The sequence below is a fragment of the Pseudomonas sp. AK-TSAG1-1 genome (assembly GCF_056821665.1).
Map to the genome: position 1 here is coordinate 4,943,725 of NZ_CM165965.1, position 56,460 is coordinate 5,000,184.

Genomic DNA, 56,460 nt, shown 5'->3' on the forward strand with positions numbered 1-56,460 from the left:
AATGCCCACCGGGCGGCGACGAAACCATTACCGCCCTGGCTGAGCTGCTGAATGTGCCAGTGCTGGAACTGGACATCAGCCGAGGTTCGGCACCGCCACAAGTGGCATACATCCGCGAGGCCGAGTGCATCGGCTGCACCAAGTGCATTCAGGCTTGCCCGATCGACGCCATCGTCGGCGCCGCGAAACTGATGCACACCGTGCTGATCGACGAATGCACCGGTTGCGACCTGTGCGTGGCGCCTTGCCCGGTGGATTGCATCGAGATGCATCCGTTGCCGCTCGGCACCTTGCCGGTGGTCGGCGGTCTGGCGTCCAGCCTTGAAGAACAGCGCGCACGTACCGCCAAACGTGACCACGCGCGCCAGCGCTTTGAGCGACGCAACGCCCGCCTGCAACGCGAAGAACAACAGAAACAGGCTGAGCGCGAAGCCCGGGCGCAACGGGCGGCGCAACCGGCTGTGGCCACCCTCGATCCGGTGCAGGCAGCCTTGGAACGCGTCCGCGCGCAGAAAGCCGCGACCGCCGACGCGGCACTGAAAAAAGCCAAGATCGACGTCGCCATGAGCCGCGCACAATTGCACAAATCGCTGAAAGCCTTCGGCCATCCACCGACTTTCGAGCAGCAGTCGCAACTGATCGTGTTGCAACAGCAGTTCGAAGCTGCCGAGCAGGCGCTGGCGAAACTCGAAAGCAGCACCCCCAGCGCTCCAGCGGCTACGGCTACGGCCACAGCCCCGGCGAAAGACGCGGACCTGAAACGAGCAAAAATCCAGTTGGCCATGCGTCGCGCCGAACTGAAAAAAGCCCAGACCGCCGAGGCGCCAGCGGAACAGATCGCCACGCTGGAACAGGCTCTGCGTGACGCCGAGCAAGCCCTGCACACTGCCGAAGCATCCAGTGAACAGCCGGCGCCTGAGCTCGTGCGCGTGGAAAAACGTCCGATCGACAGCCAGCTCCGCCAGTTGAAAACCGAACTGGCCTACGCCCGCGCCGACCTGAGCAAACTCGAACGCCGTGCCGACACGCCGAGCGAAGCCCTCGACAAGGCCCGCGCTCGCCTGCAAGACGCCGAGCGTCAGGTACATGACCATGTTGCCCCGTGAAGCACCGGATGAGCGCCTGCAACAGGCGATGAAATGGGTGTTGCTCGCCACGCTGCCGGGGCTGTTGGCGTTGTTCTGGCTCTACGGCTGGGGCGTGTTGATCAATCTGATGCTGGCGGTGAGCGCCGCGTTACTCGTCGAGGCGGGCGTCACCCGCCTGCGCCGACAACCGCTGCAACCAACGCTGAGCGACGGCAGCGCGCTGGTCAGTGCCACCCTTCTGGCGGCTGCCCTGCCGCCTTATTGCCCGTGGTGGTTGACCGTTATCGCGATCGCTTCGGGACTGCTGTTCGGCAAGCACTTGTACGGCGGCATCGGCAAAAATCCGTTCAATCCGGCCATGCTTGGTTTTGTGCTGGTGATGGTGCTGTTCCCGCAACCGATGACGCACTGGCCGGCGCACGGGATGAATCTGCTGGCAGCGTTTGATCAGGTGTTCAACGCAGGTCAGGCGCCGGACGCCTGGGTTCAGGCCACGGCGCTGGACAGCCTGCGCATCAATAAAAGCCTGACCATGGATGAGCTGTTCGCCACCAATCCGGCATTCGGGCGTTTCGGCGGGCTCGGCGTGGAGTGGGTCAATCTGGCGTTTCTCGCCGGGGGGCTGTTGCTGTTGCAACGTCGGGTGATTGGCTGGCAGGCGCCAGTCGGCATGCTGGCCAGCCTGTTTGTCGTCAGCCTGCTCTTCTGGAACGGCTCGGGCTCAGACTCCCATGGCTCGCCGCTGTTTCATCAACTGAGTGGCGCGACCATGCTCGGCGCGTTCTTCATCATTACTGAACCAGTGTCCGGGGCAAAAAGCCCGCTGGCCCGACTGCTGTTCGGCGTCGGTGCCGGCTTGCTGACCTATCTGATCCGCACCTGGGGCGGCTACCCGGACGGCGTTGCGTTTGCCGTGTTGCTGATGAACCTCTGTGTACCGGCACTGGAACGTTTTGCCGCCGCCCGCCAGGCACAGGTGAACTCATGAACCGCGCGGCCTCTGTCATCACACTGGTGCTGATAGCCGCTGCCGGTCTCGGCCTGGTCTATGGGTTGCAACGCGCCAGTGCCCCGCAGATTGCCATCGAACAACGCCTGCTCGACAGTCGCAAGCTGCTGGATGTGCTCGCCACTGATGCCTACGACAATCAGCCGCTGGAGCAACCGCTGGCGTTGGTTGACACGACGTTGCGCCGCAGCACGCTACTGGGTGGTTACCGCGCCAGCAAAGCCGGGCTGCCGGTGGCGGTGTTGTTGCGCACGCAGACCGAGGGGTATGCCGGCACCATCGAATTGCTGATCGCCATTGATGCCAATGGCAGACTGCTGGGCGTGAAAACCCTGCGGCAAAACGAAACGCCAGCGCTCGGCGGGCACGTCGGCGACTGGCCGAACAACTGGCTGGCCGGTTTTTCCGGGAAATCTCGCAGTGCACCCGAAGATGCGGGCTGGGCATTGAAAAGGGATCAGGGACAGTTCGACCAACTGGCGGGCGCAACCATCACTTCCCGTGCCACCGTCGATGCCATCCATGACGCCCTGCGCTACTTTGATGAGCACCGGTCAACCTTGCTGGGGATCACACCATGAACCGGCCGACGAATCTGAGCAACGCCTTGGTGCTGGCACTGTTGTTGGGTACCAGCACCACGCTGGCCGGCGCGCTGGGGATGCTGTTGATGTCGAGCGTTGTCGTGACGGTTTACGCGGTGTGTATCGCTCCACTGCGTTCACGACTGTCTGACAGCGCTGCGTTGCTGGCCAGCTTGCTGCTGGCCGCCACCCTGACCAGTTGCGCCAATATTCTCGCGCAGCGCTGGGGGTTGCAGTGGCACCAGACACTCGGGATCTACGCCGGGCTGATCGCCTTGCAATGCGTGGTGCTGGAATACAATGGATTCTTTCGTCAGGCGCTGGTCGAGCGCCTGAAGCTTTTTGGCCTGTCGAGTGGACTGCTACTGATGCTGGCAGTCTTGCGTGAGCTGTTCGGTCAGGGCCATCTCGGTGGTGGTCTGTCAGAACACTGGCAAGGTCTGATCCTGTTCAACGAAGGGTTGCACCTGGTCACACTGGTCCCCGGCGCTCTCATACTGCTGGGACTGCTGCTGGCTGCCCGCCAGGCATGGACTCGCTCGAACGCTCTCTCCAAGGAAACACATCACCCATGAATGCCGCAAAACGCCTTGAGATTTTTCGTCGACTGCATGAAGACAATCCCGAGCCGAAAACCGAACTTGCCTACTCCTCGCCCTTCGAATTGCTGATTGCGGTGATTCTATCGGCGCAGTCGACAGACGTCGGCGTCAACAAAGCCACAGCCAAACTGTTCCCGGTTGCCAATACCCCCGCAGCGATTCACTCCTTGGGCGTCGAAGGACTGTCCGAATACATCAAGACCATCGGCCTCTACAACAGCAAAGCCAAGAACGTGATCGAGACCTGCCGCATGCTGGTCGAATTGCACAATGGTGAGGTCCCGCAAACCCGTGAAGAGCTGGAGGCCCTGCCCGGCGTGGGCCGCAAGACCGCCAACGTGGTGCTCAATACCGCGTTCCGCCAGTTGACCATGGCGGTCGACACGCACATTTTTCGCGTGAGCAACCGCACCGGCATCGCCCCGGGTAAAAATGTGGTCGAGGTGGAAAAGAAGTTGATGAAGTTTGTACCTAAAGACTACCTGCTGGATTCTCACCACTGGTTGATTCTGCACGGTCGCTACGTGTGCCTTGCCCGCAAGCCGCGCTGTGGCAGCTGTCGGATCGAAGATTTGTGTGAGTACAAACACAAAACCTCGGACGATTGAGTGGCTATTGGAATTATTGATTCGTCGATTGAAAAAATCTTTTTTACCCGCAGCAGGAATATCGATATAAGGAGCGCCAAAGGCAGTCTTAGCCTGGAGTTCACCTTATGACTGACAGCAAAGAACAACTGGATGTAGATGAGGATTTCACCGCTGCGGAAACCGACGACGCCGAACCGGTGGTCGAAGTCGCCAAGACCAACCTGAGCAAACGCCGCACCATCGATAACCTGCTTGAGGAGCGCCGACTGCAAAAGCAATTGGCCGATTACGATTTTGATCTCTGACACTTGAAAGCCTCCCGAACCGGAGGCTTTTTACTGTCTGAAGAACCTGTCACCGGCGTCCCATGATCCTTCGGCAGTCCGGACCATCAGACAAGCCCGTTGCGCTGTGCCAGCTCGATCAGGTCCACCAGCGACCGGGCATTGAGCTTCAATAACAGACGGGTCTTGTAGGTACTGACTGTCTTGTTGCTGAGAAACATGCCATCGGCAATTTCCTTGTTGGTCTTGCCACGCGCCAATTGTTGCAAGACCATCATTTCGCGCCCCGAAAGACGATCCACCATATCGGACTCACTGGCATTCCCCAGACTGGTACGCACGGTATGCAGGGCCTGGTTTGGAAAGTAGCTGTAACCGGACAGAACGGCTTTGATCGCACTGAGCAACTCTGTCAGATCCTGTTGTTTACAGACATATCCCGCCGCCCCCGACTGCATGCAGCGCATCGAAAAATGCCCCGGCGCCTGTGAAGTCAGCACCAGAACTTTCAATGGCATCGCCGTCGAGTTCAGGCGCGCAATAACTTCCAGCCCATCAAGTTTCGGTATTCCAATATCCAGAATGACAATATCCGGCATCTGGTCGCGTGCGAGTTGTAACGCATCCACACCATTATCTGTTTCTGCAATAACTTCGTAGCCATGACGTTCCATCAGCATACGCACAGCAAGACGAATGACGGGGTGATCATCCACGATCAACACTTTATTCATGGGCAAGTCCAGTTTCGCTGTTCGAATTTTTAGAACCGGCACAATAGCCCAGTCACTTGCGACATGGCACAAGAGAGTTCCATTACACGCCCCGCCAAAGACATTCCCTACAACAAATAAAGACTATTCCTACAAAAAAACCAACACCAGAGTTATCGGCATGGCGTTGGTATTTCTCAGAGCGGTATTTAGATGTGAAAAATACTACGATCTGACAGCCCTGCCTGCACAATTCATTCGGGCCAGCTAATCATCGAAAGACGCCGGAAATTGCATTGTCGATGCGAGGCCTCATGGATGAATCAGCGTAGCGCCAGACAACACCCGACTGGGTAGACAATAAAACAACGAACCGCGCGCCTCACAATAAACACCTGAAACAAGACACTTCTACCCAACTGACTTTTTTTAATATAAAAAAGACCGCCATCCGTAGAACTTTAAACTCCCCACAACCCATTCAACAACCACAATGGAAAATACACTAATGAGCAAACACCATGATAAAAATCAAAAAGAAAATCACCAATCCCATGACTGTAATTGTGATATTTGCATTTATTTCCGAATCATCGGCGGCCATTTCCCTGCCCTTTCTTGGCAGTAATGAACGGGAAATCTATGTCTGGTTTCTAATCAGCTTTCCGTTTTACCTGCTACTGCTGTTTTTCGTGACTCTCAACTTCAACTACCGTTCACTGTATGCGCCTTCGGACTTCAACAAGGACGACAGTTTCTTGAAGATCGCCGACGAGTTGAAGAGCATCAGGAGCAGAGCGTATTCGCCAGACCCGCCATGGATTGAGCACAGCATTCGACTGCCCAAGCGGATCGGCACGTTGCGTACCATAGACATTCGCCCGCTGAGCAGCGCACAGGCGTTCAGAAATATGGCCGAACACTTTCCGCGTCCCGACAAACAATCGGCCGAGGCAGTGTTACTTCTGACCGATCCTGCATCTGACATTCTGTTCAGGCAAATCACGCTCAGCCTCCTCAAACAATCGAAGAAAGGCACAGGCGGAGTAACCATTATTGCTCACAACGTGAATACGCTGAGCACTGCGATTCTGGGGGAGGTGTGATGCCCCGGGTCGAGGACAGATGTGGACAATCAAGAAAATGGCGGGATTGAACGTAGCCACAAGCGCGAGTGGAAGAAGGTCAGGCAAGTACAGAACAAAAAAATGGCGGCTGTGTCACTGGGACCAGCCGCCATTTCCCTACAGGCCTGCGAGGCTTAGAACAACTTGCGGCCCTTGTTGGCAGCAATGCGCATGCGCAGCGCGTTGAGCTTGATAAAGCCCGCCGCGTCGGCCTGGTTGTAAGCACCGCCGTCTTCTTCGAAGGTCGCGATGTTGGCATCGAACAGCGAATCGTCGGACTTGCGGCCGGTCACGATCACATTGCCCTTGTACAGCTTCAGGCGAACCACACCGTTCACGTTGACCTGCGAAGCGTCGATCATCTGTTGCAGCATCAGACGCTCCGGGCTCCACCAGTAGCCGGTGTAGATCAGGCTGGCGTACTTGGGCATCAACTCGTCTTTGAGGTGAGCGACTTCGCGGTCCAGGGTGATCGATTCGATGGCGCGGTGCGCGCGCAGCATGATGGTGCCGCCCGGGGTTTCGTAGCAGCCACGGGACTTCATGCCCACATAACGGTTTTCAACGATGTCGAGACGACCGATACCGTGAGCACCACCGATCTGGTTCAGCGTCGCCAGTACGGTGGCCGGGGTCATTTCAACGCCGTCCAGCGCAACGATGTCGCCGTTACGGTAAGTCAGTTCCAGATACTGCGGCTTGTCAGGAGCGTTCTCTGGCGAGACGGTCCAGCGCCACATGTCTTCTTCGTGCTCGGTCCAGGTGTCTTCCAGCACGCCGCCTTCATAGGAGATGTGCAACAAGTTGGCATCCATCGAGTACGGGGATTTTTTCTTGCCATGACGCTCGATCGGGATCGCGTGCTTCTCGGCGTAGTCCATCAGCTTCTCGCGGGACAGCAGGTCCCACTCACGCCATGGAGCAATCACTTTCACGCCTGGCTTGAGCGCGTAGGCGCCCAGTTCGAAACGCACCTGGTCGTTGCCCTTGCCGGTAGCACCATGGGAAATGGCGTCAGCACCGGTTTCGTTGGCGATTTCGATCAGGCGTTTGGCGATCAGCGGACGTGCGATGGAAGTACCCAGCAGGTACTCGCCTTCGTAAACGGTGTTGGCGCGGAACATCGGGAACACGAAATCGCGCACGAACTCTTCGCGCAGGTCATCGATGTAGATTTCTTTGACACCCATGGCCTGAGCCTTGGCGCGAGCCGGCTCGACCTCTTCGCCCTGACCCAGGTCAGCGGTGAAGGTCACCACTTCACAGTTATAAGTATCCTGCAGCCACTTGAGGATCACCGAAGTGTCCAGGCCGCCGGAATACGCCAGAACGACCTTGTTTACGTCCGCCATGCCATCACTCCACGGGGTTCTACGGAAAGCCGAGGAGTCTACCGCTCAAATGCGATAATTTACAGAGGCGCGACAGCTTAAGACGACAAAGCGACAGAATCTGTCGAGAGCGCGACGATGACCGGCAGGTCAGGAAGTTGCCGCAGTATTGCCTGGCGTGCTGGCTTGCGGCGCTGGAGCGGCGGTCGGCGCCACCCGCGCGAGCTTCACGCTGACCCGGCGATTCTTCGCCCGGTTGGCTGCGTTGGTGTTCGGAACCAGCGGGTATTGCTCGCCGTGGAAACGCACGGTGATCTGCGATTCGGCGATGCCGTTGGCCTTGAAGAAATCGACCACCGCCAGCGCGCGACGGCGAGACAGTTCACGGTTGGTCAGACGGTTGCCGCTGTTGTCGGAGTGGCCGTCGAGTTCGATGTGATTGACCGTCGGATCGGCCTTCATGTACTCGAGCATCACTTGCAGCCTGGCCTTGGCATCGGCATCCAGGTCGGTGCCTTCGCCGGGGAAGCCGATCTGCGACTGTTTGACCTGATCGAAATTCTGCGGCAGCAATTTCGCCACACACATCTGGTAGTCGTTGAAAGCCTTGCTGAACTTGACAGGCAGCAGGCGTACTTCAGACACCCGGCCATCGCCGGAAGCACGGCGCACCACCGGGCTACGACCGTCGAGCAAGCCGCTGATCAAGCCACCGGCCTGAGATTGCGAACTGTTGAACAGCACGTTGCCGGTGCCGATCCTGACACTGCCCAGATAGATGTCGTTGCGCCCCGGCTGCCATGGCGCGGCGGCCGCGAGCAAGGTCGCCGAACCGCCGCCGAGCATGGCGTTGTAGGCATTCAGGCGAAAAATCGCCTGCTCACCGGCCTTGCGCACGAACTGGCCCGAGCCGAAATCGGTGATCGGCTGGGTCAGGCGGCACTCGAACTTGTCGCCCTCGACCGTCCACTCAATGTTCTCCAGACGAGTCTGGTAGGTGAGCGCCATCGCGGGAAGGCTGGCAAACACACTGAGCAAGGCTAAATATCGCTGGCGCACGGGAGGCTCCATTGGCTTCTGTAACACAAAGACCGATTCACACTATGTTTACGGCATACCTACGGGATATCGGAAGGTTCCCGCAAAACTTGATAGCGAGTGCCTGCAAGAGTCTTTTCCGGTAGCATTCCCCTCAGTTTGACCCGCCTGGAATCCCCTCATGTCCGACCGCCTGACCCTGCTGCGTCCCGACGACTGGCACATTCATCTTCGCGATGGTGCCGTGTTGACCAATACCGTTGCCGATGTTGCGCGCACCTTTGGCCGCGCCATCATCATGCCCAACCTGGTACCACCGGTGCGCAATGCCGCCGAAGCCGACGGCTATCGCCAGCGGATTCTCGCTGCCCGCCCGGCCGGCAGTCGCTTCGAACCGCTGATGGTGCTGTACCTCACCGACCGCACCCAGCCCGAAGAAATTCGTGAGGCCAAGGCCAGCGGTTTCGTGCACGCCGCCAAACTGTACCCGGCCGGCGCCACCACCAACTCCGATTCCGGGGTGACCAGCATCGACAAGATCTTCCCGGCGCTGGAAGCCATGGCCGAAGTCGGCATGCCGCTGCTGATCCACGGTGAAGTCACCCGTGGCGATGTCGACGTTTTCGATCGCGAAAAGATTTTCATCGATGAACACATGCGCCGTGTGGTCGAGCGTTTCCCAACGCTCAAAGTGGTGTTCGAACACATCACTACCGGCGACGCCGTGCAGTTCGTCAACGAGGCTTCGGCCAACGTTGGCGCGACCATCACCGCGCACCACCTGCTGTACAACCGCAACCACATGCTGGTGGGCGGGATTCGGCCGCACTTTTATTGCCTGCCGATCCTCAAGCGTAATACGCATCAGGAAGCCCTGCTCGACGCCGCCACCAGCGGCAGCGCGAAGTTCTTCCTCGGCACCGACTCGGCGCCGCATGCCCAGCACGCCAAGGAAGCCGCCTGCGGTTGCGCCGGCTGCTACACCGCCTACGCCGCTATCGAGATGTACGCCGAAGCCTTCGAACAGCGTAACGCGCTGGACAAGCTCGAAGCGTTCGCCAGCCTCAACGGCCCGCGCTTCTACGGCCTGCCGACCAATACCGATCGCATCACCCTGGTCCGTGAAGAATGGACCGCCCCGACCAGCCTGCCATTCGGCGAGCTGAACGTTATCCCGCTGCGCGCCGGTGAAAAACTGCGCTGGCGCCTGCTGGAGGAACACGCGTGAGTGATGACCATTTCGACGACGAACTGGACGGTCAAGGTGGCGGCGGCGGTTCCCGTCATCCAATGGCAGCGCGTTTTCGCGGTTACCTGCCAGTTGTCGTTGACGTAGAGACCGGGGGCTTCAATTCGGCCACCGACGCTCTGCTGGAGATTGCCGCGACCACCATCGCCATGGATGAAAAGGGTTTCGTTTACCCGGACCACACCTATTTCTTCCGCGTTGAGCCGTTTGAAGGCGCCAACATCGAAGCAGCAGCGCTGGAGTTCACCGGGATCAAGCTTGATCATCCGCTGCGCATGGCGGTCAGCGAAGAAACCGCACTGATCGACATCTTCCGTGGTATTCGCAAGGCACTGAAAGCCAACGGCTGCAAACGGGCGATCCTGGTCGGCCACAACAGCAGCTTCGACCTTGGCTTCCTGAATGCCGCCGTGGCCCGACTGGACATGAAGCGCAACCCGTTTCATCCGTTCTCCAGCTTCGACACCGCGACGCTGGCTGGCCTGGCGTACGGTCAAACGGTGCTGGCCAAGGCCTGTCAGGCCGCCGACATCGACTTCGATGGCCGTGAAGCGCACTCGGCGCGTTACGACACCGAGAAGACGGCCGAGCTGTTCTGCGGCATCGTCAACCGCTGGAAACAGATGGGCGGCTGGGAAGACTTCGACGACTGATCCTCGTCGGGCAAATCCCGCGCATAAAAAAACCGGCCACTTGGGCCGGTTTTTTTGTACCTCGACGTTGCGCCTTACAGGGCCGCAGCGTTCTCGGTCAGGTACGCCGCAACGCCTTCTGGCGAAGCGTTCATGCCTTTGTCGCCTTTCTTCCAGTTGGCAGGGCAGACTTCGCCGTGCTCTTCGTGGAATTGCAGAGCGTCGACCAGACGGATCAGCTCTTCCATGTTACGGCCCAGCGGCAGGTCGTTGATGATCTGCGAACGGACAACGCCTTTGTCGTCGATCAGGAACGCGCCACGGAAAGCCACGCCGCCTTCGGACTCAACGTCGTAAGCCTTGGCAATGTCGTGCTTCATGTCGGCAGCCATGGTGTATTTCACCTGGCCGATGCCGCCATTGTTGACCGGGGTGTTGCGCCAGGCGTTGTGGGTGAAGTGCGAGTCGATCGAAACGGCGATCACTTCTACGTTGCGTGCCTTGAAGTCGGCCATGCGGTTGTCCAGAGCGATCAGCTCGGACGGGCAGACGAAGGTAAAGTCCAGTGGGTAGAAGAACACCAGACCGTATTTGCCTTTGATGGCCGAGGACAGAGTGAAGCTGTCAACGATCTCGCCATTGCCGAGTACGGCCGGGACGGTGAAGTCAGGGGCTTGTTTGCCTACGAGTACGCTCATGGATATCTCCTGGTGAATAACTTGAAGTTCAGGGTCCGGGCCAGCCTGCCACCCTCAGGCGACAGCCCTGTGACACGAACCCTCTTCGCAAGGGCCGACCATCATACACTGCGTTTTTGGCCTGTCCTTAACGGTTTTTTACCCAAAGCGGATAACGGTGCTGCATTTGCGGGGCCAGGCAAAAAGCCAGCAATCGCCGTTCGTCGGTCACGGCTGTCAATCAGCTGAAGCGTTCAGAAAGCACTTTGACAATCATTCTCGTTAACATTAAGATCCATCGCAATTGAGTCACAACCAGCGACGGTTCTCACTTATGTATGTTTGCCTCTGCACTGGCGTCACCGACGGACAGATCCGCGAAGCGATCTATGAAGGTTGCTGCAGCTACAAAGAAGTCCGCCAGGCCACTGGCGTCGCCAGCCAATGCGGCAAATGTGCCTGCCTTGCCAAGGAAGTGGTGCGCGAAACCCTGACCAAGCTGCAAACCGCCCAGGCTGCGATCCCCTACCCTGTAGAATTTACGGCTGCTTGAATACCCCTCATTTCAAAGAACCGGACATATGTCCGGTTTTTTTATGCCCGCAAATCAAACGGTTAGGCGCTAGACGCGGAACACAAACATTCTTATTCAGATTTAATTTCATTTATTATTCAATAACTTAGGTTTGACACTTATAAATACCAAGCTCAAACTCCGCCTTATATACAGCTATTACAGGGCAGGACTCCCATCATGAAAGGCGACATTACAGTCATCCAGCATCTCAACAAGATCCTTGCCAATGAGCTGGTCGCGATCAATCAGTACTTCCTGCATGCACGCATGTATGAAGATTGGGGCCTGAACAAGCTGGGCAAGCACGAGTACCACGAGTCCATCGACGAGATGAAGCACGCGGACAAGCTGATCAAGCGCATCCTGTTCCTCGAAGGCCTGCCGAACGTGCAGGACCTGGGCAAGCTGCACATCGGCGAGCACACCAAGGAAATGCTGGAGTGCGACCTGCGGATCGAGAAGACCGGCCACGCCGACCTGAAAGCCGCCATCGCGCATTGCGAATCGGTAGGCGACTTTGGCAGCCGCGAACTGCTTGAAGATATTCTTGAATCCGAAGAAGAACATATCGACTGGCTGGAAACCCAACTGGGCCTGATCGATAAAGTCGGTCTTGAGAACTATCTGCAATCGCAGATGGGCGAAGACGAGTAATTAGCGAGCGCTAAACTCGATACACTAAAAAGCCCCGCCCTCTTTCGAGAGGCGGGGCTTTTTATTGCCGGGACTTCAGTCAATGCTGAAATCCCTGTGGGTGTCAGTCTGCTGGCGATAGCGTCATGTCAGCCGGCAACATTGTGACCGGCAGAAAGCATTCGCGTGCAGGCTCGCTCCCACAAAAGCCCAATCAGGCTTCGGACTTGTTCGCTGCAGCCGCTTCAACAGCCGCCTTGATGGTGCTTTGCAGCTCACCGTTGGCGAACATTTCAGCCATGATGTCGCTACCGCCGACCAGCTCGCCACCCACCCACAGCTGCGGGAAAGTCGGCCAGTTGGCGTACTTCGGCAGGTTGGCGCGGATTTCCGGGTTCTGCAGGATGTCGACGTAGGCGAACTTCTCGCCACAGCCCATCACAGCCTGCGCAGCTTTCGCGGAGAAGCCACACTGTGGGGCATTCGGCGAGCCTTTCATGTAAAGCAGAATGGTGTTGTTGGCAATCTGCTCTTTAATCGTTTCGATGATATCCATGGAGCACCTCGGCTGAACTTTCCGACTCATGGGTCGGCACGGTGACGCATTGTAACGGAATCCCGAGCGCCATGCTCGGTCTCCCCGACAGTCACGTTCAGGCCGCCGCCACCGTCACTGGCACGCCATTAAGCGCCGCGTTGCCCGACAATTCATCAAGCTGACATTCATCGGTCAGGTCATTGGCACTCGAGCCCGGCTGGCCGCTGGCAATCGCCATCTGCACGCCCGGCCTTGCATGACCCCAGCCGTGCGGCAGGCTGACCACGCCCTTCATCATGTCGAGACTGCCAAGTACTTCCACTTCGATCTGTCCGACCCGAGAACTGACGCGCACCAACTGACCATCGTTGAGCCCACGGCTGGCCAGATCATCCGGGTGCATCAGCAGTTGGTGGCGCGGCTTGCCCTTCACCAGACGGTGATAGTTGTGCATCCACGAGTTATTGCTGCGCACGTGGCGACGGCCAATCATCAGCAGCTCGTCGGCGGCAGGCGCCTGCAAGGCGGCGAAGCGTGCGAGGTCAGCGAGGATCTCTGGCGGAGCGGCCTGCACGCGCTGATTCGGCGTTTTCAGACGCGGTGCCAGATTTGGCTTCAACGCGCCCAGATCTATGCCATGCGGATGATCAAACAGCGTCGCCAGCGACAGCTGGTGCGTCGAGGCATCGCCATACATCCCCATGCGCAGGCCCATGTCGATCATCTTCGCCGGCGGCATCGTCGGTTTCAGTTCCTTGCCGGTCTTTTCGGCAAAGGCCTTGGCCAGGCCGACAAAGATTTCCCAGTCGTGCAATGCACCCTCTGGCTTGGCGAGGATCGCCCGATTGAAGCGACTGACGTTGCGCACCGCGAACAGGTTGAACGTGGTGTCATAGTGATCGTTCTCCAGCGCCGAGGTCGACGGCAGGATCAGGTCGGCGTAGCGCGTGGTCTCATTGATGTACAGGTCGATGCTGACCATGAACTCCAACCCGTCCAGCGCCTGCTCCAGTTGCCGCCCGTTCGGTGTCGACAGCACCGGATTGCCAGCCACGGTGATCAGCGCACGAATCTGCCCCTCGCCGTCGGTGAGCATTTCTTCGGCCAGCGCCGACACCGGCAGTTCGCCGCCGTACTCGGGCCGCCCGGAGACCCGGCTCTGCCACTTGTTGAAATGCCCGCCCGAGGTCGACGCCACCAGGTCCACCGCCGGTTCAGTGCAGAGCGCGCCGCCGACCCGGTCGAGGTTGCCGGTGACCAGATTGATCAATTGCACCACCCAGTGACACAAAGTCCCGAATGCCTGGGTCGAAACCCCCATGCGTCCGTAACACACCGCACTCGGCGCGGCGGCGAAATCCCGCGCCAGTTGGCGGATCTGCTCGGCCGGCACGGCGCACAGCGGACTCATGGCCTCAGCGGTGAACGTCGCCACCGCCGCGCGCACCTCATCAAGGCCTTCGACCGGCAGATGACTGTCACGCGTCAGCCCTTCGCCGAACAGTGTATTGAGCACCCCGAACAGCAGCGCCGCGTCGCCGCCAGGGCGCACGAACAGGTGTTGATCTGCCATGGCGGCGGTTTCGCTGCGACGCGGATCGACCACCACCACTTTGCCGCCACGAGCCTGAATCGCTTTCAGGCGTTTCTCGACATCGGGCACGGTCATGATGCTGCCGTTGGAAGCCAGCGGGTTGCCGCCCAGGATCAGCATGAAATCGGTGTGATCGATGTCCGGGATCGGCAGCAGCAAGCCGTGTCCGTACATCAGGTAACTGCTCAGGTGATGGGGCAGTTGATCGACCGAGGTCGCGGAGAAGCGGTTACGGGTTTTCAACAGGCCGAGAAAGTAGTTGCTGTGGGTCATCAGTCCGTAGTTGTGCACGCTCGGATTGCCCTGATAGACCGCCACCGCGTTCTGCCCGTGACGCTCCTGAATCGCCGCCAGGCGCTCGGCCACCAGCGCAAAGGCCTCGTCCCACTCGATTGGCAGCCATTGACTGCCAACCCGGCGCATCGGCTGGCGCAAGCGGTCCGGATCATTCTGGATGTCTTGCAAAGCCACAGCCTTCGGGCAGATATGACCACGACTGAAAGTATCGAGGGCATCGCCCTTGATCGAGGTGATCGCGATGTGGCCTTCGGTTTCTGTGGTCTCGATGGTCAGACCGCAGATGGCTTCGCACAGGTGGCAGGCACGGTGATGGAGAGTCTTGGTCATGGCCAGTCTCTGTCTTGTTCTGGGCAGGCAACGGTGAAGCCTGCGGGAACAAAACTATGGCCCGAGTGCGCAAGCGACGCCAGCGACGTTCGTCTTGTGAATCGACGGCTATCAGGCGAGCCGATAGCCCGTCAGGATCAGTTGGATGGCAGTTGGGGCGGCGCCTGCAGCTGGATTTCCTGAATGGTTTCAATCTGCTCGTGAGCGACGTGCACGCCAGTGAGTTCACCGATCAGCCGCCAGTGCTCGTCGAGCCCGGCACTGATGGTCGCCATGCGATCGATCATGTGACGGCCAGCGGTCTTGACCACTTCGTCGTCGCTGCGCAACAGCTCGAAGGACATCGACGTGACCGACGCGGTGAGATGGGTCAGTGAGCGAGCCGTGTGGCCCAGCAATTCCATTAACAGTTTTTCTTTCGATTCCATGCGGAGGCTTCCTGCGTCGCTCGAAACTTATTTATAACTCAGCACTTTGCTTTAGCAAATGTTTCAGCCTGAGCATCCGACCAAGCGAAACCGCAACCGCGCAGTCTTGAACCGACCCGAGTGACATCATCCCCGCCACGCCGGATTGCCAAGCCCGCCGGGGCCAGTGTACAAAGGGGCTCGCTGCTGTCCTGAACCCGGCTTCAAACGCGTGACTGCCCACGGCGGTTCGCCCTCCGAATCCCGCAAAAACCGTAGCCTATTGGAAAAACGCGACATTTAGTGTCAATATCGCGCCTTCCCCTATTTCGTCGCCCCGTGCGGCTTACGCCGCAGGTCTCGCCCGTTGTTCACTTAAACAAGGCTTTGAGCATCTGCGGTTTGTAGCAAAAGGTAGTCAATGATGAGCGCAAGGCACTTTCTCTCCCTGATGGATTGCACGCCCGAAGAGCTGGTCAGCGTGATCCGTCGAGGCGTTGAGCTCAAGGACCTGCGTAACCGCGGCGTACTGTTCGAGCCTCTGAAAAACCGCGTCCTGGGGATGATCTTCGAGAAATCCTCGACCCGTACCCGGATCTCTTTCGAGGCCGGCATGATCCAGCTCGGTGGCCAGGCGATCTTCCTGTCGCCGCGTGACACCCAGCTGGGCCGTGGCGAGCCGATCGGCGACTGCGCCATCGTCATGTCGAGCATGCTCGATGCGGTGATGATCCGTACCTTTGCCCACAGCACCCTGACCGAATTCGCCGCCAACTCGCGCGTGCCAGTGATCAACGGCCTGTCCGATGACCTGCACCCGTGCCAGTTGCTGGCCGACATGCAGACGTTCCTTGAGCACCGTGGCTCGATCCAGGGCAAGACGGTGGCCTGGATCGGCGACGGCAACAACATGTGCAACAGCTATATAGAAGCGGCGATCCAGTTCGACTTCCAGTTGCGCGTTGCCTGCCCCGAAGGCTACGAGCCGAACCCTGAATTCGTGGCCAAGGCCGGCGATCGCGTGACCATCGTCCGCGATCCAAAGGACGCCGTGCGCGGCGCACATCTGGTGAGCACCGACGTCTGGACCTCGATGGGCCAGGAAGAAGAAACCGCCAAGCGCCTGAAGCTGTTCGCACCGTTCCAGGTGAACCGCGCCCTGCTCGATCTCGCGGCGGAGGATGTGCTGTTCATGCATTGCCTGCCTGCCCACCGCGGCGAAGAAATCAGCCTCGACCTGCTCGATGACCCGCGCTCCGTCGCCTGGGATCAGGCAGAAAACCGTCTCCACGCACAGAAGGCCCTGCTCGAGTTCCTCGTCGAACCGGCATATCACCACGCATGAGCCATGAATTACTGCTGAACCTGCGCAACCTCGCTTGCGGCTATCAAGATCAACGCGTGGTGCAGAACCTCAATCTGCACCTCAACGCCGGCGACATCGGCTGCCTGCTCGGTTCGTCCGGCTGCGGCAAGACCACTACCCTGCGCGCCATCGCCGGTTTTGAACCGGTGCACGAAGGGGAAATCCAGCTGGGTGGCGAGACCATTTCCAGCGCCGGTTTCACCCTGGCCCCGGAGAAACGCCGGATCGGCATGGTGTTCCAGGACTACGCGCTGTTCCCGCACCTGAGCGTCGCGGACAACATCGCCTTCGGTATCCGCAAGCACCCGAACAAGGAGCGCGTTACCGAAGAGCTGCTGGAACTGGTCAACCTGAAAAACCTCGGCAAGCGCTTCCCGCACGAGCTGTCCGGCGGCCAGCAACAGCGTGTCGCCCTCGCCCGCGCCCTGGCGCCGGAACCGCAACTGCTGCTGCTCGACGAGCCGTTCTCCAATCTCGACGGCGAGTTGCGGCGCAAGCTCAGCCACGAAGTGCGCGACATCCTCAAGGCCCGTGGCACCAGTGCGATTCTGGTCACCCACGACCAGGAAGAAGCCTTCGCCGTAAGCGATCACGTCGGCGTGTTCAAGGAAGGCCGGCTGGAGCAGTGGGATACGCCTTACAACCTCTACCACGAGCCGGCGACACCGTTCGTGGCAAGCTTCATCGGCCAGGGCTACTTCATTCGCGGCCAGCTCGGCAGCCCGGAATCGGTGCAGACTGAACTGGGCGAACTGCGCGGCAACCGGGCTTACACCTGGCCAGTAGGCGGTGCGGTGGATGTGTTGCTGCGTCCGGATGACATCGTTTATGCGCCCGACAGTGCACTCAAAGCACGGATCGTCGGCAAGACCTTCCTCGGCGCCTCGACCCTGTACCGCCTGCAACTGCCGACCGGTGCGCAACTGGAGTCGATTTTCCCCAGCCATGCCGACCATCAGGTGGGTGCAGAGGTCGGGATTCGCGTTGCCGCTGAACATCTGGTGTTGTTCCAGGCCAGCGGCAGCACTGCGGCACAAATCCCTGCTGCGGAAAACGGCGTCCGCCGCTACAGCGCAGCCCTCTGATCCAACACCATCCCCCTGTAGGAGTGAGCCTGCTCGCGATCGCGGTACATCCGTCACAGATGATTTGACTGATGTACCGCGATCGCGAGCAGGCTCACTCCTACAGGGGGTTTGCGTTAACCGAGGATCAGGGTGCCGCTCGCCACCAGCGTCGCATTCCCGCCAATCTTCACCCGCTCACCCTCCAACCGACAAAACAACTCCCCGCCCCGCGCCGAACGCTGGCATGCGGTCAGGCTCGATTTGCCCAGGCGTTTGGACCAGTACGGAATCAGGCTGCAATGCGTCGAGCCGGTCACCGGGTCTTCATTGATGCCGATCGCCGGAGCGAAGTAGCGCGAGACGAAATCATGCTGATTACCGCGCGCCGTCACGATCGCGCCGAGCCAAGGCAGTTTGGCCAGCGCGACCATGTCCGGCTTGCAGTCGAGCACTGCCTGCTCCGACTCCAGCACCACGAACAACTCGTTGGAACCGAGCACATCCACCGCCTCGACCCCCAGCGCGCGCTCGACATCCAGCGTCACGCCGATTTCCGAAGGCACGATCGACGGGAAGTCCAGCCACAGGCGATCACCCTCGCGACTGACGCTCAACGGCCCGGACTTGCAGATGAAGTCCAGACGCTCGGCTTGCTCCTTATGGACCTCAAACAACACATAGGCGCTGGCCAGCGTCGCATGCCCGCACAACGGCACTTCGGTGGTCGGGGTGAACCAGCGGATATGCCACACCGCCCCTTCGCGCACCACGAAAGCGGTTTCCGCCAGATTGTGTTCGGCGGCGATCTTCTGCATCAACTCATCCGCGAGCCATGCATCGAGGCGATAGACCATGGCCGGGTTGCCACTGAACGGCTGGTCACTGAACGCGTCCACCTGATAAAACTCGAGCTGCATAACCTTCTCCCTAAGTCAGTCGGCAGAGCATGCAGCCCGGGCCAGATCGGCGCCAGTGACAGAACCGGTCAATTTTCTTCATACAGCAATGAGCACTAGGCGCGACCGATGTCGGCGAACTTGGCCTGAGTGTGTTCGGCCAGCACGGCTGGCGCGAGTTCGACTTCCAGCCCACGCCGGCCGGCACTGACATAAATAGTCGCAAAACCCTGAGCCGAGTTATCGATGAAGGTGCGCAGGCGTTTCTTCTGTCCCAGCGGGCTGATGCCGCCCAACAGATAACCCGTGGAACGCTGTGCAGCGGCAGGGTCGGCCATCTCGACTTTCTTCACCCCTGCCGCCTGTGCCAGGCCCTTGAGGTCGAGACTTCCGACGACCGGCACGACGGCCACCAGCAATTCACCTTTCTCACTGGCGGCCAGCAGCGTCTTGAACACCTGCGCAGGCTCCAATGCCAGTTTTTCCGCGGCCTCCAGCCCATAGGACGCAGCCTTGGGGTCATGTTCGTAACTGTGCACGCGATGTTCGGCACGAACTTTTTTCAACAAGTCCAACGCAGGGGTCATGGCAGCTCCAGGCTCGGCATCAACAGAAAAAACCTGTGCCGGATTCTAGGCCATCACACCGTAAAAGGCTCTACCACAAGCCCCGATTCCCGGGCTTCGCAGGCACAGCGCAGAGCTATCGCGGCAGTCATCCGCGAGATCATTCAGGCGACTGATAGTTTAATTGTGACCGATGGTTCACTTTCGACCTTTGACAGGTTTGTTTCTTGTCTATATTTTTTCGAATCTGAATAATGTAAGAATTATCATCATCGCAGCACCCAGCAGTAAACCGGGAACAGGATGGGGATCCTGCCTCGGGGAAAATCGCGCTCTGCCTTGTCGGCAAACGCGTCAGACAACAACAAAAATCGAGGTTTTCAATGACAACTGCTTTACAGCAACCATCGCTCCGCGGCCAATGCCTGGCCGAATTTCTGGGTACTGCACTTCTGATCTTTTTTGGCACCGGCTGTGTCGCCGCGCTCAAAGTCGCGGGCGCCAGCTTTGGCCTGTGGGAAATCAGCATCATCTGGGGCGTCGGCGTGAGCATGGCGATCTACTTGACCGCCGGGGTTTCCGGCGCGCATCTGAACCCTGCCGTGAGCATTGCCCTGAGCATTTTCGCTGACTTCGAAAAGCGCAAACTGCCGTTCTACATCCTGTCGCAGATCGCCGGCGCCTTCTGCGGCGCGCTGTTGGTTTACACGCTGTACAGCAACCTGTTCTTCGATTACGAACAAACCCATCACATGGTTCGCGGATCAGCCGCCAGCCTTGAGCTGGCCTCGGTGTTCTCGACGTTCCCCAATCCAGTGCTGTCCACCGCCCAGGCGTTCCTGGTCGAGATGATCATCACCGCGATCCTGATGGGCGTGATCATGGCCTTGACCGACGACAACAACGGCCTGCCGAAAGGCCCGATGGCACCGCTGCTGATCGGCTTGCTGATCGCGGTGATCGGCAGCTCGATGGGCCCGCTGACCGGTTTTGCGATGAACCCGGCGCGTGACTTCGGTCCGAAACTGATGACTTTCTTCGCCGGCTGGGGTGAAATTTCCTTCACTGGCGGCCGTGATATTCCGTACTTCCTGATTCCGATTTTTGCACCGATTGTCGGTGCCTGCCTCGGCGCTGCCGGGTATCGCGGGCTCATCGCCCGTCACCTGACCGGCGCCACACCTGCTACAAAGGATGCAGAACCGGCCATTGACGGCAAACCAAGAACTTCTTGAAACAGTCGGCGCGGGTTCCTGCCCATTTCGAGCCCGCGCCACGGCCCACTCTCCCTTATTTCGTCCAAGGCAATCGACATGACCGACATTCAGAATAAGAACTACATCATTGCCCTCGATCAGGGTACGACCAGCTCCCGCGCGATCATTTTCGACCGCGATGCGAACGTGGTCTGCACCGCCCAGCGCGAATTCGCTCAGCACTATCCGCAAGCCGGTTGGGTCGAACACGACCCGATGGAAATTTTCGCCACCCAGAGCGCGGTGATGGTTGAAGCGCTGGCCCAGGCCGGTCTGCATCACGACCAGGTGGCCGCCATCGGCATCACCAACCAGCGTGAAACCACCGTGGTCTGGGACAAGACCACCGGCCGTCCGGTGTACAACGCCATCGTCTGGCAGTGCCGTCGCAGCACCGAGATCTGCCAGCAGCTCAAGCGTGACGGCCACGAAGAATACATCCGCGACAACACCGGTCTGGTCACCGACCCGTACTTCTCCGGCACCAAGCTGAAGTGGATCCTCGACAACGTCGAAGGCAGCCGCGAGCGTGCGCGCAACGGCGAACTGCTGTTCGGCACCGTCGACAGCTGGCTGATCTGGAAATTCACCGGCGGCAAAGTGCACGTCACCGACTACACCAACGCCTCGCGCACCATGCTCTTCAACATCCATTCGCTGGAATGGGATTCGAAGATGCTGGAAATCCTCGACATCCCGCGCGAGATGCTTCCGCAAGTCAAAGCCTCTTCGGAAATCTACGGCCGCACCAAGAGCGGCATCGCCATCGGCGGTATTGCCGGTGACCAGCAAGCCGCGCTGTTCGGCCAGATGTGCGTCGAGCCGGGTCAGGCGAAAAACACCTATGGTACCGGCTGCTTCCTGCTGATGAACACCGGCGACAAAGCGGTTAAATCCCAGCACGGCATGCTCACCACCATCGCTTGCGGCCCGCGTGGCGAAGTGGCCTACGCGCTGGAAGGCGCGGTGTTCAACGGCGGTTCGACCGTGCAGTGGCTGCGTGATGAACTGAAGATCATCAACGACGCCCACGACACCGAATACTTCGCCAATAAAGTGAAGGACAGCAACGGTGTGTACCTGGTGCCGGCCTTCACCGGTCTGGGCGCTCCGTACTGGGACCCGTATGCCCGTGGCGCGCTGTTCGGCCTGACCCGCGGCGTGCGCGTTGATCACATCATCCGCGCCGCGCTGGAATCGATCGCCTACCAGACCCGTGACGTCCTCGACGCCATGCAACAGGACTCTGGCGAACGCCTCAAGGCCCTGCGTGTGGACGGTGGTGCGGTGGCGAACAACTTCCTCATGCAGTTCCAGGCCGACATCCTCGGCACTCAAGTTGAACGCCCGCAAATGCGCGAAACCACGGCACTCGGTGCAGCGTATCTGGCCGGTCTGGCGTGCGGCTTCTGGGGCAGCCTGGAAGAACTGCGCGGCAAGGCAGTGATCGAGCGCGAGTTCGAACCGAGCCTGGACGAAGTCGAGAAAGAGAAACTGTACAAAGGCTGGAAAAAAGCCGTCAGCCGTACCCGTGACTGGGCGCGCGAAGACGCTGAATAAGCCAACCTTCAGATCCAGACAGGCATCTAACTGGTAGGGAGCGGATTCCTGCGGCATCATGGGCAAATTTTGCACGGCAGCCCAAAGGAAGCCCCATGAATCTGCCTCCCCGTCAGCAGCAAATCCTCGAGCTGGTCCGCGAACGCGGCTATGTGAGCATCGAGGAAATGGCCACGCTGTTCGTTGTTACCCCGCAAACCATCCGCCGTGACATCAATCAGCTCGCGGAAGCCAATCTGCTGCGTCGCTACCATGGCGGCGCCGCGTACGATTCCAGCGTCGAAAACACCGCCTATGCGATGCGCGCCGATCAGATGCGCGATGAAAAACAACGCATCGGTGAAGCCATCGCGGCACAGATCCCCGATCACGCCTCGCTGTTCATCAACATCGGCACCACCACCGAATCGATTGCCCGCGCCCTGCTCAATCACAACCACCTGAAAATCATCACCAACAACCTGCACGTGGCGTCGATGCTCAGTGCCAAGGATGATTTCGATGTGCTGCTGACCGGCGGTAACGTGCGCCGTGACGGCGGTGTGGTCGGCCAGGCGAGCGTGGACTTCATCAATCAGTTCAAGGTGGATTTTGCGCTGGTGGGCATCAGCGGCATCGACGAAGACGGCAGCCTGCTCGACTTCGATTATCAGGAAGTGCGCGTCTCTCAAGCGATCATCGCCAATGCACGGCAGGTGATCCTGGCGGCCGACTCCAGCAAATTCGGGCGTAATGCGATGATTCGCCTCGGCCCGATCAGCCTGATCGATTGCCTGGTGACCGATCAGCAGCCGGTGCCGGCACTGGCCCAGCTGCTGAGCCAGCACAAGATTCGCCTGGAAGTGGTTTAACCCTTTTACGCTTCACTGTTTGCAAGGGCCTCTTCGCGAGCAAGCCCGCTCCCACAGTGGGATGAGAGGGGCTGACAAATCTTGTGGCTGGCTCAAATCCCTGTGGGAGCGGGCTTGCTCGCGAAGAGGTACTTACAAACAGCACATCTCTAGCGCTCTTGCGCGCCTCTCATGTTCGAAAATTTTCTTTTAGCCGTCCTTCGATGAGTTTTTTCAATCGAAGTCGACTGGCTGTGCGCGTCTTTATGGGCTACCATTTTCGCAAATGAACATTTATGTTCGATTTCCAAGACAGAAAATCAAAAGAGCCCGAGGCCAGCCGATGTCCACATCTACCTTGCGTACGCCCCCTATCGCCGAGATCTACGATGTTGCCGTGATTGGCGGCGGGATCAATGGAGTGGGGATCGCAGCGGATGCCGCCGGTCGCGGTCTTTCGGTGTTCCTTTGCGAAAAGGATGACCTGGCCAGCCACACCTCGTCGGCCAGCAGCAAGCTGATCCACGGTGGCCTGCGCTACCTCGAACACTACGAATTCCGTCTGGTGCGTGAAGCACTGGCCGAGCGCGAAGTACTGCTGGCCAAGGCGCCGCACATCGTCAAGCCGATGCGCTTCGTGCTGCCGCACCGTCCGCACCTGCGTCCGGCATGGATGATCCGCGCTGGCCTGTTCCTTTATGACAACCTCGGCAAGCGCGAAAAACTGCCGGGTTCGAAAAGCCTGAAGTTCGGCGCTGACAGCGCGCTGAAAAGTGAAATCACCAAGGGTTTCGAATACTCCGATTGCTGGGTCGATGACGCCCGCCTCGTGGTGCTGAACGCCATGGCCGCCCGGGAAAAAGGCGCCCATGTCCACACCCAGACCCGTTGCGTCAGCGCCCGCCGTGCCAAAGGCCTGTGGCACCTGAACCTGGAGCGCGCCGACGGCAGCCTGTTTTCGATCACCGCCAAAGCGCTGGTGAACGCCGCCGGCCCGTGGGTCGCCAAGTTCATCCGTGACGACCTGAAGATGGAATCACCGTACGGCATCCGTCTGATTCAGGGCAGCCACATCATCGTGCCAAAACTGTACGAAGGTGATCACGCGCACATCCTGCAAAACGAAGATCAGCGCATCGTCTTCACCATTCCGTACCTGAACCACTTCACCCTGATTGGCACCACCGACCGCGAATACACTGGCGATCCGGCCAAAGTGGCGATCACCGACGGCGAAACCGACTACCTGCTCAAAGTGGTCAATGCCCACTTCAAGAAGCAGATCAGCCGCGACGACATCCAGCACAGCTACTCCGGCGTGCGCCCGCTGTGCAACGACGAATCCGACAATCCATCGGCCGTGACCCGCGACTACACCCTGGCCCTGTCCGGCAGCGCGGAAGAAGCGCCGCTGTTGTCGGTGTTCGGCGGCAAGCTGACCACCTACCGCAAGCTCGCCGAATCGGCGATGGCCCAGCTGATGCCGTACTTCACTCAGATGCGTCCAAGTTGGACCGCCACCGCCACCCTGCCCGGCGGTGAAGACATGACCACCCCGCAAGCCTTGAGCGCGCAGATCCGCGACAAGTTCGACTTCGTGCCGACCGAGATCGCCCGCCGCTGGGCCACCACCTACGGCAGCCGCACCTGGCGCATGCTCGAAGGTGTGGAAACCCTGGCCGACATGGGCGAACACCTCGGCGGCGGGCTCTACACCCGTGAAGTCGACTACCTGTGCAGCGAAGAATGGGCGGCCACTGCGCACGACATTCTGTGGCGTCGCAGCAAACTGGGCCTGTTCACCACCCCGGCTGAGCAAGAGAAGCTGGCAGCGTACCTGGGCAAGGTCGAGCAGAACCGCAAGATTGAAGCGGCCTGATCCACTGGCCGATTGATAAGAGGCCCCTGAATCTCACGATTCAGGGGCTTTTTTATAGGTCGTACTCCCTCCCCTGCAGGCGTGAGCCTGCTCGCGATTGCAATACATCAGACACCATCCATTTGACTGACCCACCGCGATCGCGAGCAGGCTCATTCCTGCAGGGCATCGGTTATCACTGAACTGCGTTCGGTTTTCCGAACGCGACCTTCCGGTCAATTCGGATAACCGGATCAGTTTCAGCCAAAAACACCGACACAAAACTTTAATCACCTTAAAAATCAAGCGATTAGCTGGTAGCAACTGGTCTGGCACGACTCATGCTCTACACTCTCCGACGAATGCCTGCCGTGCCAACACTTCAGGAGCCGTCAGGCATTCGAAGCACAAAAGGGCCGACGAACTGGCTCCATAAAAAAAACAATTCGAGGAAAATTTGATGCGCATCGTTCCCCATATCCTGGGCGCAGCCATTGCTGCCGCTCTGATCAGCACACCAGTTTTCGCCGCCGAACTCACCGGCACCCTGAAGAAAATCAACGATTCGGGCACCATCACGCTCGCTCACCGTGACAGCTCCATCCCGTTTTCCTACATCGCGGATGCTTCCGGTAAACCCGTGGGCTACTCCCACGACATTCAAGTGGCCATCGTTGAAGCCCTGAAAAAAGACCTGAACAAGCCAGACCTGCAGGTCAAATACAACCTGGTGACCTCGCAAACCCGTATCCCGCTGATCCAGAACGGCACCGCGGATATCGAGTGCGGCTCCACCACCAACAACGCCGAACGCGCCCAGCAAGTCGACTTCACCGTCAACATCTTCGAAATCGGCACCCGTCTGCTGGTCAAGAAAGACAAGGAAGGCAACCCGTCCTACAAGGACTTTGCTGACCTGAAAGGCAAAAACGTCGTGACCACCGCCGGCACCACGTCCGAGCGCATCATCAAAGCGATGAACGCCGACAAGCAGATGGGCATGAACATCATCTCCGCCAAAGACCACGGCGAATCCTTCAACATGCTGGAAAGCGGTCGCGCCGTAGCCTTCATGATGGACGACGCCCTGCTGGCCGGTGAAGAAGCCAAGGCCAAGCAGCCGGACGACTGGGTCATCACCGGTACGCCGCAATCCTTCGAAGCCTACGCGTGCATGGTTCGTAAAGACGATCCGGCTTTCAAGAAAGCTGTCGATGACGCCATCGTCAGCCTGTACAAGTCTGGCGAGATCAACAAGATCTACAGCAAGTGGTTCGAAAGCGCGATCCCGCCAAAAGGCCTGAACCTCAAATTCCCGATGAGTGACAAGGTCAAGGATCTGATCGCCAACCCGAGCGACAAGCCGGCGCCTGACGTAAAAATCTGATTCCTGACTAACCTTATCGCCTGAGGGAGCGACCTTCCCTCAGGCGTCTGTTACTACCTGCTGGCTTTACTGTGGAACACTCGACCTGGCGGTTTTCGAGCCGATCGCGTGTGCCCGACGTTCAACGTCGGACGGGAAAGGATCTTCCCCAAGCGGGTGCTTGTACATCGATCGATTTCGAGGGGAGACCCTAATGAATTACAACTGGGACTGGGGCGTGTTCTTCAAGTCCACCGGCGTTGGCAGCGAGACGTATCTCGACTGGTACGTCACCGGTTTGGGCTGGACCATTGCCATTGCCATCGTGGCATGGATTATCGCCTTGCTGCTGGGCTCCATTCTGGGGGTCATGCGCACCGTGCCGAACCGCCTCGTATCAGGCATCGCGACCTGCTACGTCGAACTGTTTCGCAACGTGCCGCTGCTGGTTCAGCTGTTCATCTGGTACTTCCTGGTGCCCGACCTGCTGCCGCAGAACTTGCAGGACTGGTACAAGCAGGACCTCAACCCGACCACCTCGGCCTACCTGAGCGTTGTCGTGTGCCTGGGCCTGTTCACCGCCGCCCGTGTCTGCGAGCAGGTGCGCACCGGCATTCAGGCGCTGCCGCGTGGCCAGGAATCCGCCGCCCGCGCCATGGGCTTCAAGCTGCCACAGATCTACTGGAACGTGCTGCTGCCCCAGGCCTACCGCATCATCATTCCGCCGCTCACCTCCGAATTCCTCAACGTGTTCAAGAACTCCTCCGTGGCGTCCTTGATCGGCCTGATGGAACTGCTGGCGCAAACCAAACAGACCGCCGAATTCTCGGCCAACCTGTTTGAAGCCTTCACCCTGGCCACACTGATCTACTTCACCCTGAACATGAGCCTGATGTTGCTGATGCGCCTGGTCGAGAAGAAAGTCGCGGTGCCCGGCCTGATCTCCGTGGGGGGTAAATAATGGACTTCGATTTCAGCGGCATCATCCCCGCGATCCCGGGCCTGTGGAACGGCATGGTCATGACCTTGCAGTTGATGGTCATGGGCGTGGTCGGCGGCATCGTGCTGGGGACCATCCTCGCCCTGATGCGCCTGTCGTCCAGCAAACTGCTGTCGCGCGTGGCCGGCGCCTATGTGAACTACTTCCGTTCGATCCCGCTGCTGCTGGTGATCACCTGGTTCTACCTGGCGGTACCGTTCGTGCTGCGCTGGATCACCGGTGAAGACACTCCGATCGGCGCGTTCACCTCCTGCGTCGTGGCCTTCATGATGTTCGAAGCCGCGTACTTCTGCGAAATCGTCCGGGCCGGCGTGCAGTCGATCCCCAAAGGCCAGATGGCCGCGGCGCAAGCGATGGGCATGACCTATGGCCAGACCATGCGTCTGATCATCCTGCCCCAGGCGTTCCGCAAGATGACCCCGTTGCTGCTGCAACAGTCGATCATCCTGTTCCAGGACACCTCGCTGGTCTACACCGTGGGCCTGGTGGACTTCCTCAACTCCGCCCGCTCCAGCGGCGACATCATCGGTCGTTCCAACGAGTTCCTGATCTTCGCCGGTGTCGTCTACTTCATCATCAGCTTTTCCGCCTCGCTGCTGGTCAAGCGTCTGCAAAAAAGGTTCGCCGTATGATCTCTATCAAAAACATCAACAAGTGGTATGGGGACTTCCAGGTGCTGACTGATTGCAGCACCGAGGTCAAGAAAGGCGAGGTGATCGTGGTCTGCGGCCCGTCGGGTTCGGGCAAGTCGACCCTGATCAAGTGCGTCAACGCGCTGGAGCCGTTCCAGAAAGGCGACATCGTCGTCGATGGCACCTCGATTGCCGATTCCAAGACCAACCTGCCGAAACTGCGCTCGCGCGTCGGCATGGTGTTCCAGCATTTCGAGCTGTTCCCGCACCTGACCATCACCGAAAACCTGACCATCGCGCAGATCAAGGTACTCGGCCGCAGCAAGGAAGAGGCGACCAGGAAAGGCCTGCAACTGCTGGAGCGCGTAGGTTTGTCGGCGCACGCCCACAAGCATCCGGGGCAACTGTCCGGTGGCCAGCAACAGCGTGTGGCGATTGCCCGCGCACTGGCCATGGACCCGATCGTCATGCTGTTCGACGAGCCGACCTCGGCGCTGGACCCGGAAATGGTCAACGAAGTGCTCGACGTGATGGTGCAACTGGCCCACGAAGGCATGACCATGATGTGCGTGACCCACGAAATGGGCTTTGCGCGCAAAGTGGCCGACCGCGTGATCTTCATGGACGCCGGCAAGATCATCGAAGACTGCCCGAAAGAGGAGTTCTTCGGCGACATCAGCGCCCGCTCCGAACGTGCGCAGCATTTCCTCGAGAAAATCCTGCAGCACTAAAAGCGACACACCGCTCCCCAACTGTGGGAGCGGGCTTGCTCGCGAAGAGGCCGGCACTTTCAACTGCGTTGACTGATCCAGCGCTATCGCGAGCAAGCCCGTTCCCGCATTGGATCAATGATGATCCTGAGATTTGTGTTGTGGTTGACCCAAGGCAACTGTGATGAAATGCGACCCCAATCTCTATCGCGCAGCGCCGCCATCACTTGCCGTGAAGCCCCGTCTGATTCGCCATCTGTTCCTGCCGCCACTGATCATCGTGCTGATGATCGGACTGGGTTACGCCGGCTTCTGGACCAGTGAACACTTCGGCATCCGCAGCCTCAGCGAAAGCGGCCAGCGCCAGCTGGAACTGCATGCGCGCACGGTCGAAAGCGAGATCAGCAAATACACCTACCTGCCCAGCCTGCTGGAACTGGAAACCAGTGTCCCGCAACTGCTGGCCGACCCGACCCCGGAACACCGGCAAACGGTCAACGCTTACCTCGAAGGCCTGAACCGGCGCAGCCGCAGTCGGGCGATCTACGTGATGGACACCACCGGCCGCGTGATGGCCACCAGCAACTGGCGCGACGTCGACAGTTATCTGGGTGAAGACCTGTCCTTTCGCGCCTATTTCCAGAAAGCGGTGCGCGGCGAACCCGGGCGTTTCTACGGGATCGGCAGCACCAGCGGCGAACCCGGTTACTACCTGGCCCATGGCCTGGAAGAACACGGCAAGATCATCGGCGTCGCCGTGGTCAAGGTGCGTCTCGAAGCGCTGGAGGAGCGCTGGCAACGGGCGCGCCTGGAAGCCTTCGTCAGCGACGAGAACGGCATCATCATTCTTTCCAGTGATCCGGCGCGGCGCCTCAAATCCGTCGTGCCGCTGAGCGACGAGACCAAGGAAAAACTCGCCCGCAGCCTGCAGTACTACTGGTTCCCGCTCAACGAACTGCAACCGCTGGCCCGCGAGACCCTGGCCGAAGGCGTGGAGAAACTGACCTTCCCCGCCAACAGCGAACTGAGCGCCGACGACGACAGCATCAGCTATCTGGCGCAGACCCGGCCGCTGAGTGACACACCGTGGAACTTTACCCTGCTCACACCGTTGCAGGACTTGCGACGCGAGGCGATCAACCAAGGCATTCTGGTGTCGGTCGCCTTCGCCCTGGTGGCGTTTCTGCTGATCGCCTGGAACGAGCGGCGCAAGGTCATCGCCACCCGCCTCGCCGCCCGCGAAGCCTTGCAGGAAGCCAACAATCAACTGGAGCGTCGGATTACCGAACGCACCACCGACCTGCGCGCCAGCAACGAACGCCTCAAGAGTCAGATTCGCGAGCGGCGCCAGGCCGAGGAAACCCTGCGCCGCGCCCAGGATGAACTGGTGCAGGCCGGCAAACTCGCGGCGATCGGCCAGATGTCGACCAGCATTGCCCATGAATTGAACCAGCCGCTGGCGGCGATGCGCACGCTGTCGGGCAACACCATTCGTTTCCTCGAACGCGGTCAGCTCGACATCGCCAGCACCAACCTCAAGACCATCAACGACCTGATCGACCGCATGGGCCGGATCACCGCCAGCCTGCGCTCGTTCGCCCGGCGCGGTGACGACAAGGGCCAGGCCAGTCTCGGCAAAGCGGTGGAGGCGGCGCTGCAATTGCTCGGGGCGCGGGTGGACAGCATGGCGCTGCAGTTGCACCGGCAGTTCATCGACGTGCAGGTGCAGATCGACCAGACTCGCCTAGAGCAGATTCTGGTCAACCTGATCGGCAACGCCCTCGACGCCATGCAGGCGCAACCCTCGCCGCAGTTGTGGCTGGAAGGTGAAGAGTTCAACGGCAAATATCGCCTGCGAGTGCGTGACAACGGCCACGGCGTCGATGCCGAAGCGCGCAAGCACCTGTTCGAGCCGTTCTTCACCACCAAACCCGGCGAACAGGGTCTGGGCCTCGGCCTGACCCTCTCCGCCAGCCTCGCTGCCGCCACCGGCGGCCACCTGGGTGTCGAACACCCGGCCAGCGGTGGCACCACCTTCGTCCTCAGTTTACCGTTGGTAAGCCCTATTCCTGCCGAGCCAATATGAACCACGACCTTAGTGTGCTGATCGTCGAAGACGACCCCCATGTGCTGCTCGGCTGTCAGCAGGCACTGACCCTGGAAGACATCCCCTGCATCGGCGTCGGCAGTGCCGAAGAAGCGCTGGAGCGGGTCGGCGACAACTTCGCCGGCATTGTCATCAGCGACATCCGTCTGCCCGGCATCGATGGCCTGGAACTGCTGACCCGCCTCAAGCAACGCGACCGCAGCCTGCCGGTGGTGTTGATCACCGGCCACGGCGACATCTCCATGGCCGTCGGCGCGATGCAGAAAGGCGCGTACGACTTCATGGAAAAACCCTTCTCGCCTGAGCGTCTGGTGGACGTCGCCCGGCGTGCGCTGGAGCAACGCAGCCTCGCCCGGGAAGTCTCCTCGCTGCGGCGACAACTGGCCGAACGCGATTCTCTTGAGGGCCGCATCATCGGCCGTTCGCCAGCGATGCAGAACCTGCGCGAACTGATCGCCAACGTCGCCGACACCTCGGCCAACGTGCTGATCGAAGGCGAAACCGGCACCGGCAAGGAACTGGTCGCGCGTTGCCTGCACGACTTCAGCCGCCGCCACACCAAGCAGTTCGTCGCGCTGAACTGCGGCGGCCTGCCGGAAAACCTGTTCGAAAGCGAGATCTTCGGCCACGAGGCCAACGCCTTCACTGGCGCTGGCAAGCGGCGCATCGGCAAGATCGAACACGCCGACGGCGGCACGCTGTTCCTCGACGAAGTGGAAAGCATGCCGCTGCCGTTGCAGATCAAATTGCTGCGCGTCTTGCAGGAACGCACCCTCGAACGCCTCGGTTCGAACCAGAGCGTGGCGGTGGATTGCCGAGTGATTGCAGCGACCAAGTCCGACCTCGACGAGGCGAGCAAGGCCGGTGAGTTCCGTAGCGACTTGTACTACCGCCTCAACGTGGTAACCCTGGAATTGCCGCCACTGCGCGAGCGTCGCGAAGACATCCTGCAGCTGTTCGAACACTTTACCCAGCAGTCGGCGCTGCGTTTCGACCGGGTGTTGCCGGATCTGGACAACCAGACCCTGTCGAACCTGATGAGCCACGATTGGCCGGGCAACGTGCGTGAACTGCGCAACGTCGCCGAGCGCTTCGCCCTTGGCCTGCCAGCGTTCAAGAAATCCGGCGCCAGCAGTGGCGGCCAGGGCCTGGCGTTCGCCGAAGCGGTGGAAGCGTTTGAGCGCAATCTGCTCAACGACGCCCTGCAGCGCAGCGGCGGCAACCTGACCCAGGCCAGCCTGGAACTGGGCATGGCCAAGACCACGCTGTTCGACAAAGTGAAAAAGTACGGGTTGAGCCACTGATGGATCTGATTCTCAAAGCCGCCCTTGGCGCGGCAGTGGTGGTGATTCTCGCCGCGCTGTCGAAAACCCGAAACTATTACATCGCCGGGCTGGTGCCGCTGTTTCCGACCTTTGCCCTGATCGCCCACTACATCGTCGGCAAGGGCCGCTCGATCGACGATCTGAAGGCGACCATCGTGTTTGGCATGTGGTCGATCATTCCGTACTTCATCTATCTGGCGACGCTGTACGTGATGGTTGACCGGATGCGGCTGGAGGCCTCACTCGCGGTGGCGGTTGTCGCTTGGTTGATCGCGGCAACCGTGCTGGTCTCGGTCTGGGTACGCCTGCACGCCTGAGGCAGCGGCTGGCCCGTCCCTTGCATTTACCCCCAAAGCCCTGCCCGGCTGGCGCTCATGATCGATGAGGCCGGTGTCTGGCAGGGTCTGCCAAGGGTGAATAGCGACCTTGAACATTTTAGATCTCGACCACAGCCTGACTGCCCAGGCGCCCATTGCGCGACTGCTCGACAGTGGCCGTGCCAAACGCCTGGACCTGCTCGACCTCGGCCCGAAACTCAGGCTCTGGTCCAGCGAACGCACCTGGCGGCGTTTTGCCGAACGCTTGCAGCAACGACCGCGGCACAGCGGCCCGACGCCGGAAATCTTCTTCGTCGGCTCCGGTGATTATCATCACCTGACCCCGGCGTTTCTCACCGACCTGCCCGAGCCGGTCAGCCTGATCCACTTCGACAACCACCCCGACTGGGTGCGTTTCGCGCCGCGCCGGCATTGCGGTTCATGGGTCAATCAGGCGCTGAAACTGCCGAACATCCGCCGCATCGTGACCCTGGGGCCGTGCAGCGATGACCTGCAAAACCCGCAGTTGAAGGGCGCTAACCTCGCGGCCCTCAGACGTGGGGTTCTGCAACTGTTTCCGTGGCAGCACGCGCCCTCCAAAGTCTGGGGACGCATCGGTGACGGCGCCGGGCATGCACAGCAGGAAAACATGCTGCACTGGCACAACCTGTCGCAAGTGGACTGGCCCCTGTTCCTCGACAACATGATTGCCAGCCTGCCGACCGATGCGGTGTGGATCACCATCGACAAAGACGTGCTCGCCAGCGAAGACGCCGCGACCAATTGGGATCAGGGCGGCATGCGCTTGAGCCATATGCTCCAGGCCCTGCGCGCTCTGGCGGCGAGCAAGCGCATCATCGGCATCGACATCTGCGGCGAGTACGCCCGACCGGCCTTCAGCAACCTGCTCAAACGCTGGGAGGCGAAGACCGACCAGCCACCGGCCGAACGCTGGAGCGACGCCGATATCCTGCGCAATTCGGCGACCAATCAAGCCTTGATCGAGCTGTTCGAGGAGTTGTTTCCATGACGTTCACCGTGATTGTGCTGGTGGCCCTGTCCATCGTTCTGGACGTGGTTGGCCAGCTCTGTTTCAAACTGGGCCTGGACCGGATACCGGAGCTGGAAGGTGGTTTTCGCCTTCAGCTTTTCTGGGGGCAGGTGTTCAACGCGCCGCTGCTGTGGGCCGGGATCGGTGCTTACGCCGTGGAGTTTTTCGTCTGGCTCGCAGCCCTGTCGCGGGCACCGCTGAGCCTGCTGTTTCCGGCAGCGGCACTGGCTTATTGCGGTGTGGTGCTGGCAGGCAAACTGGTGCTCGGTGAAACCGTCAGCCGGCGGCGCTGGATGGGCACTCTGGTGATTACGGCGGGCGTCATGCTCGTGTGTGCCGGCCATGTCTGAAGTTCGCCTGGAACTGCAAAGGAACGACGCGATGCATTGGCTGCACGGGCGCCTGGGCACCGTTGTGCTTTGGGCGCTGCTGATTATTCTGGAAAGTGGCGGGCAGATCGCAAGCAAGGTCGGCGGCGATCAGTTGGGCCAGGTCGACTTCACCCTGCAATGGCTGCAAGGCATCGTCATGACGCCCGGCGTGTGGGTGGCGATTGCCTGCTACATCGGCGCGTTTTTCGTCTGGATGCTGATCCTGCGACGCAGCAGCCTGTCACTGGCGTTCCCCTTGAGCTCGCTGGTATTTGTCGGTGTGCTGCTGGGGTCGTGGCTGGGGCTGGGCGAGCAGATCAGCCTGCTGCACTGGGTTGGCGTGGCAGTGATCATGGGTGGGATTGCCCTGCTTGCCGAAGGCGAAGAGCACTAAACGCAATGACCGGTAAACCGCTCCCGGCGAGAGCGGTTTACCGGCGGGATCAATCCTTGCGGTGATCCAGCAGAAAACCCAATCCGTGCGCCAGCGCAATATCTTTCACTCCCGCCTCCTGCTGCTGCCGCGCAATCTGCCGGTGATAAGCCTTGACCTGCGTCCAGTGCATTTTCGGCCGATAGTGGTGCTCGGCGTGATAGCCGTTGTTCATCCACAACAGGTTATACAGCGGACTGTAGGCACTCACGCCCCAAGCGATCGGCAAGTCCGGGTTGCCGCCAAAATGCTCGTAATAACCGTTGAGCGACGACAGCGCCTGGCCCAGATACCAGAACGGCAGCAGCACCAGCACCGCTTGCCAGTCGTACACCGCCAGCAGCAGATAAAACGCCACCGTCATATAGATTTCGACCTGAACCCAGCGCGCATCCTTCGGGCGTTTGCGGCGCATTTGGGCGTAGATCGGTTTGGGATCGTCGCGAAAAAAACTCAGAAAGGTGTAAGACCAGGGATTCTCCGGCTGACCGTTCTTGCCGCGCAGATAAATCGACAGCGGATCAATGGTCTTGCCATCCGCCCCCGGCCGATCCGAATTGCCACGATGGTGCCGGTTGTGGATATCGCGATAGAGGGTTTGCGAAAAACCGATGGTCAGCGACAACAGCAGGTCGAACGCCCGGTTCATCCACCCCGCAGTGAAATAGGCGTTGTGGATCTGGTTGTGGGAAATGCTGTTGATGCTCCACGACAGGCTGATCGCATAGCCCAGCGCCAGCGGCACAAACGCCCACCAGGACAGGTCGTGAAAGGCCGCAACCAGCCACAGGACGAAAGCGAAATGGGCCAGGCCCAAAGTGATGGGGATCAAATCCCACAACGAATGAGCCAGCAGACGGTAAGCAGGGCGAGCCATGAAGAACATCCTGAAGGAATGGATTCGACATGGCTGTCTGCAAACCGCAGACCAATTCGCCCGCGTGCGTAATCAGTCGAACTTGTAGGCGATGGCCGCCTGCACTTCGCCCTGATTGGTATCGCCCACCGCTTTGACGATGCTGCTGTCCGCCGCCGAACGGGTCAGGTGAATCCAGCTCGCGCTGGTGACCAGCGACCAGTGTGGCGCCAGGGGAAATTCGAAACTCTGGGTCAGCGCCACGTTCTGCAAACCGCCGCCGGCGTTGTACGCGCGGATGCCCGAGGCCTGCGCCTCGCGATCACTGACACCAAAGAAGGTCTGGGTGCCCTGCGCATCGGCAAAATGCGCGGTCAGGTTGCTGCTGCCGATCACCCCGCCGCCCAGTGGATAGCCAATTTCACCGCCCACTTTGCCAAACACGCCGCCCTGCCCGCTGCCACCGCCGACGGCCTGGCCAACGAAGGCGAATACGCGCCAGAAATCGGCCGGAGCGTATTGCACGAAGCCGCCAGCCTCGGCCATGTCGGGCACATCACGCAGGCCGCGCAACTCGCCGTTGGCGGTGCGCCCGGACAAGTAATTCAGATACGGCCCGGCACTGAAACCATTGGTTTTCAAGGCACTCCAGGTCAGGCCATCGTCAGTACCGAGGCTGACATCGCCCCAGTCCAGATCCAGATACGGGATCGGCCGGGTTTCATAACGGCTGCCGGTCGGATCATGGGGTTGATATCCCACCCCGATTCCTGCTTCACCTGTAATGCCATCCGCCAGTGCGGCCCCGGAAAAGCAGGCCAGTGCGCTCAATAACGCCAGTGTCTTCCTCTGCATGAGGTCATTCCTTTTCTGAACTTGCGCGCATCAATCCCCGGATAGAGCCCTTGGCGCAAGCACTCATGTTGTTTGTAGCAAGCTACAAAAATTGTAGCTCCACTTTACGAAAACCGCGCATCGCCCCCGCCAGCACGGGGCTTTGGCCAATTGGCACAGTCCCTGCTCCCACCCTTGCCAGGCGCAGACCGCGCACCCTGACAACTGCCTCGACCCTACAGGTACTGCAGATGATTGACTGGCATATCGTGTGTGATTTCGACGGGACCATCACCCGTACCGATGTGATCGACAGCATCCTTGAACGCTTCGCTGACCCGAGCTGGGAAGCCATCGAAAACGAATGGCTGGAGGGCAGGATCGGTTCCCGTGAATGCCTCAGCCGTCAGTTGGCGCTGATCAAGGCCACGCCTGCGCAATTGCTCGAATTTTTCGACAGCATCGAGATCGATCCCGACTTCCCTGATTTCGTCGACCACGTGATCGGCCTCGGCGCTTCGCTGGAAGTGGTCAGCGACGGCATCGAGCAAGGCATCGCACGGATCCTCGCGCGCAACTACGTGACCCTGCTGCCGATCCTCGCCAACCGCCTGCGGCAGATCGACCACGACAAGTGGCGCATCGACTTCCCTTATGCCAGCGACGCCTGCCGCGCCGCGTCCGGCAACTGCAAATGCAAGTCCACCCCCAGCAGCAAACGCGTGCTGGTGATCGGTGACGGCCAATCCGACATGTGCGTGGCCTCCACCGCCGACTTCGTATTCGCCAAGGATCGCCTGGCCGAGCACTGCGAGCGCAACGGCATTGCCTACGCGCGCTTCGACAGCTTCGCCGAACTGCCCCAACTGCTGGCCCGCCTGCCTCTGGCCCCGGCTGCCAACGCCGTTTCTTTCAGCACCGAATCCACTTCTGAAGCACAGGAAACCCTGCACCATGTCTGATATCCGCATTGCGACAGCCGAAGACCAAGTCCTTCTGGAAAAAGAAGCCAAATACTGCTCCTACGGCGACACCGTTCACTACATCGAACCGCCGCGCATCTTCAGCCGCTGCGAGGGCTCCTACGTCTGGGACACCGAAGATCAGGCCTACCTCGATCTGCAGATGTGGTACTCGGCAGTCAACTTCGGTTACGCCAACCCGCGCCTGAACAACGCGCTGAAACAACAGATCGACACCCTGCCGCAGATTGCCAGCCAGTACCTGCACAAGGGCAAGATCGAGCTGTCGGAAATGATCGCGGTCGATGCCAAGAACAAGTTCGGTCTCGACGGCCGCGTGCACTTCAACGTCGGCGGCTCGCAGTCGATCGAGGACTCGCTGAAAGTCGTGCGCAACGCCACCAACGGCAAGAGCCTGATGTTCGCCTTTGAAGGCGGCTACCACGGGCGCACCCTCGGTGCTTCGTCGATCACCTCCAGCTACCGCTATCGCCGCCGCTACGGCCACTTCGGCGAGCGTGCACAGTTCATCCCGTTCCCGTATCACTTCCGCGGCCCGAAAGGCATGACCAAAGAAGAGTACGGCAGCCACTGCGTGCAGCAATTCGCACGGTTGTTCGAGACCGAATACAACGGCGTCTGGGACCCGAAAGTCGGCCAGAGCGAATACGCAGCCTTCTACGTCGAGCCGATCCAGGGCACCGGCGGCTACGTGATTCCCCCGATGAACTTCTACAGCGAACTCAAGCACGTGCTCGACCAGCACGGCATCCTGATGGTCGTTGATGAAATCCAGATGGGTTTCTATCGCACCGGCAAGCTGTGGTCGATCGAGCACTTCGACGTCAAACCCGACGTGATCGTGTTCGGCAAAGCGCTGACCAACGGCCTCAACCCGCTGGGCGGCATCTGGGCCCGCGAAGAGCTGATCAACCCGAAAGTGTTCCCGCCAGGCTCGACCCACTCCACTTTCGCCTCCAACCCGTTGGGCACGGCGGTGGGCCTGGAAATGTTCAAGATGACCAGCGAAGTCGATTACGGCGCAATGGTCATGGCCAAGGGCAAATACTTCCTCGACGGCCTGCAGGACCTGAAAAAACGCTACCCGATCATTGGCGATGTCGACGGTCTGGGCCTGGCGCTGCGCTGCGAGATCTGCACCGAAGACGGTTTCACTCCGGACAAGGCCACGCTCGACTTCATGGTCGAGGAAGGCATGAAGGGCGACATCGAAATCGACGGCCGCCGTCTGGGCCTGATCCTCGATGTGGGTGGCTACTACAAGAACGTCATCACCCTCGCGCCGTCGCTGGAAATCAGCTACCCGGAAATCGATCTGGGCCTGGCCCTGCTCGATCGCCTCCTGCATCGGGCGATGAAACGATGATCGACTCTGAGATCGACATGGGCGAAGGCAACGCCGGTTTCGTTCTCGGCAGTGGCGAGGTCGCGGTGTTGTTGATCCACGGCCTCACCGGCACCCCGACGGAACTGCGTCGGGTGGCCGTGGGCCTGGCGAAAGCCGGGCACACGGTCTACGTGCCGACCCTGGCGGGGCACTGCGGCGGCAATGCCGACCTGCAGGCCACTGGCTGGCGCGACTGGTACGAAAGCGCGCGCAACACCTTCGTTGGCGTGCGCCGCAAGCACCGCAAGGTCTACGTCGGTGGTTTGTCCATGGGCGCGGTGCTGTCGATGTACCTGGCGGCCGAACACCCGGGGCAGATCGAGGGCTTGCTGCTGTACTCGACGACCCTGCGTTACGACGGCTGGAGCATCAACAAACTGGCATTCCTTACCCCGTTGCTGATGAAAATCCCGTTCGGCGTGCACTTGTGCAGCTTCGAGGAAAAACCGCCTTATGGCATCAAGAACGAGCGCCTGCGCGCCATCGTCGAACGCCAGATGAAGGAGGGCCAAAGCAGCCAGGCCGGATTGCTCACCATGGAAGGCGTCACGGTGCGCGAACTGCACCGGCTCAACGCCGTGGTGAAAAAAAGCATGCCGTCGATCACCACGCCGGCGCTGGTGCTGCATTCCATCGAGGACGACATCACCAGCCGCTGGAATGCCGATTACGTCGAACGCAAACTCGGCGGGCCGGTGACCAAAGTGTTGCTCGACGACTGCTATCACATGATCACCGTGGATTTGCAGTACCGCCGTGTCGTGGAATTGAGCGCCGATTTCATCCAGCGTGGCGTGATGCCGCCGCTCGCTGATCCCGGAGTCTCGCCGCTGGAAACCCGGCAACTGGCTTGAGCAGTCGCCGCCGTCCGTATCAATGCGACTCGCCGACACAAGGAACCGACGTGATCACCGCTCAAGCCTTTTCAACCATCGAAGCAATCGATCGCTCTGACTGGAATGACTGCTTCGCCGATGAGCTGGAAGACTGGGATTACTACCGCGCGGTCGAACGGGCGGGGATTGACGGTTTTCACTGGCGGTATCTGACCCTGCACGAAGACGGCCGGCTGATCGCGGCGGCCGTGGCGTTCACCACCGCCTACTCGCTGGACACCACGCTGCAGGGCACGGGCAAACGCGTCAGCCAATGGCTGCGTCGGCGCCTGCCCGGGCTGTTCGACATTCGCCTGTATGCCCTCGGCTCGCCCGTGGCCGAGCAATGCCATGTGGGTACGGCGTCGCACGTTGATCAGGCTCAGCGCCCCTCGTTCCTCGCGCAATTGCTGGCGCTGGCGAAACAGGACGCCGATCAGCTCGGCATCGGCCTGTTCGCGGTCAAGGATGCCTCGCATCGCGATCCCCAGTGGCTCAAGGTGTGCCGCCAGGCCGGTTTGCAAAGCATGCCGGGCCTGCCCGGCGCCGAGTTGCCGATCAGTTTCGCCTCGGTGGATGCGTACCTGGGCAGCCTCGGTAAATCCACGCGCAAGGACCTGCGCCGAACCTTGCGCAACCACGGCCCGCGCATCGAATGGCGACGTTCGGTGCACGACTTGCTGCCACGGATGATGGAACTCTACGAAGCCACACTCGCACGCAGTGACCTGGCCTTCGAATGCCTGCCAGCGGCGTACTTTCGCGAAGTGCTCAATCACCTCGATGAGCGGGCAGCGTGCGTGCTCTACTGGGTCGGTGACGAACTGGTGGCGTTCAATCTGGTGCTGCTCGACGGGCGTCGGATGGTCGACAAGTTCTTTGCCCACGATCTGGCCCGCACGCGCCAGTACAACCTGTACACCCGTAGCTGGCTGTTCAATGTCGACTACTGTATTGAACACAAACTGGCGATCTACGCATGCGGACAGGCCGGCTATGCCAGTAAGCTGCGCCTGGGTTGCTCGTTTGTCGGTAACACGGTGTTCTTCCGCCACCGCAATCCATTGGTCGACCGACTGTTGAGACTGGTGAAAATGTTTGTTCGACCGGATCGCTCCGACCCTGCCATGGCTGCTGCAATAAGCGAAATCCAATGATCAATGACCGACGCGCCACGCCCCGACCTTTCGCCCTCTCAGGCTGGAGCCTGCAACGCAAACTGGTGCTCGCGTTCTGGCTGGTGAGCGTGATTCCGACCATGATCGCCGCGGAGCTGGCGGCCACCACGCTGTCGCAGATCTTCGACAGCAACGTGCGTATCTGGCTGCAGGAATCCTCGAAGATCGTCGAGGACGAAATCAGTGAAATCCTGCGCGAAAACGCCCGCGCCGCGAAGTTGTTCATGCGCCACACTCGCCCGCCTACCGATCGCCAGTCCGCCAGGCACGACAAACTGACCGCCGACATCGCCGACTCCATGGGCATCGATGTGGTGACGCTGATCCGCAACAGCGATAACAAAGTGGTGTTCAGTACCGCCGACGACAACATCGTCAGTCAGATCAGCACCGCGCCCAAGGCCGTACTGCAGACCCTGCAAGTCGCCGGCGTGGCCACCGGCACGGTGATTTCAACCTTCGAAACCGACCAGGGCGGGGTCGACTACAAGCTGATCATCGGCACTTATCTGGACAACAGTTTTCTGACCAGCGTGGCCGATGTGCACTCGCTGGATCTGCGTCTGTACCTGGCCAAGGGCGATGACTTTTCGGAGATTTTCTCGACCCAGCGCTTCCAGGATCACCCCTCGCAAGTGCCGAAGAAAATCGAACAGACCCTGCGCGAGACCAAAGGCCCGTTCGAACAATTCACCAATAACTACAGCGGTATCTACCGCCCGATCTTCAACGAAAACGGTCAGTTGCAAGGGGTGATCTTCAGCGGTCTGCTGCGCCACACCAGCCTCGTCGGCCTGGTCAACCAGAGCAACCTGTTCATCCTGATTTTCCTGCTCAGCTCGGCGGCGTCACTGGCGGTCGGCTGGCTGGTCTCGCAGCGTCTGACCAAACCGTTGCGTGGGCTGGCCAGAGGCGTACAAGCAGTGATCGCAGGCGATTACCATCAGCGCCTGCGCGTGAATGGCGGCGACGAACTGGCAGAACTGAGCAGCACGTTCAACCACATGAGCGAGCGTCTGGAAGAGTTGCAGCATCTGGAGTCGCAACTGCGCCGCCGCGATCGCCTGCATGCACTGGGTGAAGTCGCCATGGGCCTGGCCCATGAAATCCGCAACCCGCTGGGCATCATCAAGACCGCCACGCAACTGCTGCATCGACGTGCTGACCTGCCGGAAACCGACAAGCGTCATCTCGAATACGTGGTCAAGGAAGTCAGCCGCATCAACGACCTGATCACCGAGTTCCTCGACTTCGCCAAACCCAGCGCGCCGATCCGTGCCACCCAGTCAGCCCGTGCACTGGTGGATGAACTGGCCGGGTTCTGCGAGCCGGAACTGGCTAGCCACAACATCGACCTGCACATCGACGATCAGGCACCCGGCGCCACGCTCTACGCCGACGCCAAACAGCTGAAACAGGCCGGCCTGAACCTGATCGTCAACGCCATCGACGCGATGCCCGACGGCGGGCGCCTGACCCTGAGCATCGCCAGCGATGCCAAATACACCATCATCAGCGTTGCGGACACCGGCCAGGGGATTGAGGCCGACATGCTCGAACGGATCTTCACCCCGTTCGTCACCACCAAGGCTTCGGGCACCGGCCTGGGGCTGGCGAAAGTGTTTTCGGTCATGGAAAACCACAACGGGCGCGTCGAGTGCGTCAGCGAAAAAGATGCCGGCGCCACCTTCAGCCTGTACATTCCGGCCAATGGCGAGGATTTCGACGAGACCGACGATGACGCATAACATTCTGGTGGTGGACGACGAACCGAAACTCTGTGACCTGCTGGCCTCGGCCCTCGGTCAGAACGGCATCAGCGTGTTCACCGCCGGCAATGGCCTGCATGCGCTCAAGGTGCTGGAGAGCGAAGACATCGACCTGCTCATCAGCGACTGGCGCATGCCCGGCATGGGTGGCCCGCAGTTGCTGGCGGAAGTGAAAACCCGCTATCCACAGATGCCGGTGATTGTCATGACCGCCTACAGCACGGTGAAAAATGCCGTGGAATCGATGCGCAACGGCGCGTTCGACTACATCGCCAAGCCGTTCGACATCGACGAACTGGACATCACCGTCAGCAAGGCCCTGCAGTTTCGCGACATCCTCAAAGACAACCAGCGCATGCGCGCCGAACTCGACGAACATCAGCAGATCGACAGCCTGATCGGCGACAGCCCGAGTTTCCGCAGCGTGCTGCAAGCGGTGGACTCGGTGCGTGAGAGCACTGCGACCGTGCTGCTCAGCGGCGAAAGCGGCACCGGCAAGGAAATGGTCGCCCGGGCCATCCACAAACATGGCAATCGCGCCGACAAACCGTTCGTTGCAGTGAACTGCGCGGCGATTCCCGAGGGGCTGCTCGAAAGCGAAATGTTCGGCCACCGCAAAGGCGCATTCACCGGCGCCGTGGCTGATCGCATCGGGCGTTTTCAGCAGGCCGACAAAGGCACACTGTTTCTTGATGAGATCGGCGAAATGCCGCTGGCGCTGCAGGCGAAAATCCTCCGTGCCCTGCAGGAACGGGTGATCGAGCCGGTGGGCGATACCAAGGAACGCAAAGTCGATGTACGGGTGATTGCCGCCACCAATAAAGACCTGCTGCAAGCGGTGGCCAACAAGGAGTTTCGCGAGGACCTCTACTACCGCCTCAACGTCTTTCCCATTCCCCTGCCGGCGCTGCGCGAACGGGTCGAGGACATCGCGCCGCTGGCCCGGCATTTCGCCCTCACGCTGGGCGCCGCCGCCGGCAAGCGCATCAGCGGTTTCAGCGCGCAAGCCTTGCAGGCCATGACCCGTTATTCATGGCCGGGCAACATTCGCGAACTGCAGAACTGCGTGGAGCGCGCGACCATCGTCGCGTCCGCCAACATCATCGAAGAGCAGGATCTGCCGGCGTACCTGTTCGCCGCACAAGCCTCTGACAGCAGTGGCCCGCTGAGCGAAATCAACGGTGTGCCGGCGGATCTGGACGCGGCGCTGGCCGAAGTCGAGAAAGCCTATATTCTCGCGGCCCTGCAACAGAGCAACGGCGTCCAGGCCGCCGCTGCGCAGTTGATCGGGATCTCCGAGCGCAGCTTCTGGTATCGCCTGAAGAAGCTCGGGATCCACGTCGACAAGATCGTGCGTTGAGGGCTGGGGCTTTAGCTGACGGTGCCGCCCCGGGCTTCACTCATGATCTGCCGGATCGCCCCGACAAAGGTGTCCACCGGCTGCCCGCCCGTTACGGCGTACTGACCGTTGAAGACCACGGTCGGCACCGAACTCACGCCGCGTTGCAGCCAGAGTTGCTCTTCTTCGCGCACCTCATCGGCAAACTCGTCGGAGGCCAGTATCGCCGCCGCACGCTGGCGATCCAGACCGACGCTTTCGGCAATCTGCGTGAGTTGTGCGTGATCAGACGGATTGCCGCCATCGGTGAAATAGGCCTTGAACAGCGCCTCCTTCAACGGCAACTGCAAACCTTCAAGCCCGGCCCAGTGCAGCAGCCGGTGTGCATCGAAGGTGTTGTAGATGCGGCTGTTGCCGTCGGTGCGAAAAGCGAAACCGACGTCGGCGCCACGGGCACGGATGGCTTCGCGGTTCTTCTGCGACTGCTCGGCGGTCGAGCCATATTTCTGCTGAATGTGCTCGGTGATGTTCTGCCCCTCGGGGCCCATCTTCGGGTTCAGTTCGAACGGCTGGAAATGAATCTCGGCCTGCACTTCATCGCGCAGGATCTCCAGCGCCTGCAGCAGCCCGTACAGACCGACAACGCACCAGGGGCAGGACACGTCGCTGACAAAATCGATTTTCAGAGCGGAACTCATCACACACCTCGCAGACGGAAAACGTGCGGAAAAGTCTGCACGATACACCTGCCCAGCATTGCACTGACAGTGATGGCCCCTTCGCGAGCAAGCCCGCTCCCACATTGGAATGCGGTGCCCCTGTGGGAGCGGGCTTGCTCGCGAAGAGGCCCGAATCAACACCGCCAAGACCTCGCCTACAGCAGACTACCGCTGGAAGGGAAATCGGGCGGAAACGTCTGCGCGATGCACCTGCCCGGTATTGCGCTGACAGTGATGGCCCCTTCGCGAGCAAGCCCGCTCCCACATTGAAATGCGGTGCCGCTGTGGGAGCGGGCTTGCTCGCGAAGAGGCCCGAATCAACACCGCCAAAACCTCGCCTACAGCAGACTACCGCTGGAAGGGAAATCGGGCGGAAACGTCTGGGCGATGCACCTGCCCGGTATTGCACTGACAGTCATGCCCCCTTCGCGAGCAAGCCCGCTCCCACATTGAAATGCGGTGCCCTTGTGGGAGCGGGCTTGCTCGCGAAGAGGCCCGAACCAACACCGCCAAAACCTCGCCTACAGCAGACTACCGCTGGAAGGGAAATCGGGCGGAAACGTCTGCGCGATGCACCTGCCCGGCATTGCACTGACAGTGATGGCCCCTTCGCGAGCAAGCCCGCTCCCACATTGAAATGCGGTGCCCTTGTGGGAGCGGGCTTGCTCGCGAAGAGGCCCGAACCAACACCGCCAAAACCTCGCCTACAGCAGGCTACCGCTCGGACGGAAATCGGGCGGAAACGTCTGCGCGATGCACCTGCCCGGTATTGCGCTGACAGTGATGGCCCCTTCGCGAGCAAGCCCGCTCCCACATTGGAATGCGGTGCCCTTGTGGGAGCTTGCTCGCGAAGAGGCCCGAACCAACACCGCCAAAACCTCGCCTACAGCAGACTACCGCTGGAAGGGAAATCGGGCGGAAACGTCTGCGCGATGCACCTGCCCGGTATTGCGCTGACAGTGATGGCCCCTTCGCGAGCAAGCCCGCTCCCACATTGAAATGCGGTGCCGCTGTGGGAGCGGGCTTGCTCGCGAAGAGGCCCGAATCAACACCGCCAAAACCTCGCCTACAGCAGGCTACCGCTCGGACGGAAATCGGGCGGAAACGTCTGGGCGATGCACCTGCCCGGCATTGCACTGACAGTCATGCCCCCTTCGCGAGCAAGCCCGCTCCCACATTGGAATGCGGTGCCCCTGTGGGAGCGGGCTTGCTCGCGAAGAGGCCCGAATCGACACCACCAAAACCTCGCCTACAGCAAGTTACCGCTTGCAACCGGTTCGATCTGCGCCCAGTGCGAGGTGTCTTCACGGTGCTGCTGCAGATACGGCAACACCGCCGCCAGCAATGGCGCCTTGAACGCCTCCTGAAAACGATGAGCCAAGCCCGGAATCAGTTTCAACTGACTGCCGCGAATATGCGCCGCCAGATGCACGCCGTGCATCACCGGCAGCAACGGATCGGCCGTGCCGTGCACCACCAGGGTCGGCACCCGCAGCTGATTGAGCAACGCCACCCGACTCGGCTCGGCGAGGATCGCCATGATCTGGCGCTTCACACCTTCAGGGTTGAACGCCCGGTCATAGGCCACCGCTGCCTGATGCAGCAACGCCTGTCGGTCATCAGTGACCGCCGGACTGCCGAGTGCTGCCAATAGATCAGCCTGCTGCTCCAGCGCCACCTCGCGACTCGGCGCACCGCGTCGCGCCAGCAGTTGCACCAGCGCCGCACTCGGTGCCGGCAAGCCTTCGGCGCCAGAACTGGTCATGATCAGCGTCAGGCTTTCCACCCGTTGCGGTGCCATTGCTGCAAGATGCTGGGCGATCATCCCGCCCATGCTCGCGCCCAGTACGTGGAACTGCTCGACGTGCAGCGCGTCCATCAAGCCCAGCGCATCATCGGCCATGTCGGTCAGCGAATACGGCGCAGACACGGGCAGGCCGAGCTTGTAGCGCAGCACTTCAAAGGTCAGGTTGGCCTCGGCCGGCGCCTGACGCCAGGTCGACAAGCCAACGTCACGGTTGTCGTAGCGGATCACCCGGAAACCCTGCTGACACAACGCAACCACCACTTCGTCCGGCCAGTGGATCAACTGCCCGCCCAGCCCCATGACCAGCAACAGTGCCGGATCCGAAGCACGGCCAATGCTCTGGTACGCCAGGCTCACCTGCGCCAGATCGACCCGCTCGGTCGGTACATTGACGTCGCAACGCGAAGCCGCCATCGACGGCAGGCCGAACAGCAGCGCGGCCAACAGAAAAAATAAACGCATGGAAAAACACCGAAACGCAGAACCCCAGTAGAGCGCGAGTCTGATGAAGTTTGTTCAAGCGCGCTGCCACAGTTGCATGACAGTTTAATGAAGATTGCCGAGCGGTCATTTTTTCCGTCAGCCGCAACCGTCCGTCGCAACTGTCATTTCTGTCAGTAGTGCACATACCGGCTTTTCGTTGAACTGAGACCAGGACACCACAATCAGTCCTGGAGGAAAGTTGATGAGAATCTGGATAGTTGCACTCGCACTGTTGCTCTCTGCTTGCAGCACCCCACCGATGGAGGTCACTCAGGTAGTGCAGACGCGCTCGGGGGGCGGGGGCGACCTCGGGGTCGGGGCCGGGGTCGGGGTCGCTGCCGAACTGCAAAAGCGCTATGACGAAACCATCAGAATGTGTAACGGAGCCCCCAGCCAGCCAGCCTTTCTCTGCTCCGGCCTGATGTTACGCGCCACCGATATCCCGAACGGTTTCCATGTCTGGGACCCGAGTCCCGGCGCCATCAAGCTGGGCGGAATGTCGTTCTCCTTTTTCCGCGCAGACGCCAGTTTCAAAAAAATGCCCTGGGACCGGAACAACGGCTACATCATTTACCCGGTATTGAAACGCCCGGTGGGTACTTTGCAAACCATGGTGCTGTGTGTGTTTCCCATCGACGGCGCGACATGGGGCCGGGATAAACCGGGCTGTGGTGCATCCGATGTTTACCCCGTCGTCAGTAGACGCTGCCAGTCCCAGAACATCACCACGGCCGAACAGTGGGTCCGCCACAGCTTCACCCCAAACGTCGATTATTTCCGCTATCAGTGCAGCTTCGATGTGCGCGACCAAATGAATGAACTCGCCGCCAACTCGTTTTATCAAGCCATCCGCGCGATCGCGCTGAAGCCCGTCGGGCTGCCGGCGTTCAATGATTTCAGCGAACTCATCATCGAAACCTGGCCGGCAGGTATCCCGGCAAAACTGCCCATCGAAGCGTTCTTCTATGTAGATAACGGGCTGGCCGTGGCGAAGCATAACCAACGCGACTTCTACAACGAATCAAAAGGCAAAATCGTCCCGATCATAAAACTGACGATGCCGACCTCTACCCAGAAGGCGCGGTTTGAATTCCGACAACAAGATCAGGACGTCGCTGAGTCCCACTTGCCTTGATCACCCGAGGTCATTGCTGATCGCCCATGACCTGAGGTGGACACCCACCGAAACGAATGCGCGATCAAGCGATAACTATGTACCGCAAGGCGCTGTGACGGCTCGCTTCTAATGGCATGTATGCCCGGAATTTCCGGCCTGCATGCCTTTTGGAGCGTTGTCGCATGTCCCACGCACTGCCCCCTGAAACGGTCGATTTCGGCCTTGATCAACGGCTACAGCCAAACGTCGATCAAAATCTTCACCTGTTGGCGACGGCTCGCTTGAACGACTGTCACCAGCAATGGCTGGAACTCATGGCCCATCACCCCCAGCAGCCCGAAAGCGCCTGGTGGGGTGCCCGCGCGCCCGGCACTGCAATGTCGCGGCGCGAGCATGCCCTGAGCCTCTATCACTTGCATTTCGAGGCCGCGATTCAATTGGCGGGGGCCGACGGCAAGCTCGACACCGCACAACGACACAGGCTGGCGCAACTCCTCACACCCTCGAACAAAATCGCGCTGGGCCTGCGGGTCGCACAACCGGTACTCAATCGTGTCGATAACAGCCGTCTGCGCTTGTACGGCACGTTGATGATCCAGCTGGAGGAAACGGTGCAGCTGCTGTACCTGCCCGCACACCCACAACCACTGATCCGTTTCGAGCAGCAGACCGATCTTGAACGCTGGCTGATTGACCAGCACCCAAATCCGCTACGCACCACCTCGCTGGACCTCATCGAATTCGGCAACGATCCGCTCAACCGGGGAGTTGAACCATTGATGTCCACGTCGGCAATCACCGGCGCCAACTGGACCGTGCTCGACACATTTTTCCCTGTCGCGCCCACTCTGCCGCAGAGTGCCGGACAAACCGTCGATGAGGTCGCGCCATTCGGCTTGCTGGTTGCCGACATTCCCCTGGATCTGCGCCGGCAAACGCTGGCGCTTGAACAGCACGCGCTCGACCGCTGGTTGGGTGACAGCGAGCCAAACAGCGCACAACGCCAGCAACTGGCGCAGCAGTTCGACGCGCTGAGCGAAGCCCGCCAAGCCGGTCATGATGCAGCCTCGGCACTGCTCGACAGCCGCGACCCGCTGAAAATGCTCGAACTGCGCCATGCCACAAATGTGCATTACCACGCCCTGCTGCAGGCTCGAATCGCGGGGCTGCGCATCGAGGTCGAACTGCAACGGCTACTCAATCACCTGACCGTCGAGGAGCACCGGCGAGTCATCGCGTTGCTGGATGCGCCCGAGCGCAACCCTCAGTTGGCCGACGGGGTGGTCGCACGGGTGTCGTTGTCGGCGGCAGACCAGGAGCTTACCCACATCGAGGACCTGCCTGGCGTACTGGTCATCGCCACGGCTTTGGTGCTGCAGCCAGGCTCGACCGAAAGCCTGCTGCTCTACTGGCCGGGTCAGTTCGGCGGATTGCAGCGCTTCGATTCGCGTCTGGCGCTGGAGCAGAACCTGTTCAAGCGTTCGCCCAATGATCACGAACTGGCCCTGCACCTGACGCCACTCAATGGCGACCCGCTCGCCTGGTCGCTTGATCAACAGCTCTATCAGTGCGAACAACAAGCCGCGCAGATCCTGCACGACAACCCGCTGCCCGCGCATGTCCGCGAGCGCAACAGCGAAATCGAAAAGCTGCGCGAACAACACTTGCCGCGCCTCACGCTGCCGCTCGCGCAGGCCCGTGAACGGGCATTTGCCGAACGCCAGGAGCAAGACCACAGCGCCGCGCTCGCCGGCAACCTGCCCGCATGGTTCAACAACGTGGACGGCGCGCACCGTACACGGATCAAAGTGCTGATCAGCCGCTACCTCGTCGCCATGCGACGCGCCCATGCCTTGTTCGAGCGCGAACTTCCACCGCGCCAGGCCTTCGCCGAAAAACGCCTCGACGCCCGATTGCGCACAGACTTCTCGCTGGGTACAAGTGTGACCGTGAGCCTTGATCTGCCCGACGCCACGGCCTGGCAAAAAACCGTGATCGAGGGTGCAGCACCCGGCACACCGCAACGCAATATCCTGACGGCCAGTGCCAGGCGCAGCGACATCAGCCTCGAACAACTGGCCCAGGACAACATCGATCAGGACATGTGGTGGCGCCTGTCGTTCATGCAGGTCAAGGTCAGCGCCGGGGACGACGCCGATCGGCGGAACGTCGAGGCCGGGCTCAACCCGATCTACTTGCGCAAACTGGTGACGGAACTGGATCTGGCCGGACGTTACGAAACGCTGATTCGCCAGACGTTTTTCGGCGCGCCGGCAGAACCTGCATTCCAACAGGCCTGGCGCCGCGAATGCCTGAGCGAACCGTGGCGCCTGATGCTCAAGTTGCAAGGCGAGTTCGCCTGTCTGCAAGGGCACATCGACACGGCCGGCCATGACGTGCTGAAGATCGCTATCGACGCGGCAACACCTGAGGCTTATGCGGTCGATGACCAGCGCATCGCGCTGCTGCCGGCGCACCTGACGGTCGGCGGTGAGGACACCCTGCATCAGGGACCGAGCACGCTCACCGGCGTGACGTTCATTGTCGAACAGACCGCCGGCCTGACCCTGCTGTATCTGCCTGACAGCAGCGACGCCATTTTCCTGCGCCAGTACGAAACACTGGAACAGGCGCGTCTGGACCTGTTCAAGCGTTGCGTGGACAGCAAAATGGTCAACTATCTGGCCGGACGCGTCCTGAACGGCGATTTTGCCAGTCACGTCAGCCGGATCGACCAGGCGCAACTGCGCAACTTCGATGCCCTGATCGGCGTCGGGGCAGCGTGGCCCGCAACGACATCGCTGGCTGACCATCTGCTGAACGTGCACATGGGCCGGTTGCTGGAAGCCCATCGCAGCAGTTCGCGTTCCAACGATGCGTTGCATCTGGAGCGCTGCGCCTTGAAGTCCGGCGCGCTGTTCAATTACCTGAAAATGGCCATCGGCATGCTGCCGTTCATCGGCACGGCAGTGGCCCTGTATGACGCCTGGAACAGCGCCAATCTGGCCGTGGCGGCATTCTTGCGAGGTGAGATCGGCCAGGGTCTGGCCGAGGTGGAGGCGGTGCTGCTGTCACTGATCGATGCAGCAATGGACGTGCTTCCGGGGACGGTCTCGGTCCCCGCAGCCGCACGTCTGGCAACCCGTAGTCGGCAACGTGCAGCACTGGGTAAAACAGCCGCACTGCCGACCTCCTGGCAATGGTCCCGACAGTCACTCGACCGCTTCAAGGGCTACGAGTACGAACACGAAATTTCCCTGGCCGGCCTGCGCGCCAACACCCACGGCGTGTACCGCAACGTCTACCGCCATGCCGATGGCGACTTCATCGTCCGTCAGGGCCGTATCTATCGGGTCCAGCTCAGCGATGCGCCACGCGGTTGGAGACTCTACGGCACGTGGATTCGCGGCTACAAACAGCCGATCGCCCTCGACGAAAGCGGCCAGTGGAACACTCACTACGCAGTGTTCGGCACCGTGATGGAGGGCGGCGGTGCAGGCGGTGGCGCCGTACTCGGGCATCTGGCCGACGGCATGGACCCGCTCTGGCCTGCCCCGATCCGCCAGTGGTTGCCGCGCTGGTGGACTGATCGACAACTGCGCAGACAATTGACCCTGACCAATACCGCCGACGCCTACATCCGGCGCCTCGATACCCAGACCCGCGCCACCAATCAGTTGCTGGAGCACTACCAGAAACTCGCTTTCAGCGAGCGCAAGCCCTTGCAGGCAGCCGTCGACGCGGCGTGCGTCAATGACCTCCACATTGCCATCGCCCAGTACCAGAACCTGACCGAACTTCTGCCCCTGAGCCACGGCCGCAAACGTCTGCAAATCGAGGACATCCGGAGCCGCTGCGCCTGGATCGTGGTAGACCGCGCCATTCAGCGCATCAGCGTCGCCCGCGACCGCTTGCTCGACCACCTGAACCGGATCGACGATCTGGTCGCCGAATCCGACGCCACACGGTTTGACGACATCGCCACCCATATCCAGCTGATGGCTCGGCGCAAGCTGATACGCAAGAAATTCCTCAGCGAGTTCGATCACCTGCATGTGCTCACCGAGCAGGCCAACCTGTGGAATAACCGCATCACCCTCCGCGCCCAGAAAGCCAAAATGGCAAAAGACATGACCGCCATCAACCGTGACCTCGGCCAAAGCACGCACGATTACCTCAGAACCGCGCACCTGCTGGAAATCATTACCCGTTACGACGCTGTCGCCGACCTGTCCTGGGTGTATTTCCATACCCAGATGAAAGGCGCGCGGGTCAAGGTCGGGCGTGCGCTGTTGACCCTGCATCACCTGTCCGAGGTTCACGCCAGTCTGGCCCAGCGCAATCGGGTGATCGAAGATTGCCTTGAGATCTACGCCGGTTTCCGGCGCCAGCTCAACGCCTGGACGCTTGGCTATGCGCAGCATCTGGACCAGGAGCAAATCGGCCTGTTTCTCGATGGTTTGACCAAGGTCGAAGAACAGGCACGCCATGCGATCAGACAACGTCCACCCATCAAGGCGAAAGAGCCTGGCGGCAGGCAACTGTTCGAAACCGAGGACAACCAGTTGCTGATCGGCACAGAGATAATCGATGCCGGCACTCGCCAGAGACGCTTCACCGTGGAAGGCCTCGATGGTTTTCGCGAAACCTGGCTACCGCGCTCCAGCGGCAAGTTTCATCTGCAAGTGCAATCGCCCCCTTCCACACCGTCGCTACCCACCGATGTTCGTCCCTTGCTGGTCGAAGCCAGGCAACGGCTCACCGCTGTCACGGCCTACAGCAACAAGGTGCAGGGCTACGCCCGCCAGAACATGCTGCCGGTAGATCTGGAGCACATGCTTGGCAGCGAAGCCACGGAGTTGAGCACCCGCGCGCAAGCTATCGAGCGGCTGTCGCCGGCCGAGCCGGTGGTGCAGCAATTGCGCGACAAGGCGCGCGATATGCGGCGAGCGGGACGCACCTTGCGCATCGAGCAGTCACTGCGCAGCAAGACGCCCGGTGAAGGCTATCTGGACTATCTGCTGCAAGAGCAAGTGGTGGATATCCGCAAGGAAGGTTCGCTTCGGCCGCTTGGCAAACGCACTGACGGACGCAAGGACTTTCTCCAGGAATATGAGGTGCGCGACCTCACCGCCACCCCGCCAAACACGCTGTGGTACGCACACTTTCACTACACCTCGGACACCGTCCCGTTCCACGACTTCGTCAAAGCTCATCTGAAACTTCCAGCGCAGCGCAATCTAGGCCTGCAATGGCAGCAGGCCCAAGCCGCCAGCGGCGCTCAGGTCGAGGCGATCTGGCGCGGTGATATCGGAAAACCGCTGGGCATCCAGCATTTCGCCAACCTCTAAGACAGAAAAACGGTGGGGCACGCGAGGTGCCCCGCCACACCTTCAGCGGTCGACAGTCCCGCCAACATGAGACAAACTCACCGCCTTCGCCTCGATCACAAATTTTCTTCATGGAGCCATGCGGTGCTTGAAATCCGTCATCTGAAAACCCTGCATGCCCTGCGCGAAGCCGACAGCCTGGTCGACGCCGCCGACCGCCTGCACCTGACTCAATCGGCGTTGTCCCACCAGTTCAAGGAACTGGAGGAGCGCATGGGCATGCCGCTGTTTGTGCGCAAGACCAAACCGGTGCGCTTCACCAGTGCCGGCCTGCGCCTGCTGCAACTGGCGGACGCAACCCTGCCGCTGCTGCGCGCCGCTGAACGTGACATCAGCCGACTGGCCGGTGGCACCGCCGGGCGCCTGCACATGGCGATCGAGTGCCACAGCTGTTTTCAGTGGCTGATGCCGACCATCGACCAGTTCCGCGACGCCTGGCCGGAAGTCGAGCTCGACCTGGCCTCGGGTTTCGCCTTCGCCCCGCTGCCAGCCCTGGCCCGTGGCGACCTGGACCTGGTCGTGACGTCCGACCCCTTGGAAATTGCCGGCATCACCTACGTGCCGCTGTTCACCTACGAAGCGATGCTCGCAGTCGCCAACCAGCACCCGCTGGCGAGCAAACCCTATATCGTCCCCGAGGACCTGCTGACTGAAACCCTGATCACCTATCCGGTGGAACGCGACCGGCTGGACATTTTCACCCGCTTCCTGGAGCCGGCCGACATCGAACCGGCGCAGGTTCGCACCTCGGAACTGTCGGTGATGATGATGCAACTGGTCGCCAGCGGCCGTGGCGTCTGCGGCATGCCGCACTGGGCGCTGCACGAATACAGCTCGCGCGGCTATGTGAAGGCCAAACGACTGGGCGAGAAGGGTCTGTTTGCCACGCTGTACGCAGCGATCCGCGCCGACATGCTGGATGCGCCGTACATGCGCGATTTCCTGCTGACGGCCAAGGACACGTCGTTCTCGACGCTGGATGGGGTCAGCGCCGTACGCTGATGCTGCAAAGCAAAAGATCGCAGCCTGCAGCAACGCCACCTTCACCTGTGTGAGCGGGCTTGCTCGCGAAAGCGTCAAGTCAGGCAAAAATGAGCTATCTGACACACCGCATTCGCGAGCAAGCCCGCTCCCACAGGGGTTCAGTGTGAAATCAAAGTTCGCGCCACATGTGAATCTTGTCGAAGTAGTCTTCGCCTACCCGAACCGCGAGCGGCTCAAGCCCGAACTGGATGAAGCCGCAGCGCTGGTACAGGTTGAACGCGGCGTCGTTGCCGGCGGTGACGGTGAGCTGGATGACTTTCAGCGCAGGATGATTTTGCGCTTCGGCCAGGGCGGCCTGGACCAGTTCATGGCCCAGACCGCGCTGACGAAAATCGGCTGACACGTACATACCGAACAGGGTGGCCTTGTGGCGTGCCTTTTCCCGGGGCTCGAAGGCCAGGCCAACGATGCCGGCCAGCACTCCGGCCTCGAATGCTCCCAGTACCACATCGAGCTTGCTGCTCAGGCGCCCTTCCCACCAGCTCAACGGCATCACCGCGCGCTCGCGCACGCTTGAGGTGAACGCCTGTGGATGGCGATCGTAAGCCTCCAGCATCAATTCGCGGTAGGCCAGCGCGTGGCTGGCGTCGAGCCGTTCGATCCACATGCTCAGGCCGTCCTGCGTTGTTCCAGCATCAGGCGCACAGCCAGGGCACCGAGCACAAAGCCCATGAAGTAGCGCTGGATTGCCAGCCACGTCGGGTTGCGCACGAACCACGAGGCAATGCCTGCCGCAAACAACGCGATCAGCAGATTGACGCTGAAACTGACGCTGATCTGGGTCAGGCCGAGGATGATGCTCTGGGTGAACACCGAGCCGTGTTCGGGGGTGATGAACTGCGGAAACACCGAGAGGTAGAACACCGCGATTTTCGGGTTCAACGCGCTGGTGAGAAAACCCATGGTGATCAGTTTGCGCGACGAGTCCGGCGGCAATTGCTGCGCTTCGAATGGCGAGCGCGCACCGGGTTTGATCGCTTGCCAAGCCAGCCACAGCAGGTACAGCGCGCCGGCCCACTTCAGTACTTCATAGGCCATCGGCACCGCCAGAAACACCGCGGTCAAGCCGGCAGCCGCGGCGAACATATGCACGAAGAATCCACTCACCACGCCGAGCAACGAGGTGACCCCGGCCTTGCGCCCCTGACAGATCGAGCGCGAGATCAGGTAAATCATGTTCGGCCCCGGCGTCAGTACCATCAACAGCGCGGCGGCAGCAAAAATCAGCAGGTCTTGAAGCGGGATCATGGATGACGTCCTGTGCGTGGATGATCAGGCGGTTTCGCTGAGCGAGGCTCGATAAAACGGCAGGATCAGGTCGCGTGTCAATGGCGCCAGCACCAGACCACCGTCAGTGGCCGGATCGATCCAGAGCACTTCCTCGATTTCGGCAGCCGGAGTCACATCGGTGTCGATAGTCAGTTGAAAGATCTGGGCCTGAACAACAAACCCCGGCTCGTTGGCGGCGGGCGCCGAGAACTGGCCGAGAAAAGACGCCTGCGCCGGATCGATCTGCAGGCCCAGCTCTTCCTCCAGCTCACGGGCCAGCGCGTGCACCGGCAACTCATGCGCTTCGATCTTGCCGCCCGGTTGCATGAACGCCGTGGTGCCGCGCTTGCGCACCAGCAGGGTCTGGCCTTCAGTGTTGAGCAACAAGGCGGCGGCAATACGGATAAGACGTGGAGGTGCAACGGATGCAGAGGTCATGGGTCAGCCACCGGCCTGGAAAAACCGCAAGGATCCCATGCCCGCCCAAGGACGTCACCTCGCAGATCACTCCCCCAGGGCCTTGAGCGCGGCTTCAACCTCCTCCGGCACTTTGACGAAAATCTTGTACTTGCCACCCTCCATGGCTTCGAAAGCAATCAGCTTTCCCACCAACAGTGCGCTGAGGATCTTGCCGGCATTGAGCAGCAACATGCCGTTATCGGCATTCAGGTTGCGCGCCAGAATCATCCCTGCGGCCAGATCCCGAGTGGTCAGCACCTTGACCGATGGATCGGCCAGCGTGACGTCGCTGAGGAATGCAGCACACACCTGAATGAAATCTTCGACCAGATCAGGATCGTACAAACGCCCGGCGTACTGACGCAGGTACAGCAGCGCTTCGTCGCTGTTCATCTGCCGTTCGAGGATCAAGCCACGCTGCAACTCGACAAAATCCACCGCCAGTTTCAGCAGGCGTGAACCGAACGGAATACCCTCGCCCTTGAGCCGGTCGGGAAACCCGCTGCCGTCCCAGCGTTCCTGATGATGCAGGATCAGACGAGCCGCATCCTTCATCGGGTCCAGCGTCATGAGCAACGATTCGCTCTGCTTCGGGTAACTGCGATAACGCTCGCGATCGGTATGGCGCAGCAAATCCGAGGGCGTGACCATCATGCCGTCGGTCCAGCTCAGCTTGCCGACGTTGTACAACGCCGCGGCCATGGTCAGGTCGCGGCTGGTGGCCTCGTCCAGGCCGTGCTGTTTGCAGTAGCTGCGCACCAGTTCGATGATCTGCCGGTTGGTCTGCTTGGCAGGTGGTAAACGCAGATTGGCCAGCAGCGAGAACACTTCAGTGCCGGTGACATAGCTGTGTTTGAGCTCTTCGTAAGCCAGATCGAGCATGTCGGCGGTTTGCTGCAGTTCGGCCGTGCGCGCCGCCACATGCTTTTCCAGGGTGCTG

Annotated in this window: 53 protein-coding genes (2 of these 53 cut by a window edge); 36 read left to right on the forward strand and 17 right to left on the reverse strand. The window is 60.4% G+C overall.

What is annotated here, in order from left to right:
* The 6 genes from rsxB to AC1UK9_RS22335 all read left to right on the forward strand — a co-directional run.
* Positions 1-1,106, forward strand: partial view of an electron transport complex subunit RsxB gene (gene rsxB / locus AC1UK9_RS22310; RefSeq protein WP_482578511.1) — the 3' portion only. 115 nt of this gene lie to the left of the window's left edge; the window shows 1,106 of its 1,221 coding nt (coding positions 116-1,221); the start codon falls outside the window, past its left edge; the stop codon is at positions 1,104-1,106.
* On the forward strand, positions 1,093-2,076 hold the full coding sequence (locus AC1UK9_RS22315; protein WP_482578512.1) for an RnfABCDGE type electron transport complex subunit D: 984 nt from the start codon (positions 1,093-1,095) through the stop codon (positions 2,074-2,076). Before rsxB ends, AC1UK9_RS22315 begins: the two co-directional genes overlap by 14 nt.
* Positions 2,073-2,678 carry an RnfABCDGE type electron transport complex subunit G gene (locus tag AC1UK9_RS22320; RefSeq protein ID WP_473013441.1) on the forward strand — a complete coding sequence of 202 codons (606 nt, stop codon included), beginning with the start codon at positions 2,073-2,075 and terminating at the stop codon, positions 2,676-2,678. Before AC1UK9_RS22315 ends, AC1UK9_RS22320 begins: the two co-directional genes overlap by 4 nt.
* Positions 2,675-3,256 carry an Rnf-Nqr domain containing protein gene (locus tag AC1UK9_RS22325; RefSeq protein ID WP_473013442.1) on the forward strand — a complete coding sequence of 194 codons (582 nt, stop codon included), beginning with the start codon at positions 2,675-2,677 and terminating at the stop codon, positions 3,254-3,256. The genes AC1UK9_RS22320 and AC1UK9_RS22325 overlap by 4 nt, the downstream gene beginning before the upstream one ends.
* Entirely contained in the window at positions 3,253-3,891 is a 639-nt protein-coding gene (gene nth, locus AC1UK9_RS22330; RefSeq protein ID WP_482578513.1) for an endonuclease III, read from the forward strand. The genes AC1UK9_RS22325 and nth overlap by 4 nt, the downstream gene beginning before the upstream one ends.
* 107 nt (positions 3,892-3,998) lie before the next feature.
* Positions 3,999-4,178 (forward strand): PA3496 family putative envelope integrity protein, encoded by a 180-nt coding sequence (locus AC1UK9_RS22335; RefSeq protein WP_102354951.1) that lies wholly within the window; start codon positions 3,999-4,001, stop codon positions 4,176-4,178.
* Between the two features lie 86 nt (positions 4,179-4,264).
* Here the strand turns inward: AC1UK9_RS22335 and AC1UK9_RS22340 are convergent, their stop codons facing one another.
* The gene (locus AC1UK9_RS22340) at positions 4,265-4,891 is read right to left on the reverse strand and encodes a response regulator transcription factor (RefSeq protein WP_025112373.1); all 627 of its coding nucleotides are present in this window, start codon (positions 4,889-4,891) and stop codon (positions 4,265-4,267) included.
* Between the two features lie 500 nt (positions 4,892-5,391).
* On the opposite strand from AC1UK9_RS22340, the gene AC1UK9_RS22345 reads away from it, so the two are divergent.
* Positions 5,392-5,976: a hypothetical protein gene (locus AC1UK9_RS22345; RefSeq protein ID WP_482578514.1), complete on the forward strand. Its 585-nt coding sequence runs from the start codon at positions 5,392-5,394 to the stop codon at positions 5,974-5,976.
* Between the two features lie 155 nt (positions 5,977-6,131).
* Here AC1UK9_RS22345 and AC1UK9_RS22350 read toward each other — a convergent pair whose 3' ends face one another.
* Both AC1UK9_RS22350 and AC1UK9_RS22355 read right to left on the reverse strand, forming a co-directional pair.
* Positions 6,132-7,349 carry an argininosuccinate synthase gene (locus AC1UK9_RS22350; protein WP_025112375.1) on the reverse strand — a complete coding sequence of 406 codons (1,218 nt, stop codon included), beginning with the start codon at positions 7,347-7,349 and terminating at the stop codon, positions 6,132-6,134.
* Positions 7,350-7,478: 129 nt separating this feature from the next.
* Positions 7,479-8,387: a flagellar protein MotY gene (locus AC1UK9_RS22355; RefSeq protein ID WP_473013445.1), complete on the reverse strand. Its 909-nt coding sequence runs from the start codon at positions 8,385-8,387 to the stop codon at positions 7,479-7,481.
* A gap of 160 nt (positions 8,388-8,547) precedes the next feature.
* On the opposite strand from AC1UK9_RS22355, the gene pyrC reads away from it, so the two are divergent.
* Together pyrC and rnt are read left to right on the forward strand one after the other, a co-directional pair.
* On the forward strand, positions 8,548-9,594 hold the full coding sequence (gene pyrC, locus AC1UK9_RS22360; RefSeq protein WP_025112377.1) for a dihydroorotase: 1,047 nt from the start codon (positions 8,548-8,550) through the stop codon (positions 9,592-9,594).
* Positions 9,591-10,268: a ribonuclease T gene (gene rnt / locus AC1UK9_RS22365; RefSeq protein ID WP_482578516.1), complete on the forward strand. Its 678-nt coding sequence runs from the start codon at positions 9,591-9,593 to the stop codon at positions 10,266-10,268. The genes pyrC and rnt overlap by 4 nt, the downstream gene beginning before the upstream one ends.
* A gap of 74 nt (positions 10,269-10,342) precedes the next feature.
* Here the strand turns inward: rnt and AC1UK9_RS22370 are convergent, their stop codons facing one another.
* Positions 10,343-10,945 carry a peroxiredoxin gene (locus AC1UK9_RS22370; protein WP_003227723.1) on the reverse strand — a complete coding sequence of 201 codons (603 nt, stop codon included), beginning with the start codon at positions 10,943-10,945 and terminating at the stop codon, positions 10,343-10,345.
* 313 nt (positions 10,946-11,258) lie between these two features.
* Between AC1UK9_RS22370 and AC1UK9_RS22375 the strand changes: the two genes are divergently transcribed.
* Both AC1UK9_RS22375 and bfr read left to right on the forward strand, forming a co-directional pair.
* The gene (locus AC1UK9_RS22375) at positions 11,259-11,477 is read left to right on the forward strand and encodes a bacterioferritin-associated ferredoxin (protein ID WP_003227725.1); all 219 of its coding nucleotides are present in this window, start codon (positions 11,259-11,261) and stop codon (positions 11,475-11,477) included.
* A 201-nt stretch (positions 11,478-11,678) separates the two neighbouring features.
* A complete protein-coding gene (gene bfr, locus AC1UK9_RS22380; RefSeq protein WP_482578517.1) occupies positions 11,679-12,155 on the forward strand; it encodes a bacterioferritin in 477 nt (158 codons plus the stop codon).
* Positions 12,156-12,348: 193 nt separating this feature from the next.
* On the opposite strand, the gene grxD is transcribed toward bfr, so the two are convergent.
* The 3 genes from grxD to AC1UK9_RS22395 all read right to left on the reverse strand — a co-directional run bounded on the left by grxD (position 12,349) and on the right by AC1UK9_RS22395 (position 15,321).
* A complete protein-coding gene (gene grxD / locus AC1UK9_RS22385) occupies positions 12,349-12,690 on the reverse strand; it encodes a Grx4 family monothiol glutaredoxin (protein ID WP_473013448.1) in 342 nt (113 codons plus the stop codon).
* Between the two features lie 97 nt (positions 12,691-12,787).
* Entirely contained in the window at positions 12,788-14,893 is a 2,106-nt protein-coding gene (locus AC1UK9_RS22390; RefSeq protein ID WP_482578518.1) for a molybdopterin oxidoreductase family protein, read from the reverse strand.
* Positions 14,894-15,030: 137 nt separating this feature from the next.
* Entirely contained in the window at positions 15,031-15,321 is a 291-nt protein-coding gene (locus AC1UK9_RS22395; protein WP_025112382.1) for a hypothetical protein, read from the reverse strand.
* Positions 15,322-15,724: 403 nt separating this feature from the next.
* On the opposite strand from AC1UK9_RS22395, the gene argF reads away from it, so the two are divergent.
* A complete protein-coding gene (gene argF, locus AC1UK9_RS22400; RefSeq protein WP_025112383.1) occupies positions 15,725-16,645 on the forward strand; it encodes an ornithine carbamoyltransferase in 921 nt (306 codons plus the stop codon).
* Complete coding sequence (locus tag AC1UK9_RS22405; RefSeq protein WP_482578520.1) at positions 16,642-17,751, forward strand: ABC transporter ATP-binding protein; 1,110 nt, start codon at positions 16,642-16,644, stop codon at positions 17,749-17,751. The genes argF and AC1UK9_RS22405 overlap by 4 nt, the downstream gene beginning before the upstream one ends.
* A 116-nt stretch (positions 17,752-17,867) precedes the next feature.
* Here the strand turns inward: AC1UK9_RS22405 and AC1UK9_RS22410 are convergent, their stop codons facing one another.
* Entirely contained in the window at positions 17,868-18,650 is a 783-nt protein-coding gene (locus AC1UK9_RS22410) for a PhzF family phenazine biosynthesis protein (protein ID WP_473013451.1), read from the reverse strand.
* Between the two features lie 95 nt (positions 18,651-18,745).
* On the reverse strand, positions 18,746-19,216 hold the full coding sequence (ybaK, locus tag AC1UK9_RS22415; RefSeq protein ID WP_400497216.1) for a Cys-tRNA(Pro) deacylase: 471 nt from the start codon (positions 19,214-19,216) through the stop codon (positions 18,746-18,748).
* 362 nt (positions 19,217-19,578) lie between these two features.
* On the opposite strand from ybaK, the gene AC1UK9_RS22420 reads away from it, so the two are divergent.
* From AC1UK9_RS22420 to AC1UK9_RS22485, 14 genes are all read left to right on the forward strand, one after another.
* On the forward strand, positions 19,579-20,430 hold the full coding sequence (locus AC1UK9_RS22420) for an MIP/aquaporin family protein (RefSeq protein ID WP_473013452.1): 852 nt from the start codon (positions 19,579-19,581) through the stop codon (positions 20,428-20,430).
* 78 nt (positions 20,431-20,508) lie between these two features.
* Positions 20,509-22,011 carry a glycerol kinase GlpK gene (gene glpK, locus AC1UK9_RS22425; RefSeq protein ID WP_025112388.1) on the forward strand — a complete coding sequence of 501 codons (1,503 nt, stop codon included), beginning with the start codon at positions 20,509-20,511 and terminating at the stop codon, positions 22,009-22,011.
* Between the two features lie 95 nt (positions 22,012-22,106).
* A complete protein-coding gene (locus AC1UK9_RS22430) occupies positions 22,107-22,862 on the forward strand; it encodes a DeoR/GlpR family transcriptional regulator (RefSeq protein ID WP_007916700.1) in 756 nt (251 codons plus the stop codon).
* Between the two features lie 322 nt (positions 22,863-23,184).
* Complete coding sequence (gene glpD / locus AC1UK9_RS22435; protein ID WP_482578521.1) at positions 23,185-24,720, forward strand: glycerol-3-phosphate dehydrogenase; 1,536 nt, start codon at positions 23,185-23,187, stop codon at positions 24,718-24,720.
* A 439-nt stretch (positions 24,721-25,159) separates the two neighbouring features.
* Positions 25,160-26,086 carry a glutamate/aspartate ABC transporter substrate-binding protein gene (locus AC1UK9_RS22440; protein WP_482578522.1) on the forward strand — a complete coding sequence of 309 codons (927 nt, stop codon included), beginning with the start codon at positions 25,160-25,162 and terminating at the stop codon, positions 26,084-26,086.
* 193 nt (positions 26,087-26,279) lie between these two features.
* On the forward strand, positions 26,280-27,026 hold the full coding sequence (locus tag AC1UK9_RS22445) for an amino acid ABC transporter permease (protein WP_025112391.1): 747 nt from the start codon (positions 26,280-26,282) through the stop codon (positions 27,024-27,026).
* Positions 27,026-27,697 (forward strand): amino acid ABC transporter permease, encoded by a 672-nt coding sequence (locus tag AC1UK9_RS22450; protein WP_003227756.1) that lies wholly within the window; start codon positions 27,026-27,028, stop codon positions 27,695-27,697. Before AC1UK9_RS22445 ends, AC1UK9_RS22450 begins: the two co-directional genes overlap by 1 nt.
* The gene (locus tag AC1UK9_RS22455; RefSeq protein ID WP_025112392.1) at positions 27,694-28,428 is read left to right on the forward strand and encodes an amino acid ABC transporter ATP-binding protein; all 735 of its coding nucleotides are present in this window, start codon (positions 27,694-27,696) and stop codon (positions 28,426-28,428) included. The genes AC1UK9_RS22450 and AC1UK9_RS22455 overlap by 4 nt, the downstream gene beginning before the upstream one ends.
* Before the next feature lie 163 nt (positions 28,429-28,591).
* The gene (aauS, locus tag AC1UK9_RS22460) at positions 28,592-30,493 is read left to right on the forward strand and encodes a two-component sensor histidine kinase AauS (protein ID WP_473013455.1); all 1,902 of its coding nucleotides are present in this window, start codon (positions 28,592-28,594) and stop codon (positions 30,491-30,493) included.
* Between the two features lie 44 nt (positions 30,494-30,537).
* Positions 30,538-31,818, forward strand: a complete 1,281-nt coding sequence (gene aauR, locus AC1UK9_RS22465; RefSeq protein WP_482580517.1) for a two-component response regulator AauR — start codon at positions 30,538-30,540, stop codon at positions 31,816-31,818.
* An 8-nt stretch (positions 31,819-31,826) separates the two neighbouring features.
* Entirely contained in the window at positions 31,827-32,156 is a 330-nt protein-coding gene (locus AC1UK9_RS22470) for a GlpM family protein (protein WP_178082099.1), read from the forward strand.
* A gap of 109 nt (positions 32,157-32,265) precedes the next feature.
* A complete protein-coding gene (locus AC1UK9_RS22475) occupies positions 32,266-33,186 on the forward strand; it encodes an arginase family protein (protein WP_473013456.1) in 921 nt (306 codons plus the stop codon).
* Positions 33,183-33,557, forward strand: a complete 375-nt coding sequence (locus AC1UK9_RS22480; protein ID WP_025112397.1) for a DMT family transporter — start codon at positions 33,183-33,185, stop codon at positions 33,555-33,557. Before AC1UK9_RS22475 ends, AC1UK9_RS22480 begins: the two co-directional genes overlap by 4 nt.
* The gene (locus AC1UK9_RS22485; protein WP_473013457.1) at positions 33,550-33,972 is read left to right on the forward strand and encodes a DMT family transporter; all 423 of its coding nucleotides are present in this window, start codon (positions 33,550-33,552) and stop codon (positions 33,970-33,972) included. The genes AC1UK9_RS22480 and AC1UK9_RS22485 overlap by 8 nt, the downstream gene beginning before the upstream one ends.
* Positions 33,973-34,021: 49 nt before the next feature.
* Here the strand turns inward: AC1UK9_RS22485 and AC1UK9_RS22490 are convergent, their stop codons facing one another.
* Together AC1UK9_RS22490 and AC1UK9_RS22495 are read right to left on the reverse strand one after the other, a co-directional pair.
* Positions 34,022-34,888, reverse strand: coding sequence for a fatty acid desaturase family protein (locus AC1UK9_RS22490; protein WP_025112399.1), 867 nt, complete (start codon positions 34,886-34,888; stop codon positions 34,022-34,024).
* A gap of 72 nt (positions 34,889-34,960) precedes the next feature.
* Positions 34,961-35,722: a MipA/OmpV family protein gene (locus AC1UK9_RS22495; RefSeq protein WP_025112400.1), complete on the reverse strand. Its 762-nt coding sequence runs from the start codon at positions 35,720-35,722 to the stop codon at positions 34,961-34,963.
* Positions 35,723-35,952: 230 nt separating this feature from the next.
* Here AC1UK9_RS22495 and AC1UK9_RS22500 point away from each other — a divergent pair, with 230 nt between their 5' ends.
* The 6 genes from AC1UK9_RS22500 to AC1UK9_RS22525 are packed head-to-tail and all read left to right on the forward strand — an operon-like array spanning position 35,953 to position 43,253.
* Positions 35,953-36,663, forward strand: a complete 711-nt coding sequence (locus tag AC1UK9_RS22500) for an HAD-IB family phosphatase (RefSeq protein WP_025112401.1) — start codon at positions 35,953-35,955, stop codon at positions 36,661-36,663.
* On the forward strand, positions 36,656-38,050 hold the full coding sequence (locus AC1UK9_RS22505) for an aspartate aminotransferase family protein (protein ID WP_025112402.1): 1,395 nt from the start codon (positions 36,656-36,658) through the stop codon (positions 38,048-38,050). The genes AC1UK9_RS22500 and AC1UK9_RS22505 overlap by 8 nt, the downstream gene beginning before the upstream one ends.
* On the forward strand, positions 38,047-38,925 hold the full coding sequence (locus AC1UK9_RS22510) for an alpha/beta hydrolase (RefSeq protein WP_025112403.1): 879 nt from the start codon (positions 38,047-38,049) through the stop codon (positions 38,923-38,925). Before AC1UK9_RS22505 ends, AC1UK9_RS22510 begins: the two co-directional genes overlap by 4 nt.
* A 50-nt stretch (positions 38,926-38,975) precedes the next feature.
* The gene (locus tag AC1UK9_RS22515; protein WP_025112404.1) at positions 38,976-40,103 is read left to right on the forward strand and encodes a GNAT family N-acetyltransferase; all 1,128 of its coding nucleotides are present in this window, start codon (positions 38,976-38,978) and stop codon (positions 40,101-40,103) included.
* Complete coding sequence (locus AC1UK9_RS22520) at positions 40,100-41,872, forward strand: sensor histidine kinase (RefSeq protein WP_482578523.1); 1,773 nt, start codon at positions 40,100-40,102, stop codon at positions 41,870-41,872. Before AC1UK9_RS22515 ends, AC1UK9_RS22520 begins: the two co-directional genes overlap by 4 nt.
* Positions 41,862-43,253, forward strand: a complete 1,392-nt coding sequence (locus tag AC1UK9_RS22525; protein WP_025112406.1) for a sigma-54-dependent transcriptional regulator — start codon at positions 41,862-41,864, stop codon at positions 43,251-43,253. Before AC1UK9_RS22520 ends, AC1UK9_RS22525 begins: the two co-directional genes overlap by 11 nt.
* Before the next feature lie 11 nt (positions 43,254-43,264).
* On the opposite strand, the gene AC1UK9_RS22530 is transcribed toward AC1UK9_RS22525, so the two are convergent.
* Together AC1UK9_RS22530 and AC1UK9_RS22535 are read right to left on the reverse strand one after the other, a co-directional pair.
* Positions 43,265-43,930, reverse strand: coding sequence for a DsbA family oxidoreductase (locus tag AC1UK9_RS22530; protein WP_482578524.1), 666 nt, complete (start codon positions 43,928-43,930; stop codon positions 43,265-43,267).
* Between the two features lie 1,270 nt (positions 43,931-45,200).
* Positions 45,201-46,220, reverse strand: coding sequence for an alpha/beta fold hydrolase (locus AC1UK9_RS22535; protein WP_482578525.1), 1,020 nt, complete (start codon positions 46,218-46,220; stop codon positions 45,201-45,203).
* A gap of 223 nt (positions 46,221-46,443) precedes the next feature.
* Between AC1UK9_RS22535 and AC1UK9_RS22540 the strand changes: the two genes are divergently transcribed.
* From AC1UK9_RS22540 to metR, 3 genes are all read left to right on the forward strand, one after another.
* Entirely contained in the window at positions 46,444-47,376 is a 933-nt protein-coding gene (locus AC1UK9_RS22540) for a hypothetical protein (RefSeq protein ID WP_482578526.1), read from the forward strand.
* Between the two features lie 164 nt (positions 47,377-47,540).
* Positions 47,541-52,709, forward strand: coding sequence for a dermonecrotic toxin domain-containing protein (locus AC1UK9_RS22545; RefSeq protein ID WP_482578527.1), 5,169 nt, complete (start codon positions 47,541-47,543; stop codon positions 52,707-52,709).
* A gap of 123 nt (positions 52,710-52,832) precedes the next feature.
* Complete coding sequence (gene metR / locus AC1UK9_RS22550; protein ID WP_025112411.1) at positions 52,833-53,750, forward strand: transcriptional regulator MetR; 918 nt, start codon at positions 52,833-52,835, stop codon at positions 53,748-53,750.
* Between the two features lie 151 nt (positions 53,751-53,901).
* On the opposite strand, the gene AC1UK9_RS22555 is transcribed toward metR, so the two are convergent.
* The 4 genes from AC1UK9_RS22555 to nosR all read right to left on the reverse strand — a co-directional run.
* On the reverse strand, positions 53,902-54,399 hold the full coding sequence (locus AC1UK9_RS22555; protein ID WP_482578528.1) for a GNAT family N-acetyltransferase: 498 nt from the start codon (positions 54,397-54,399) through the stop codon (positions 53,902-53,904).
* A 2-nt stretch (positions 54,400-54,401) separates the two neighbouring features.
* Positions 54,402-55,040 carry a LysE family translocator gene (locus AC1UK9_RS22560; RefSeq protein WP_482578529.1) on the reverse strand — a complete coding sequence of 213 codons (639 nt, stop codon included), beginning with the start codon at positions 55,038-55,040 and terminating at the stop codon, positions 54,402-54,404.
* A gap of 24 nt (positions 55,041-55,064) precedes the next feature.
* Positions 55,065-55,499, reverse strand: a complete 435-nt coding sequence (locus tag AC1UK9_RS22565) for an NUDIX hydrolase (protein ID WP_482578530.1) — start codon at positions 55,497-55,499, stop codon at positions 55,065-55,067.
* Positions 55,500-55,565: 66 nt separating this feature from the next.
* Positions 55,566-56,460 carry the 3' portion of a response regulator c-di-GMP phosphodiesterase, NosR family gene (nosR, locus tag AC1UK9_RS22570; RefSeq protein ID WP_482578531.1) on the reverse strand. 467 nt of this gene lie beyond the right edge of the window, so the window shows 895 of its 1,362 coding nt (coding positions 468-1,362); its start codon lies beyond the right edge, outside the window — the gene reads right to left on this strand; its stop codon occupies positions 55,566-55,568.

What these genes read in the sequence shown, in the direction of transcription:
- AC1UK9_RS22315 (WP_482578512.1), top strand. Translation starts at nt 1,093, where the DNA reads ATGTTGCCCCGTGAAGCACCGGATGAGCGCCTGCAACAGGCGATGAAA.
- AC1UK9_RS22320 (WP_473013441.1), top strand. Translation starts at nt 2,073, where the DNA reads ATGAACCGCGCGGCCTCTGTCATCACACTGGTGCTGATAGCCGCTGCC.
- AC1UK9_RS22325 (WP_473013442.1), top strand. Translation starts at nt 2,675, where the DNA reads ATGAACCGGCCGACGAATCTGAGCAACGCCTTGGTGCTGGCACTGTTG.
- nth (WP_482578513.1), top strand. Translation starts at nt 3,253, where the DNA reads ATGAATGCCGCAAAACGCCTTGAGATTTTTCGTCGACTGCATGAAGAC.
- AC1UK9_RS22335 (WP_102354951.1), top strand. Translation starts at nt 3,999, where the DNA reads ATGACTGACAGCAAAGAACAACTGGATGTAGATGAGGATTTCACCGCT.
- AC1UK9_RS22340 (WP_025112373.1), bottom strand. Translation starts at nt 4,891, where the DNA reads ATGAATAAAGTGTTGATCGTGGATGATCACCCCGTCATTCGTCTTGCT.
- AC1UK9_RS22345 (WP_482578514.1), top strand. Translation starts at nt 5,392, where the DNA reads ATGATAAAAATCAAAAAGAAAATCACCAATCCCATGACTGTAATTGTG.
- AC1UK9_RS22350 (WP_025112375.1), bottom strand. Translation starts at nt 7,349, where the DNA reads ATGGCGGACGTAAACAAGGTCGTTCTGGCGTATTCCGGCGGCCTGGAC.
- pyrC (WP_025112377.1), top strand. Translation starts at nt 8,548, where the DNA reads ATGTCCGACCGCCTGACCCTGCTGCGTCCCGACGACTGGCACATTCAT.
- AC1UK9_RS22370 (WP_003227723.1), bottom strand. Translation starts at nt 10,945, where the DNA reads ATGAGCGTACTCGTAGGCAAACAAGCCCCTGACTTCACCGTCCCGGCC.
- AC1UK9_RS22375 (WP_003227725.1), top strand. Translation starts at nt 11,259, where the DNA reads ATGTATGTTTGCCTCTGCACTGGCGTCACCGACGGACAGATCCGCGAA.
- bfr (WP_482578517.1), top strand. Translation starts at nt 11,679, where the DNA reads ATGAAAGGCGACATTACAGTCATCCAGCATCTCAACAAGATCCTTGCC.
- grxD (WP_473013448.1), bottom strand. Translation starts at nt 12,690, where the DNA reads ATGGATATCATCGAAACGATTAAAGAGCAGATTGCCAACAACACCATT.
- AC1UK9_RS22390 (WP_482578518.1), bottom strand. Translation starts at nt 14,893, where the DNA reads ATGACCAAGACTCTCCATCACCGTGCCTGCCACCTGTGCGAAGCCATC.
- AC1UK9_RS22395 (WP_025112382.1), bottom strand. Translation starts at nt 15,321, where the DNA reads ATGGAATCGAAAGAAAAACTGTTAATGGAATTGCTGGGCCACACGGCT.
- argF (WP_025112383.1), top strand. Translation starts at nt 15,725, where the DNA reads ATGAGCGCAAGGCACTTTCTCTCCCTGATGGATTGCACGCCCGAAGAG.
- AC1UK9_RS22405 (WP_482578520.1), top strand. Translation starts at nt 16,642, where the DNA reads ATGAGCCATGAATTACTGCTGAACCTGCGCAACCTCGCTTGCGGCTAT.
- AC1UK9_RS22410 (WP_473013451.1), bottom strand. Translation starts at nt 18,650, where the DNA reads ATGCAGCTCGAGTTTTATCAGGTGGACGCGTTCAGTGACCAGCCGTTC.
- ybaK (WP_400497216.1), bottom strand. Translation starts at nt 19,216, where the DNA reads ATGACCCCTGCGTTGGACTTGTTGAAAAAAGTTCGTGCCGAACATCGC.
- AC1UK9_RS22420 (WP_473013452.1), top strand. Translation starts at nt 19,579, where the DNA reads ATGACAACTGCTTTACAGCAACCATCGCTCCGCGGCCAATGCCTGGCC.
- glpK (WP_025112388.1), top strand. Translation starts at nt 20,509, where the DNA reads ATGACCGACATTCAGAATAAGAACTACATCATTGCCCTCGATCAGGGT.
- AC1UK9_RS22430 (WP_007916700.1), top strand. Translation starts at nt 22,107, where the DNA reads ATGAATCTGCCTCCCCGTCAGCAGCAAATCCTCGAGCTGGTCCGCGAA.
- glpD (WP_482578521.1), top strand. Translation starts at nt 23,185, where the DNA reads ATGTCCACATCTACCTTGCGTACGCCCCCTATCGCCGAGATCTACGAT.
- AC1UK9_RS22440 (WP_482578522.1), top strand. Translation starts at nt 25,160, where the DNA reads ATGCGCATCGTTCCCCATATCCTGGGCGCAGCCATTGCTGCCGCTCTG.
- AC1UK9_RS22445 (WP_025112391.1), top strand. Translation starts at nt 26,280, where the DNA reads ATGAATTACAACTGGGACTGGGGCGTGTTCTTCAAGTCCACCGGCGTT.
- AC1UK9_RS22450 (WP_003227756.1), top strand. Translation starts at nt 27,026, where the DNA reads ATGGACTTCGATTTCAGCGGCATCATCCCCGCGATCCCGGGCCTGTGG.
- AC1UK9_RS22455 (WP_025112392.1), top strand. Translation starts at nt 27,694, where the DNA reads ATGATCTCTATCAAAAACATCAACAAGTGGTATGGGGACTTCCAGGTG.
- aauS (WP_473013455.1), top strand. Translation starts at nt 28,592, where the DNA reads ATGAAATGCGACCCCAATCTCTATCGCGCAGCGCCGCCATCACTTGCC.
- AC1UK9_RS22480 (WP_025112397.1), top strand. Translation starts at nt 33,183, where the DNA reads ATGACGTTCACCGTGATTGTGCTGGTGGCCCTGTCCATCGTTCTGGAC.
- AC1UK9_RS22485 (WP_473013457.1), top strand. Translation starts at nt 33,550, where the DNA reads ATGTCTGAAGTTCGCCTGGAACTGCAAAGGAACGACGCGATGCATTGG.
- AC1UK9_RS22490 (WP_025112399.1), bottom strand. Translation starts at nt 34,888, where the DNA reads ATGGCTCGCCCTGCTTACCGTCTGCTGGCTCATTCGTTGTGGGATTTG.
- AC1UK9_RS22495 (WP_025112400.1), bottom strand. Translation starts at nt 35,722, where the DNA reads ATGCAGAGGAAGACACTGGCGTTATTGAGCGCACTGGCCTGCTTTTCC.
- AC1UK9_RS22500 (WP_025112401.1), top strand. Translation starts at nt 35,953, where the DNA reads ATGATTGACTGGCATATCGTGTGTGATTTCGACGGGACCATCACCCGT.
- AC1UK9_RS22505 (WP_025112402.1), top strand. Translation starts at nt 36,656, where the DNA reads ATGTCTGATATCCGCATTGCGACAGCCGAAGACCAAGTCCTTCTGGAA.
- AC1UK9_RS22510 (WP_025112403.1), top strand. Translation starts at nt 38,047, where the DNA reads ATGATCGACTCTGAGATCGACATGGGCGAAGGCAACGCCGGTTTCGTT.
- AC1UK9_RS22520 (WP_482578523.1), top strand. Translation starts at nt 40,100, where the DNA reads ATGATCAATGACCGACGCGCCACGCCCCGACCTTTCGCCCTCTCAGGC.
- AC1UK9_RS22525 (WP_025112406.1), top strand. Translation starts at nt 41,862, where the DNA reads ATGACGCATAACATTCTGGTGGTGGACGACGAACCGAAACTCTGTGAC.
- AC1UK9_RS22530 (WP_482578524.1), bottom strand. Translation starts at nt 43,930, where the DNA reads ATGAGTTCCGCTCTGAAAATCGATTTTGTCAGCGACGTGTCCTGCCCC.
- AC1UK9_RS22535 (WP_482578525.1), bottom strand. Translation starts at nt 46,220, where the DNA reads ATGCGTTTATTTTTTCTGTTGGCCGCGCTGCTGTTCGGCCTGCCGTCG.
- AC1UK9_RS22540 (WP_482578526.1), top strand. Translation starts at nt 46,444, where the DNA reads ATGAGAATCTGGATAGTTGCACTCGCACTGTTGCTCTCTGCTTGCAGC.
- AC1UK9_RS22545 (WP_482578527.1), top strand. Translation starts at nt 47,541, where the DNA reads ATGTCCCACGCACTGCCCCCTGAAACGGTCGATTTCGGCCTTGATCAA.
- AC1UK9_RS22555 (WP_482578528.1), bottom strand. Translation starts at nt 54,399, where the DNA reads ATGTGGATCGAACGGCTCGACGCCAGCCACGCGCTGGCCTACCGCGAA.
- AC1UK9_RS22560 (WP_482578529.1), bottom strand. Translation starts at nt 55,040, where the DNA reads ATGATCCCGCTTCAAGACCTGCTGATTTTTGCTGCCGCCGCGCTGTTG.
- AC1UK9_RS22565 (WP_482578530.1), bottom strand. Translation starts at nt 55,499, where the DNA reads ATGACCTCTGCATCCGTTGCACCTCCACGTCTTATCCGTATTGCCGCC.